Here is a 55,925-nt window from a genome sequence, read left to right on the forward strand (position 1 = left end):
GGTGGCGACCTCGCAGGCACCCCTGTCTTTATGGGGGTCGCACCCGACGATGCCCACATCCCTCTCAGCCGCTTTCAGGCGAGCGCCGATCACCTCAAAGCTCGCGGGGCACAGGTAGATGCCCGCGTGTATCCGGGACTGGGACATTCCATCAACAAGGATGAACTGGACGCCGTACGCCGGGTAATGCAGGGCGTGGCGGGGCAGGTCTAGAGCAGACCGCTCTCGCTGTTCACAGCCCCCGAACCCTTGCCCTACTTCAGCGTAACTGCCACAAAAACCGGGTCGGCGTCCGGGCCTTCAAAGCCCGGCCCGAAGGCCCGGAGTGTGAACAGGGCGCGGTTTCCCCGTACATCCACCCGCTCCAGGCTGTAGCGGGCGGCACAGTTGCGGGCGGCAGGCAGGGCCTTATCCTGGTACACCACGCGACCACGCACACTCAGGCGAAACCCGGAAGGGAAGTCGCCAGGGTTCAGGTAGTCTGCCGGACAATTGGACGGCAGGCGAAACACGCTGAGCTGGACGGGCGCAGTGATGCCTGCCGTCCAGAACGACACCGGTGTGGTGCGGCTCTGCCCGGTCCCGATCCCATCTGACCACGAGGCGTAGGCGGTGGAGTAGGCCCGGCGGTAACGCGGCACAGAAGTCAGGCCCGGATTCAAGCCCGACCTGGCAAAGACGTTGACCACCGGTGCAGAGGTCAGGAGTTGCGCCAGTACTGCCGGAGCTGTCGCGTCGGCATCCTGTTGGGTGCTGTAGACGGTAGCTCCGGTGGATGTATTCAGCACGTCCACATGGGCGGCACCAAACCCACTTCCATCCAATTCTCCTGCAACGACTGCCAGCACGCGCTCACCGGACGGCGAAAATGCCACCCGAACAATGTCCAATCGGTTGCCCGCCCACGCGGTTGAGGTCAACAGAATCAGGGCCGGAAAAAGGAGTCGCTGCATGGCTTAACGTACACCGCTGACAGCCTGTGCACGTCCGGTAATCCAGATCGTGCGGCCAGATCAGAACCGGACGCTGTTCAGAATCTTGCTGAATGTGGCACTGGCTGCCGTATACCGCGCGGGCGTATCGGTGAGCTGGAAGGAATAGATATTTTTGGCTCCGTTGCCGTACCACACGCGCAGACGGAGTTGGCCTTCTTTGATGGTCAGGGCATATTCGCGCTCCTGCCCGCTGACGCCGCCGTAGCTCGCGGCCTTGCTGGACAGCAGCTTGATGGTCGCTCCAGTCGTCTTGATGCCTGACTCGAAGTTCTGGTATTCGGTTGCCAGATTCACGGCCCGGCCACCTTTACTGGCAAACAGCAGACGCACCAGCGTTGCAGGCTTGGTTTTGCCCGACAACAGGCTCACGCCGTTGGTGTCATCTTTGAAGTCGATGCCCACCCAGCCCTGCGGATAGCTGAACGAAAAGGGCAATTTGGGGTCGCTGAACTTGATCAGGGTCTGTGCACTCGCCAAAGGAACGAATGCGGCGAGGGCCGAGGCCAAGAGAACACGGGGAACCTTCATGGGCTGCACCGTACCAACCGATTGTGAGTGGAGAGGGTGAGTTGGGTGGGCGCGGGGCCAGAGTCAGAAAAGCCAGCGGTCAGAATCCGTGTTTCAGCGTGAAGGTGGCAGCGTATTCAGCCCCACGCTGGTCACATACGGCACCAGTCCAGCCCGCCGCGCTTTCTGGTAAGTGTCTGCGACCAGCGCAGACTTGGAGGCATAATCCAGCGTCAGCACAGGCTTTCCGGCCCCTTTCCACAGGGAATAATCGGCCAGTTGTGTGCGTTCCCTTTCCGGCTCGGTGGGCTGATCGGTGGCGTAAACGAAGGTTTCTTCCTGCCCGGTGGCGTCCACGCAAGCAGCGTAGCGGGGATCTGTCAACAGGTTGGCGGCGTTCTGGGGAATGATCAGAAACTCGGGATCGCGGGCGCGGGCATGGGCGGCGATGCGGCAGACCCAGGCCACCATGTCTGCGCGGGCGGTCGGGCGCTGCGGATTGCGCTCGTAGGCGTCGATCAGGTCCATGTAGGTGCCGTGAAATCCAGCGTCTATGGCCCGGTCAAGCTGCGCGAGGGCAATGCTCTGCCAATCCGCGTTCCAGTAGGCCACATCGTAGTTGCCGGGCCAATCCGGGTCCTGCGCCAGCAGCCACGCAGGATTGCCCATGCGCCACCCCGGTTGCCAGTAGGGGCGGTAGCTTTCGGCAGCTCCCATGCTCAGGTAGGCGATCAGCAGTTTGCCCGCCGCCGCCCGTGAGACTTCGGCCTTCGTCCAGGGCACGGCGTCATCGTCGGTGGGATCGACCACCACCAGATCGAATGTGCTGGCTGCCACCGCATCCAGACGCGTAGCCCCGTAGCCGGTGAGTTGAATGCCCCAAGTGTTAACCGCGAGAAGTTGCTGATGGCGGGACAGAGGCGCAGTGTTCGCTGGTTGACCCGACGTGGCCTGACCCGGCCCCGAACAGGAACCGAGCAGCAGGGGCCACAGCAGCGCGGGCCAGATGGTCAGGCACAGGGGAGAAAACATCAGAAACCTCCGGGCAGGGTGAGGTCACGGTCAGTGACGAAGGTGGGCACAGCGTACCGTGTGGCGCGGGCGCGGGCAAAGGCAGCGAGTTTGGACGTGGCGGCGTAATCCAGGGCAAATACAGGCAGACCGCTGGCCTTGACAACAGCCAACCAGTGGGCGGTGTAGGCCAAGCCCTGCGGGTCGTGGGCAGCCAGCCGGGGTGAATGCGTGGTGCTGAAGGCCTCCAACAACACCGACTGCACACAGGGAACCAGCCCCGGCAACAGGTCAAAGCCCCGGTTAGCCATCAATGCGGCACTGGGCACAGCCATTCGCAGCGCCTTCACCAGTTCCAGCGTGGCGGCGGGTTCGGCGCTATCCAGCGTATCGAGCAACAGACCGTCGGTATGGGCCAGCACCTGTTCGGCCCGTGCCAGCAGCACTTCACGCCAGGCAGGATGGGCCGCGTCTACCGTCACGCTTCCCCACTGCGCGTTCACGGCCTGGTGGTAGGGGGCGCTGCCCGGCACACAGGCCGTGTCACCGAAGGCATGGTCTTCCCCCACGCTCAGGTAGGCCAGCACGCGGGTTCCGCCTTCCCGCAGCGCCCGCAAATCGGCGGCAGCATACAGCGTCGGATGCAGGATCACCGTGGCAAAGCCCCCCAGCGTGCGGACGGCCTGCGGAGTCGCGGGACCGTAGTACACACTGAGGGGGCGGCGGCGGGCAACAGAAGGAGTCAGGGCCTCAGCTTAAGCCCTGCGCGGCTCATTTGGGCCGGACAAGCAGATTCAGCGTGCCGCCCACTGTCAGGGATTTGATCTCGTAAGCGCCGTACACGCTGCCGCCCGCACCGCCGGTCAGGGTCGCGGGAACGGAGGTACCGCTGCGGTTGAGGGTCACGTAGTTGTTGCTGCGGTTCCAGATGGCAGTGTAGGAATTGGCGGCCTTCGACTTTTCCTCAAGCGTGCGGCGCTGAACATAGGCTCCGAGGTTGTCCCAGCTCAGGGTATTCAGGGGCAGGGTGGAGTAGCGGGCATACTTGGCGACCACGGCCCTGACCCAGTCGCTGGCGAGGCTCTTGCCGGGGGCGTACTGGCGCAGGTTGGTCTGGTGCATGTAGGTGGGCCAGGCGGTGCCCTCGAAGATATGGCCCACGCCCTGCGTGCTGTCTGCATCCAGCAGTTCGGCGTAGTCAAGGGAATGATCCCAGTAGGGAGCCACGCCGCCCGGTGCATAGAGCTTGTTGTAGGAGGCGGTGGCTTCCTCGGGGGTGGTGACGTGGTAATGGATGCTGTTGGGGTAGCGCGGAATCAGCAGCAGGCTGGTATTCATGGGGTGGGGCACGCCGCAGGTGGGGCAACTCGCGTCCCACTGACTGGCAACGCTGCGGTTGGAGGCCAGATAGCGCACGCCGCTGCCCACTGCCGCCGTGATCAGGTTGGGATTGCTGCGTTCCAGGCCCAGATCCTGCTTGGGTTGCAAGAATCCCTCGGCATTGTGAGTACCGTCGTCGGTGGGATCCATGTAGCCCAGACCGCTGTGCTCACCCGTCACCAGGCTACTGCGGCTCATATGAAGGCCCAACTGTGTGCCGATGCTGAGGTTGTTCGCGATGGCCGTGGTCGAAGTGGGCAAGTCCATCACGTCCATTCGCAGGTGGTCGCGGGTGTGATTGACCCAGTCGAAATCGTAGGCCATGCAGCGCGACACACTGCTCAGGGCATCCTTGATCAGAGAACCGTACAGTTGGGGATTACAGGTACTCAGGCTGGAGGAAGCTGCGCCGCCGCCGTTGAACATCACTGCGAATTCAAAGTTGTTGACCACGTTGTAGGCGCTGTCTATGGCCCGCTGCTGATCTCTGGCGCTCAGGGCGTCGCTGGCAGAGAGGCGGAAGGTCTGGTCACGCAGGCCGCCTGTGGCCGGGTCGAAGACATAGCCGTTCAGGAACCAATCGTCGATATCGACCTGCAGGAAACGGCGGTGCTCGCCCAGATGCACGCCCCTGGTCAGCCACTGCACCAGGCCATAGCTCAGAATCTGCGTGTGCAGCAAGTAAGGATTCTGTGCACTGGTCAGAATCAGGCGCTCTCGACCATTCACGGTGCTGGTGGCGGCCACCACATTTCCTGAATCGTCGGTCAACAGGGGCTGGGTGGTCACGCCTGCCACGGCTTCGGGCCGGGCGCCGTAGGTGTAGGCGAAGCGGAGCGGCAGCGCGTTTCCGGTCAGGTCTTTGAAGGCCACCTTCCCTGCCGCCGTCACATTCAGGTTGCCGCTGGCAAATTCGGCTCCTGGCACCACGCGCAGGCCGTAATCTTCCGGCACCGTGGTGGGCGCACCGTACAGGGCGAGTTGCCGCACCTGATAGGCTTTTTCATACTCGAACAGGGTGGCCCACTCGCCGGTATCCAGGGCACTGGAATAAAAGCCGGGGCTGCTCTGGAACGTCAGCGCAGAGTCGGTCAGAATCACGCCCTGATACCTGCCCACGCCGTCGGGGGCGATCAGGGAAGCAGCTGTCAGGGGAGTGGTGGTGGCGTCCAGGATGTCAAAGGGTACGCCCGACTGACTGAGCATGGCCTTGGCCGCGCCGATTCCGAAATCTGTGGGGCCACTGCTCAGAATCAGCACCCTGAGGGCCACTTTGCTGGTCTGCGCGTTGCTGGGCAGGGCCTGTGCGCTCAGGCGTGTTCCCTGCGGCACAGTGAGGGTGGCAGGGGCGAGCTTGGCGTCAGTCAACAACTCGGAGAGGGGCACCCCCGGCAGGGCAGGCTGAATCTCGTGAAAGTGCCCCTCGCCGCTGGCATGACTGGAGGTGGGCTGGTCGCCGTCCAGCAGGGCAGCAGCGCTGGTCTGTGTAGTGCTGGCACCACTGGGCACCGTGGTGGACTGAGAGCAGGCAGACAGCACCAGACTGAGGGTCAGCAGGGGCAACAACGTTTTGAGTTTCAGAACCGAAATGGGGGCAGTCATGTCAGAAAAATCCTTGGAGGTTGAATGGACGGCGGATGAAGGAGAGCTTGTAGAGCATGTTCGAGCGTCCATTCCGGCACGAATCCACTCCTGGTCAGCCGGGTGATATCGGCCCGCTGATAGGGCACGTCGCCGCTGCGCGGACTGCCGGGGGCGTCCTCTTCTATGGCCCCGGCAAAGCCGACGAGTGCGGCCAATGTCTGCACGATCTGGCGCACCGCGACCGCCTCGCCGCTGCCCACGTTGAGGGTGCCGGTGAGTGCAGCGCCCGGAGCGCCGGGCAACAGGTGCAGCACAGCGCGGGCCACATCGTGCGCGGCGATCAGGTCACGCCGCGCACCCAGAGGGCCGAAGCGCACGCTTTCGCGGCTCTGGGCGACCGCCGAACAGAGTTCCTGGGCGGCGCGTCCGGGCAGACCGCTGGGGGGCATTCCGGCTCCGATGGGGTTGGTCACGCGCAGGGCCAACGCATTCACGCGGCCAGATCGGGCGGCTTCCTCGGTCATCACGGTGGCGGCCAGTTTGCTGGCACCGTAAGCTGATAAAGGCCGCGCCACGTCGTCTTCGTGAGAGGCGTGGCCTTCCTCGGTGCGCCCATACTCTGCCGCCGACGCCAGATGCAGCAGGCGCACTCCGGCACGCTGGGCCGCCTCAAGAGCCTGAGCAACCAGCACGACGTTGGGATTGACCAGATCGCTCAGGCCGCCAGTGGTGCGGCCCGCCGCATTGACCACTGCGCCCATGCCGTCCAGCAGGGCGTCCCAGCCGGAAGGCGGCAGCGCGGCAAGGTTGATATCCGGCCCACGTACCGGAATGCCCGCGCCCGACAACGCTGCGTGGATATGGCGGCCCAGAAAACCGGACGCTCCGAGCAACAGCACTGGCGTCGGGGTACGGGTCACCAGCGGGAGGGAGCGCGAATCAGACAAAGTAAGCATCGTAAACGTCTCAGTCGGCGGCGATCGGCTGGGAGCGGCTGTCGTTGGCGTGGGCCAGATGCGGCAACAGGACAGGGGCCATCGTCGCCCACTGTGAATTGGCGGTGTCGTAATCTTCGGGGCGACCGATATCCAGCCAGTAGCCGTCAAACAGGTCGCTTCCGGGCTGCTCACCTGCGGCCAACAGATCCAGCATCAGCGTATCGAAGCCCAATGCCTGACCGGGCGCATAACGGCGCAGGGCTTCACGGGTCATGGCATACACGCCCATGCTGACCTGAAACTGCACGGTCGGCTTTTCACGGAAGGCCACGATGGTGTCTCCCTGCTCGGAAACGTCCAGTACACCGAATTCGCTCTTGATTTCTCGGTGATAGGTCGCCACCGTGACGGGCCGGGTGGTGGCGGTGTGGCGGCGCAAAAACGTGCCGTAATCCAGATTGGTCAGGATGTCGCCGTTCATGACCAGAAAGTGCTCGGGCAGATCGTCCAGCACGGTCAGGACCGGGCCAATGGTACCCAGTGGCGTTTCCTCGTCGGTATAGCTCACCGACAGGTTGTAACGGCTGCCGTCGCCCACAAAGGCGCGGATCAGGTGGCCCATATGTCCCACCGCCAGCGTGACGCTGGAGAATCCGTGATAACGCAACTGGTACATCACGATTTCTAAAATGGAATAGGTATCGCCGAGCGGAACAAGCGGTTTTGGAATATGGGTGGTATAGGGGCGTAGGCGGGTGCCTTTTCCTCCGGCAAGAATAATGGCGTGCATAAAAACCTCCGGGAATGAATGATCAGAAAAAATATGTCAGCTTGGAGCGTCGGCTCAGACGGTGTAGGAATCCACGCGGTAGCGGGACAGGTTGGCAGGATCGGTAAACCACTCGGCGGTGCGGCGCAGGCCCTCTTCGAGCGGTACGGCGGGCTGCCAACCTGTTGCGGCGCTCAGGCTGCTGGCATCGGCCAGGAGGCGCATCACTTCGCTGCCTTCCGGGCGAAGACGCTGGTCTTCCTGCGTCACTTCCACGTCGGCTCCCATCACGCGGGCGATCAGGCGCACGGTGTCGCCCACCGTAATTTCCCGGCCCGATCCGGCGTTCAGGGTCTGACCCAGCACCTCTGGCCCGGCCTCTCCCACGGCGCGGAAAGCGCGGGCGGTATCGGCCACGTAATTGAAGTCGCGGGTGGGACGCAGATCACCGAGGCGGATTTCCCGGCGTCCTGCCGCGATCTGGCTGATGATGGTGGGAATGACGGCGCGGGCCGACTGCCGGGGGCCGTAGGTATTGAAGGGCCGCAGCGTGACCACTGGCAGGCCGAAGCTGAGGAAGTAGCTCTCGGCCAGTTTGTCGGCCCCGATTTTGGTGGCCGAATACGGAGACTGACCCTGCAACGGGTGCGTTTCGTGAATGGGCACCGTACGGGCCGTGCCGTACACCTCGCTGGTACTGGTATGCACCACACGGCCCGTACCGAGTTCGCGGGCAGCTTCCAGCACATTCAGCGTGCCCGTGATGTTGGTGTCCACATAAGAGCGCGGCGCGACGTAGGAATAAGGAATGGCAATCAGGGCGGCGAGGTGATACACGGTCTGGGCACCCTGCATCAGCGCCCGCACACTGCCCGAATCGCGCACGTCTCCGAGCTGCACCTCGACGTGCTGCATGATGTCTGGGGGCACGGTATCGAGCCAGCCATACGATCCCTGCGAATTGTAGATAGCCATCGCCTTCACGCGGTAGCCTGCCTCTACCAACTGTTCGGTGAGGTGAGAACCAATGAAGCCGTCTGCGCCTGTCACGGCGACCACGGGGCGAACAGAGGAAACGGGGCGAGACGGGTGGGGCATCATGGGTGTGGTCATCGGTAACTCCGGGGATCGTTGAGCGTATTCAGGGCGATGAGCAGCAGAATCAGAAAGAGGGCAGCAGAAAGCACAGGCAGGGGAACGAGGGCCGTAAACGTGAGGATGGCCGCAGCGCTCCACAGCCCGATCAAAGCGGACACCTGACGCTGGTTGGCAAGCCAGGCACTCAACAAGAAAGACGCGCCCAGCAGGCCCACCCCCACCTGGGTAGCAGCCGGGAGGTCATCGAGTTGGGGCAGGAGTCCCGACACACGGATCAGGACCAGAGTCAGGCCCAGCGCCCCGCCATAGAGCGCCGCCACCACAGGCACCGTGACCCGACCACGCCAGCGCAGGTCGGAGAGGGTTCTCAGGCTGCGGGCGGCATGTTGCAGGCGCTCCTGCGCGTGCCAGACGCCTGCTTCCAGCAATCCGGCACTCACGATGACAGGCAACAGCGACCAGGCCCCCAGGCGCAGGCTGAAGCCCACGAAAGTCAGGGCCATGGCCCAGCCGTAGGCCGCCAACCACAGATGAGGTCTGAAGACGGCCCAGGTGATGGGCAACGTGCCGGGCGTACGGGTGGCATTCAGAACGGCCCATACAGGTGACACCGCCAGCAACGCCAGCCCCACCAGCGCGGCGGTAAACGAGACGGTGGCGTCGGCGGTGGCGGTTTGCCTGACAGTCTGCACCGTTGCCTGACCCATGATCTGCAAAGAACCACTGACGGGCAACAGGCTGGCCTGCACGACGGCAGCGGCCAACATGGGGAGGCCAAAGGCACCTGCAAAGAGGCCGGTGCGCCCCAGAGCCAGCAATATGCCCGCTGCCGCTGTCGCGAGGGCCACCGCGCCGCCGCTGAGGACGCCCAGCAGGACCTGATCGGCTCCGGCCAGCAGCAGGGCCGTGAGGCCCCCACCCAGCACCCCGATGACTCCGGCCAGCCACAGCGCCGCACGCATGGCCCGGCCCGGCACCGCGAAAGGTTCGCTGTAGCGCAGGCCCGCAATGGTCATGGACCAGCCCCAGCCAAACGCGGCAGCAAAGGTGAAGGCCGCCGCCGCGCCCAGACCGAGGGGCCGGGTGATCAGCAGGCCCGCCAGCCCCGGCAGCAGGTACAGTGGCCCGCGCAGCAGCATGTGCCACGGAAAAGCCGGAAGCGGCGCAGAGGGCAGGCGGTTCAGGGCACGCCCGGAGCCTCGCTGCGCGTACAGGAGTTCGGCGGCCTGAAAGAGTCCACCCGCGTTGTAGCGCCCCCGCAACGATTCGTCGCTCAGACCATCGGCCTCCAGATAGGAGGCTATTTCCAGAGCGTCTACGGCTGATTCCCGCTCATGGGACATCTTCAGATCCGCCTCGCGCAGACGGTCAGGCAACGCCCCAGGCCCCCCCGCGCTTTCACCGAATTGGGTCGGATCAGGAGCGTGTAGAGTGGATGACCCGAATTGAGTTTGGCCGGTTCTGTTGGGCGACGCTGCGCTGAACAGCGTGGTACGACCACTCAGGATTTCAAACCCTGTGGGCGCACGGGGCGCGGTTGGGGTGCCGGACAACTCGGATGGGAATACCGTTCGGCTGGACTGGCTCATCTGGATGGCCTCATCCGGACTGTCTCACAGATCACAGGTCGTAGCTCCCAGCGGCGCGGGCCAGGGCCACCGGATAGGCGCGGCGGTAGGCTTCGAGGCAACCGTCAAGAGTAAACAGTTCTATGACCCGTTCGCGGGCGGCTCGCCCCAGGCGGGTTCGCAGCGGCCTGTCCTGAAGAAGGCGGCTCAGGGCGCTCGCCACTCCCATCACGTCGCGGGGGCGCACGATCAGGCCCGCCTCACCCACCGCCTCAGGCACGCCGCCCACACGGGTCGCCACCGGTGGGCGGCCCATCGCCATACTCTCTATGACCGTATAGGGAAAGCCCTCGCTGACGCTGGTGAGGGCCACGACCTGTCCGGCCCGGTAAGCGTCGGTGATGTCGGGCACGCGGCCTTCAAAACTGACGTTGCCATCGAGATGGAGTTGCGAGGTCACGTTGCGGCAGTGGCGTTCGTAGTCCTCATTTCCGGCAGGCGTGCCCCCGAACAGGCGCAACTGGGCCTGCGGAATGCGGCGGCGAACCAGATCGAAAGCGCGAATCAGTGTTTCGAGGTCTTTGAGCGGATCGACGCGGCCCACCCAGCTCACCACCGAGCCTTCAGGTTCCGATTCGGCTTCGGGAAACACGTCGGGGTCAATGCCGTTGTACACGCACTGAATCTTGTCGGGATCAGCTCCCAGCCGTTCTTCCCAGCGTCGGTTGTAGTGCGAGCCGGGCAGCACCAGGGCCGCTTCCCGGTAGGCAAGGCTGCACAGCAGGCGGTAAAAGCGCAGCAGCATGGCCTTGAATCCAGGCGTATAGGACGTGTGCCGGAATTCCAGGTACCGCTCGCGCAGATACACGCCGTGTTCGGTGAGCAAGAAGGGTGCGCCGTGTGTCCACAGGCCGTTGAGGGCCAGCAGCGCCGCAAATCCGTTGCTGACCGCGTGGCCCACCTCTGCCTCGGGCGGACGGACCGCCAGTGGGCGCAGGGCGTGCTCCAGCCACATCTGCACGTCCAGTGCATCAGAAACGGTGGGCCGTGGCAGGCGGGGACGACCCGGCACGCGGTCTTCATCCTGGCTTCGTGCCTGCGCTGTCCAGACATCCAGTGTCATGTGAGCGGCGCGTGCTCCTTCCAGTACACCCGTCAGCGCACCTCTGGCCCCCTGTTCGGACAGGGCACGCAAGGCCAGCCCAAATGCATTCACATCCAGGGTGCACAACGCTTCCAACAGATCAGCGTAGGCCGAAACGATCGCACCTTCCCGCGCCCGGTCTGTGCGGAGAGAGGGGGCAGGTGCACCCCACAGCGGCACCTGCGTATAGCTGACGTTGCTGGGCATCTCCAGGGCCGGACGCCCGAAAGCAACGCCGCTGATGGCCTGCACCGAAAAAGTGTGGTCAGGGAGACCCCGCACCAGTTGATCGACCCAAACGCTGACGCCGCCGTGTGCCTGAGGGTAAGTACCTTCGGTGTACAGCGCGACGCTGCGAGATTGAATTGCATTGTGGGGGGTAAGAACGCTCATTTCGACTCTCTCTGAGTGATGACGAGGGGAAGCAGCCCGGATGCCTACTGAGAGAAAGTACAAAATTTCTCAGACCAAGTGTGAAAAATTCGCCTGAAAAGGCAAATAACCACCCGTTGGGGGTTAAATTCGTATAGACAATAAGCGATAGAAAGCGTTAACTCTCCACCAAGTAAGTGAAAGAATTAATTTTTATTGGCAAAAATATCCAAGGAAATCCGAGAGGCGGCAATCAAAGAAAAGCAGCCCAGATGAGCTGCCTTGATGGTCAGAACTATGTTGTGGTGTAAAAGTTCAGCCGGATCTACTAAATCTGTTTTTGAGATCAGGAGTGCGGGACAGGTAAGGCGAGTGAAAAGGCTGATAGCAGGAACGCAGCTCTTGACCGCCATTCATCGTCAGACTGCTGGGATCATTCCGACCCAACAGCTTCCCAGCTATTCGCCCAACTTCCCTTCCTCACCCATATTGGAGCTTGGCGGATCGCTGGCAACCATGCTGCCCGCCGAGGCCACATCCTGCTTGTCCATGCCCCGGTCTTCAAACTCGCCTGGAGCCTTGCTCTGTGCGTTCACCTCGGCAGCAAGCTCTTTTCGTGGATCGGGCTTGCCCATGAACTGCAAATCCACGTTACTGATCTCCGCCTCTGTCTTGAGGGTCGAGTCGGCGGGAATCTGGCCGTTCTGATCGTTGTTGTCGGTCATGCCTTTACGGTAGCAAGCTGAGGTGTACTGGGCCTGAGCCGTTTCTTTAGATGGAGAGATCAAGGGTCTGGCGCGTCGGAACAGAGACCGAGCCATGTGGCTTTCTCTGCCCTACATTGAGGCTAACATCTGTTCCCAGAATTTCAGCCTCCTGATCCCCGGACGCTACTCACTCTCCCCTCTCCAACCCCTTTAGCTGCCCAATTGCAACACACTCTGATTGCCGCGCAGCACGAACACCAGCACACCTACTCCGGCCAGTGCGCCCGCTTGCCGCTCCAGCTCACGGATGGAGTCGGGGGCCGCGACCCACTGACGGCGCGGCTTTTCTCCGGGTTCCAGATAAAAGCCGTCCGGAATGGCAATCAGGGCAACCCGGCTGGCCGTGGCGCGGGCACGCATGGCCTGATGAATCAGGTCACTTCCGGCGCGGGCGGTAAGAATAATCAGGTTGCCACCTGCCCGACCGGGCGGAATAGTCGGTGGGGACTGATCAGAACCGGCCTGTGCCAACTGGGCCTGGGCCAGACGCAGCAGCGCAGCCCGCATCGCCTCCGGAGTGCGGCCTGTGGGGGTGGCTCCGGCGTCGGTAGCAACCGCGATAGGCAGGTCGAGCTCAAAGGATTCCTGCACCAGACTGGCCGCCAGCCGCACGGCACTCTCCAGGTACACGCTTCCGCCCGCGCTGAGATCGAGGTACACGGTCACGCTGCTGGCGGCAGTGCGCTCTGGCTCGCGTACCGTGAGGCTCCCTGTACGGGCCGTGAGCCGCCAATGCACCCGGCCCGGTGGGTCGCCGGGAACGTAGCCGCGCACGCCGCGCAGACTGATGGAGTCTTCCAGCCCATGGGTGCGCGACCATGCACCCTCACTGAGCAGGGGCCGCAACAGCTCAGGGAGCAGCAGGCCGTGTGTCCCCGGATACACCTCCAGGCGGGTGGGGACGGCCAGAGGAAGACTGCGCCAGAACAATCCCAGCGGATCGGCCCAGCGCAGGGTTGCACCTTCCCACTCAAAGACGCCCCGGCGGTTGAGGGTCAGTGTGGTCTGAACCTGATGTGTGGCCTCGCCCTGCACCCAGCCTGCCAGCACAGGCACGGTATCGGCCACCACGGTACGCGGGGGGTCGTCTTCGATCAGCACGCGCACAGGCAGGCGGTTAAAGATCTGCACCTGTACGGTCAGCGGAATGCGGCCCGCGCTGAAGGCCGAAGCAGGCAACGTGCGGGACAGCAGGACCGTGGGTGGGCGGCGGTAGGCCAGCCACACCAGGCCCACCAGCAGGGAGATCAGGGCCAGCCACAGGAGGGCGGTCAGCAGCAGGATCATGACCGACTGAGACGGTCGGGCACGGCTTTGATCGGCTCAGATTTGATCGGCCCACCCTCTGGCGGCCCAGCCTCCACCGGAACTGGCTCGGCCCGCAGTACCTCGCCCACCACTGCCTCTCCCGGCGTGCCCTGAAGCCGCGCCTCTACCCGCAGGCTCAGGCGGTGGGCCAGTACGCCCGGCGCGGCCCGCTGCACATCGTCGGGGGTGACGAACGCCCGGCCCTCCATCCAGGCCAACGCCTGAGCCACCCCCTGAAGACCCAGGCTGGCACGCGGCCCACCACCCAACGCCACCAGGGGATGCTGCCGGGTACGGGCCGCCAACCCGGAGACGTAGCGCCGCAGATCTTCGGCCACGAAGACGCCCCGCACGGCATGCTGAGCCTCCAGCAGATCGGCGGGCGTGGCGACGGCCTCCAGCGTATGAATCGGGTGCAGGGATTGCAGGCGGCCCAGCATCCGCACCTCTTCTTCCAGGGTGGGATACCCCACCGACAGCCGCAGCAGGAAACGGTCGAGCTGCGCTTCGGGCAGGCGGTAGGTGCCCTCGTGCTCCACCGGATTCTGGGTGGCAATGACCACGAACGGCGCGGTCAGGCGGTGCGTGACCCCCGATTCCGTGACCTGACCCTCCCCCATCGCTTCCAGCAGCGCCGATTGCGTTTTGGGCGTGGCGCGGTTGATCTCGTCGGCCAGCAGGATGCCCGTGAAAATTGGCCCCGGCACAAACTCGAAGGTTCCGCTGGCGGGGCGGTACACGCTGACGCCCGTCACGTCGCTGGGCAGCAGGTCGGGCGTGAACTGCACCCGGGAAAACGGCAGGCCCAGCGAGGCGGCTAGGGCGCGGGCCAGCATGGTTTTTCCGGTGCCAGGAGCATCTTCCAGCAGGATGTGTCCGCCGGCCAGGATTCCGGCCAGGGCCAGCGCAGTAACGTCGTTTTTACCCACCAGAACGCGGGCCACGTTGTCCAGCACGCGCCCGACAAAGGCTGGGGGAAGGGAGGCAGCAGTCATGGTCGTCATTCTGCCGCCTCTGTAGGCGCTATGGGTGGCAAAGTGGGCAACTCGGCCTGAATCTTGCGTTCGGCAGCTTCGGCGGCGTCGGCATCGGCATTGCTGACAGAGCCGCCGTAACGTACCGGCGCATACACGCGGGCCAGCAGATTCAGGGGGGCCGCCAGGAGGGGCAGTTCGGCAGCGAGGCGGGCCGCGTAGCCCTGCGGCGTTTCATGTGCTGCACGGCCCCGGCCCACACCGGCCAGTGCAGTTTCGGTGTTGCGGTAGGCCACCCGGACGCGGTGCAGAGCAGCGGCTTCGTCCGGCAGACCAGCCTGTGCTGGCAGAGCAGCCTGAGTCTCCCGGCGGCGGCCCTCACGCAAACCCAGGGCCGCCCAGACGAGCAGAGCAAATATCGCCAGATAAAAAAGCAGCGCCCCCCACAGCACCAGATTCAGGAACGAGGTCAGGCGGCGTTCCTGGGTGGTGGGCGGCTGAAGCACCGTTCCAGCAGCCCCGGAATCTGCGCCCTGCACGGCTGGGATGCCACCACCAGACCCACCCGTGGAACTCCCGAACGCCAAGACCAGCGCCAGCAACAGCGTGAGCAACAGGCCCGCACCCATCAGCCATTCCACCAGTGTTGCGGGCCTTCCCCGCCGGGCCGGAAGAATTCGCAACAGCAGGAACAGGGCCAAGACCACCAGGATTCCGGCCACTGCAAGCAGTTCGGTGGGGGGCGCGGGAATCACGTCTTCGGTGATCAGGCGGGGGCGCGGCGCAGTGGGCGGCGAGGTGACCGAACTGGAAGCCGCACTGCCGGGGCCACCGGGACCCGTGGGCAGAACCTCCGCCCCAGCCTGGGCCTGTGCGGGCGGCAGGGGCTGCACCCTCCACAGCGGCGCGGGCCGGGGCAACGCAAACGCCAGAGCCAAGGCGAGGGCCAGCGGCACAGCCAGCCAGACCACCGTTTTTTTCGTCCAGCGCACACCGTCGCGGCCCAACCAGCCCGGCCTGCGGTCATCATGCCCCGGACGCATGCATGCCCCGCCCACCAGCGCCAGCAACAGCCAGGGCTGAGGCGACACCAGACCCACCGCCAGCACCAGCAGCAGGCCTCTGCGCCGTCCTTCCTCCAGCAGGGCCGCGCCCCAGTACAGGCCAGCCACGCCCAGCAGGGCCGCCAGATACAGCACCAGCAGGTGGCTCAGAGTGGCCGAACGCAGCGCCGCCGCCAATCCGCCGAGGCCCAGCAGATGCCCCAGAACCGCGCCGCCCACGATCAGAAAGGCTATCAGCAGACGACCTTCGCGCCACAGCGGAGAGCGCACGCCCAGGCCAAACAGCAGGGCCAGCAGCAGACACGCCCACACGGGCAAAATCCCCAGCAGGGCCAGAGGCAACAGCGCCGCGCCGTAAGCCTGTAGGGCTGCGTTGGTGGGCGCGTCGGCTGGCGTGTTGGATTCGTCCTGCATGACCTGGGGAGCCGACATTTCGGGGAGTGTAGCGTGTGAGGCGGGGGCAGGATCCTAGATATGGGACAGAGCTCATGAACGGCGTGAAGCAGACATGCTCACCCCACCTCTCCCCCACCCCAGCCGAAGCCCAGCCCAACAAAAATCCGCCCCAGCCGAAGCCAGAGCGGGAACAAGAGACGGGTTGAAACTCCAGTGCTCAGTCCAAACCAAGTGCTCAGTCCAAGAAGTCGCGGAGTTTACGGGTTCTGGACTCGTGGTATTTCAGCTTCCGCAGCGCCTTGTTTTCGATCTGGCGGATGCGTTCGCGGGTCACGTTGAAGCGTTGGCCGACTTCTTCCAGCGTGTGTTCGCGCCCATCTACGAGGCCCTTACGGAACTTCAGGACCAGGGCTTCGCGTTCGGTCAGCTTGCTCAGGGCTTTTTCAAGCTCCTCGCTCAGCAGCGTTTTGGCGGCGTTGTCTACCGGCGAATCCAGATTCTCGTCGGGAATAAAATCGCCGTAGAAGCTGTCTTTTTCGTCGCCAATCGGCGTTTCCAGCGATACCGGCTCCTGACTGACCTTCTGCACTTCCTCAACTTTGGTGGCGTCCCAGCCCGGCCCCATCGCTTCGGCAATCTCTTCATGCGTGGCTTCGCGGCTCAGTTCCTGCTGAAGCTGCCTTGCCGTGCGCGTGAGTTTGTTGATGGTTTCGACCATGTGCACCGGAATACGGATGGTGCGGGCCTGATCGGCAATGGCGCGGTTAATGGCCTGACGAATCCACCACGTGGCGTAGGTGGAGAACTTGTAGCGGCGACGGTATTCAAACTTCTCGACGGCGCGGATCAGGCCCTGATTGCCTTCCTGAATGAGATCGAGAAAGCCCAGCCCGCGTCCGGTGTACTTCTTGGCGATGCTGACCACAAGGCGCAGGTTGGCCTCGATCAGTCCCTGACGGGCGTTCGCGCCGTCCTCGGTCTGACGCATCAGGCGGCGGCGACCCCGGTCATCCATCTCCAGGTCTTCGTCCAGCGTTTTGCGGGCGGCCTCGCCCTCTTCGATGCGGCGGGCCAGAGCAATTTCTTCTTCCAGCGTCAGCAGCGGCACCCGCCCGATCTCGTGCAGATACTGGCGCACAGGGTCGTTGCTGACGGCACGGGGCATGTCATCGAAGTATTTTTCTTCGTCGTCTTCGGTGTTGGCCGCTGCACGGTTGATCGGGCCACCTTCTTCGGCCTCGTCATCGGTGTCGTCGGTGTCCTCGTCCTCGTCGTCTACATCCTGAACTTCAATGCCCTGTCCGGCGATAAAGAGCTGCATGTCTTCAAAGGCTTCGGGGCTTTCGGGATCGAGGCCGCTGGCTTCGAGGGCCACACTCAGGGCCGCCGCAATGTCCTCACTGGACAGGATGCCTGCCGCCTTGCCCACTTTCAGCATGTCCTGAATGCTGGGATGGGCGTGATAGGGCTTGTCGGCAGCGCTGCCCTTCCCACTGGGTGCGGGCTTGGGAGCAGCTTTGGCCGCAGCTCCCTTGGCCGGAGCCTTGGTGGCTGGAGCTTTGGCCGCAGCCGTTTTGGGGGCAGCTTTGGCTTTGGCCGCAGGCTTGGGCGCATTTGCCTCAGATGCCGAACCACCCTGAGAGTCATCCTCACCGTCAGCCGGGGCAGCCGCCTTGGGTTTGGCTACGGCTTTTTTGGGAGCCGCCTTGGCCGGGGCAGCGGCTCCAGCGCCCGTGTCCTGATCGGCAGCCCTGGGGGCCACTGCCTTCTTGGGGACAGGTTTGGTCTGGTCGGGTGTCGGGGCAGTATCTACCGGAGCGACCTGCACGGCCTCCGGGCCACCTTCTGTGCCCGGCATGACGGCGCGAGTGCGCGGCTGGGTGCGGGTGCGCGGCTTGTCGGGGGTCTTGATCCGGCTCTCTTCGGGGGCGGCAAGCGTCGCCGCTGCGGATACCTTGCTGCGCGTGCGGGGTTTGGTGGAATCTGCCATGCGGCCTCCTGAAACGTCAATAGTGGATTTTGGATGAGAGTGTGTAGATCAGCGTTTCGTTCTTCCGGACCAAAGTCTGAGCAACGGATGGTGGCGACGGTATACCGGGACAGTATGCCTAACAACTGTGCCAATCAAACCCAAGTACAACAGAGAGGGGGCGTCGGTCTTTGGCCGGAAACGCAAGGCCGAGAATACAGGAGAAGGTGAGAGGGAAAGTGCCTGAGCACAACACTTGAAGCTGGCTTTGGACGTGCAACGGTGGCCTGTACGCGTAGAAGCGGGCACAAAGGCCCAGAGGGAAGGTCGGCGCAGGCCGGAGCGCGTCAGTCTAGCAAAGTGTCGTCTGAATAGGCGATACGGCAGACGCCCACTGCCCCTCACAGTTGATGAGGAGCCAGGCATCTGACGACAGGAGTGGTGGGGAAACTGAGGTCAACGTTCCAGATACGGGATGAGGAAGTAAAAAGTTCCCCGTCAACAACCTCACGACCTTTATCCTGTCTTTAGATAGAGCGGTCAGAAAACCGGGGCATCAAAGAACAGGGGCAGCAGAGAACAGAGGAACCAGAGCGTTTGCGAGCAGACGGAATTCAGAGTTTCGGAACGAACGTGCAGGCCAGAGGGACTGAACAACCTGTAGCAACGCTTCTCTGCCGATCTGCTGGGTTAGATCTACTGTGCCGATTTCTGGGCCGCCAACACCTTGAATCCACCTTCGCGCAGAAGTTCGCGTACCGGGCCGACTTCTTGCATGGTGGTTTCGTAGGGCAGGGGATCATTGGCAACCAGATACAGCGTACCCCCCGGTACGAGGCGGCGCACTGCCGTCTGGATGAATTCGCGAGCCACGTCCAGCACCACGCCGCGTCCCACATGAAAGGGCGGATTGGTGAGGATCAGGTCGAAGGTACGTTCCTCCAAACCCGCGTCCACGTCGGAATGAATACATTCGCCGCTCAGGGCATTGGCCTGCAGGGTGGCCTCTGCACTCCGCACGCTGGAGAGGTCGCCGTCTACCAGGGTCACTGCCGCGCCGTGTCTGGCTGCCCACGCACCAATGATGCCAGTGCCGCAGCCCAGATCCAGAACGCGTTTGCCCGCAAGATTCAGGGTTCCGGCCTCCACCATCGCCGCCAGGTATTCCAGAAACAGCGTGGTGGCCTTGTCCAGCCGTCCGGCGCTGAAGACTCCGGGCAGGCCGACCACCTGAACGCCGTAAGCCTCGTAGGTTTCAGGCTCGGGCAGGGGCGGCGTCTGGCCGGGTCGCCGGATCAGCTTGGCAACGCGCATGCCACCGTCGCGGCCAATGGTTTCGCCTGTGCCGAAGGCTGCGCCCGCCGCCCGCACATAGCGGTCAAAACCTTTATCGCGGTCTCCGGCGATGTACAGGGTGCCGCCCGGAGGAGTGCAGGCATGTGCCCAGGCCACCTGCGCGGTGGCATAAGCCGTGCCCCGGTCTCCAGCCAGCACCAGCGCCACCGTATGCGCCCGCGTGGGCCACTCAGTGCTCAGATTGTCGCCCGGACAGGCCGCCCGCGCTTCCAGACCAGCCGCTTTCAGGGCAGCTAAGGCTGCTGCCGAACCTTCCACGGCCCGCAGGGTCACGCCCGGCAGCGATCCGGTCAGGCCGCCCATTGCAGTCAGGTCGAGAACCTCGCCGCGTACCTTTTCACGGCGCATGGTCTGCACCATCAATGCCTGGGCCGCGTCTACCTCCGGGTAACCGCGTACGCCGGGCTTGGTCATGGCCTCCAGCCCCTCCAGGCGCGGGGCGAGAGCGGCGGGGCGAACATCGAAGTAGCTGTACCGTTGAACGGCGTTGGCAGGGGTCGCCGGAGCAGATGATCCAGCCCTCGCTGCTCTGGCAGGTCTGCCCTGAGGTGATGCGCCTTGTGCTGTTTTGCTCTGAGCTGGCCCGCTCCGCGTTACCCTGATTTTCTGTTTGCGTGTGCCGGTCATGCGTCCCCGTTTATCACATGCCGCCTGCCAGCGCTTCAATCTGCGCCCGTTGCACTCGCTCCGGTCTATGTCTAGGCAGCTTCTACACCCGCCTTTGATGTGTGAAGGCTACGTTACGCCAACGCCCACTCTTTGCCCATCTCTACTGTTTAGGCTAATCGTGTACCACAACCTATAAACCGACCGGGTGAAGTCGGTTCATCCGCCCGCCAGTACCGCAGAACGACAAGCGCCGCTGGCGGAGCTTTTTGTGGCGCTCAGGGCATGGCGGCAGCAGTGGGGTGCGCTAACTTGGGTTGGTGTCTTCTCCTGTACCGTCCGTGACTCCCGATTGGGCCTTTGAGCGAGAGCATTGGCGGCGCGGCGCCTTCCGGGTGGCGGGGGTAGACGAGGCTGGACGCGGGGCATGGGCAGGACCGGTCACCGTGGCCGCCGTGATCCTGCCCGGTCTGGCCATGGAATATCCCTTCAGAGACAGCAAGCAACTGACGGCGGCACAGCGGGAGCGGTACGCGGCACAGGTACGCGAAGTGGCCTTGACGTGGGCGGTAGAGCACGCGTGGCCCGACGAAATAGACCGGCTGAACATCCTGGGGGCCACCCACGCCGCCGCCGCACGCGCCCTCGCCCGCCTGACTCCGGCTCCGCAGGCCCTGATCACCGATTACCTGAAACTCCGTACTCCCCTGCCCCTGACTGCCCCGGCACGGGCCGACGCCCTGAGCTACACCGTGGCCGCCGCCAGCCTGCTGGCCAAAACCGAGCGTGACCGCGTGATGCTGGAACTGGACGCCGAGTATCCGGGGTACGGATTTGCGGCCCACAAGGGCTACGGCGCTCCTGCCCACCGCGCCGCGCTGGAGCAGTTGGGCGTGTCGCCGCAACACCGCCGAACCTTCGCCCCTATCGCCCGTTTGCTGGCACAGACAGAGGCGGACAGCCTGTTTGCAGACATTCCGGGCAACCCCACCAATGATCTTGGGAAAAGCTGAAGGAAACGGGACCACGGAGACTCCGTAGGCATTCCCGCAGAACCCAAGAGAGAGGGGGATCACATTGGCGTTGATTCAGGCAGGGACGGCCACGCACCGGGCGGGCAGTTCAGGCCGCAACCCACTCGCCAGGAGACCATCATGGACAACCGCAGTATTTCCAATCTGCTCACCATCGCCGGATTTGCTTCCATTCTGGGTTCTATCGCCATCTGGGCCGCGCAGGGCGGGCAGGACAAGGACGCCGAAACCCGCGCCCACGGCGAACGCTTCGGCATCTTCGTGGGCCTCTGGGCACCCACCTTCTTTATTCTGGCCAACCGCTACAACCGCGCCGCACTGGAAGACGGTCGCAAGATTTTTGAGAATTGAGACTGGCCCAACCCCCAGTCTGACCTGAAGCACGTTGCAATGGAGACAAGGCTGACTGCCTATCCATTGCAACGTGTTTTTGTTGCTCGCTCAGCCGAAGCACCTGGCATCAGAGTCCCGATATTCCGTTTGTTGCCCTCTGCTATCAACGTGTGACTGGCAGGTAACGCCAATTCACATCGGTCAGGGGCTGCGAACTGGCAACTGTGACAATCGGGGCAGCAAGTTCAGGTTGCCCGGTTCTGATTTCCAGCGTGTTCCAGCCGCGTTTGAGGTCGTAATTGACCTGTACGGTGCCGCCCAACGTGCTGCCGTCGTTGCGGGCAAAGGTACAGTTGAGGATTCCGGTCAGACGCACGTCGCGGTCGGCGTAGGCATGGGTGCGCGTGGTGATCAGAATGTCCTGCGAGGTCACGCGGTTGCTGATGGCGGCGCTGGCGGGCAGCAGTTGACCCATGACTGGCCCGCCCACACCATCGGCGCTGAAGGTGCCACCGCTGAGCACCAGAACGCGGGCATTTGGGGTGCTGGACACCGGCTCGCCGCTGCATCCCACGCCGCGAATCTGGTCGGGCAGAACGCGGGGCACGGTGGGGAGGGTTTCCAGATTGCTCCGGCTGGGGAGGCTCGGCGCAGCGGGCAAACCAAGTCGGTAGGTGCCGTCGGCGGCCACTGTCGCCGTTGCCACGGCCCTCGCCTGTCCGTCCACGTCTGCCATGAATACGGCAGTTCCTGCAATGGGCGGAAACACGATGACGCCTCCCACACTGACCCCGGCCACGTTCTCCACACTTGCAGAGCCGCAGGCGCTCAGCAGAGCCGCACACGCCAGGGCGGGCAGCAGGCGACGGGCAAACAGGGCAACGGGAGGGCGCGTCATAAGTCTGACAAGAATCTTAACGGGTTCCCAGGTTAAGAAATCCACTTTCGAGTGGCTCAACACACAGACTCCCCCCCATTAGATAAAGCCAGATGAAAAATAAAGGCAGGTGAAGCCGGGCCAGGAAGTGAACCAGAAGACAGCTCCGGCGTCCTTAAACTGGATCGCAATGAATCTCACTCCTTCTGTCCCGGCCAGGGTCGCTTCGGTGGCCGCCAGTTCCACACATAGCTTCAGCAAGCAGCCTTTATCTGCCGTGCGCCTGCTGGCCGGACTGGGCGTGCAGGGCGACACCCACGCAGGTCACACCGTTCAGCACCGCTCCCGCGTGGCCGCCGATCCCACGCAGCCCAACCTGCGCCAGGTGCACCTGATTCACGCCGAATTGTTGGACGAACTGAACGCAGCAGGCTTCGGCCTTCATCCCGGCGATCTGGGCGAGAATCTGCTGACACGGGGCGTAGACCTCCTGGGGCTGGCGGTGGGTACACGGCTGCATGTGGGCGCGGAGGCCGTGATCGAGGTGACGGGCCTGCGAAATCCGTGCAGCCAGATCGAAGCTTTTCGGCCCGGATTGTTGGCCGCCGTACTGGGGCGTGACGAAGCCGGAAACCTGATCAGGAAGGCCGGAATCATGGGCGTGGTGGCCGTGGGCGGCGAGGTCAAGCGGGGCGATTCGGTTCAGATCGAGTGGCCGCCGCTGCCTCATAAGGCGCTGGAACGGGTCTGAATTTGTGAGTGGTCAGTGGTGAGTAGTGAATGGTCAGTGTTAGGTGGGAAAGGCGTAGTGGACGCAAGAGTTGGTTTCCCAACTGCTCTAAAAATCCAAAACCGCTGAGCCACAGATCAGCCGCAGATCAATCGCGCCAGATCCATCAAGTAAAGGCTGTGTTGGCCCGCGTCCTATTCCTTTTGCCGCTCCCCGCTACACTGCGTGGGTGAATGTTCGGAATTTTTCAATTATTGCCCATGTGGATCACGGCAAATCTACGCTGGCCGACCGCATCATGGAGCGGCTCGGCGCGATGGGCGAGCGAGACAAGCGCGACCAGACCCTCGATACGCTGGAGCTGGAGCGCGAGCGCGGCATTACCATCAAGTCCACGCCCGTTCGCCTGACCTATGTGCGGCCCCCGCAGGAAGACGGCAGCGGCGGCGAAAGCTATACCTTCAACCTGATCGACACGCCGGGGCACGTGGATTTCAACTATGAAGTGTCGCGCAGTCTGGCGGCCTGTGAAGGCGTGCTGCTGCTGGTCGATGCCTCGCAGGGCGTGGAAGCGCAGACCATCGTGAATGCGTACCTCGCCATCGACTCCAATCTGGAAATCATTCCGGTCATCAACAAAATTGACCTGCCTGCCGCTGACCCGGAAGGCGCGGCGCAGGAACTTGAAGACGTGATCGGCATTCCCGCCGAGAGCGCCGTATTCGCGTCGGGCAAATCGGGCATCGGCATCACCGAGATTCTGGAAGCCATCGTAGACCGCATTCCGCCGCCCCCCGGCGACCCCGAAGCCCCCCTCAAGGCCCTGATTTTCGATTCTTTTTATGACGCCTATCAGGGCGTGATCCTGTTCGTGCGGGTGCTGGAAGGCACGCTGACGCCCAAGCAGCCCATCATGCTGTTCAACTCGGGCAAAACCTTTGATGTGGATAAACTGGGCACCTTTACCCCCGGACTGATCGTCAGCGATTCGCTTCCGGCGGGGTCGGTGGGCTGGGTGGCCGCAGGCATCAAGGACATCCACGACGCGCAGGTGGGCGATACCCTGACCCAGAAAGACCGGCCCACGCCGGAGCCTTTTCCGGGCTTCAAACCCGCGCAGCCGGTGGTATTTTCGGGCCTGTATCCCACCGATACCGAGGATTACCGCAAGATGCGGGACGCGCTGGAAAAGCTGAAGCTGAACGACGCGGCCTTTACCTTTGAACCCGAAACCTCGGAGGCGCTGGGCTTCGGCTTTCGCTGCGGGTTTCTGGGCCTGCTGCACGCCGAAATCATTCAGGAACGTCTGGAGCGCGAATACGATCTGGACCTGATCGCCACTGCGCCCGCCGTGGTGTACCGAATTACGCTGACCAACGGCACCATTTTTGAGACCCAGAACCCGGCAGAATTTCCCACCCGTGACCGGATCACCGCCACCGAAGAGCCGTACATCAAACTGAGCATCATGTTGCCCGAAGAGCACGTGGGGCCAGTGATGCAACTGCTTCAGGAACGCCGGGGCAGCATGATCACCATGAACTACGTGGGCAAGCGCGTGGAACTGCTGTATGAAGTGCCGTTTGCCGAGATTCTGTACGATTTCCATGACCGCCTGAAATCCATCAGCCGGGGCTACGCCAGCATGGATTACGAGCAGACTGGTTACCGAGACGGCGACCTGCGAAAAGTGGACATCATGGTGAACAACGAGATCGTGGACGCCCTCGCCGTGATCGTGCACGAGGACAAGGCTTACAATATTGGCCGCAAAATCGTAGACAAGATGGCCGAAGTGATTCCGCGCCAGATGTTCCCGGTGCCCGTGCAGGCCACCATCGGCGGCAAAATTATTGCCCGCGCCACCGTGAAGGCCTACCGCAAAGACGTGCTTGCCAAGTGTTACGGCGGCGACATCAGCCGCAAAAAGAAACTGCTGAACAAGCAGAAAAAAGGCCGCGCCCGCATGAAGCAGATCGGAACTGTGGAAGTGCCGCAGGAAGCGTTCCTGGCGGTGCTGAGTACCGACGAGTAAGCACAGCCAATAAACCCAGCCAGATAGCGGATTGCCGTTCCCACGTCGGGGGCGGCATTCTGGCTGCTGGGCCATAAAACTTGAGCGTGCCCAAAGGGAGAACTTCAAATGGCGCAGCGGCAAGTGATCAAGGCACAGGCACAGCTTTTTCCCCATCCGAACGCGGAACGGCTGGCGCTGTGCAAGGTAGGAACTTTTCAGTTGGTGGTGCAAAAAGGCCAGTTTCAGGACGGCGACCTCATCGTGGTTGCGCCGGAGCGGGCGCTGTTGCCGCCGCAATTCGCGGGCCTGTACACCAACGCCGAAACGGGCGTGTCCTATCTGCACGGCCCGGACGCCAACCGCGTGGTCAGCATGCGGCTGCGGGGCGAGCGTTCTCAGGGCGTGATCCTGCCGCGAGAAGTGCTGGAAGCGCTGGGACTGGCCGACCTGCCGCTGGGAGAAGACCTGTCGGAGCGGCTGGGCATCACGTTTTATGAGCCGCCTGTGCCCATTTCTATGGCAGGCGACGTGGAGAACATGAGCGGCGTGATGGGCGGCGGCTACAGGCACCATGACGTAGAACAGTTCGGCATCTATGAGCGTGAATTTGTGCCCGGTGAAGCGGTGGTCGTGACCGAAAAACTGCACGGCTCTCAGGGCATCTATTACCGTGGGGCGGGCGGGCAATGGGTCGTGACCAGCAAAGGCCTGTCCCAGCAGGCGCTGGGGCTGAAGGAAAATGCCGGAAACGTGTACTGGCAGGCCGCCCACGCTACCGGGCTGTTTGAAGCTGTCGCCGCCGCATACCCGCATGGCCCAGAGGTGCAGCCCAAAGAGGTACAGGTCTTTACCGAAGTGCTGCCCGTGCAAAAAGGCTACAGCTACGGCCAGAGCGGGCCAACCTTGCGGGTCTTCCGGGTCGTGCTGGACGGCAGGGAGCAGCCCTTTGCGGACTGGGAAGGCTGGTTCAGGGAATGGGCCGTGCCGCTGATTTATGCTGGCCCCTTCGACGCCGCCCTGATCCGTACCTTCAAGGATGGGCCGGAAACCGTGTCAGGGCGCGGGTTGCATACCCGTGAAGGCGTGGTGGTGGCCCCCGCAACGGCCCGCAAAGCTGCTGACCAGACGCCGTTGCGGGTCAAACTGATCAGCGACGCCTACGCCAAGAAAGAAACTGGTGACGAATTGAGCTAGATGAAGACTGAGTCAGAAAGAAATGCGTACCCGCCTCAATCCTGAATAAAGGCTGTGAAACAGCGGGTAAAGGGCATCAGCCTTGGCCCTCCGTCTGGTGCGTCGGCACTGTTCTTACAAGCAGCCTAAGAGTGAAAAAAGCCCTTCTGAACGGCAGTCTTCTGTAACCCATCGGCCCACCCATCGGGGGCGGGGTCTGGGGGGCTTGACACCTGAGAAGTCAGCAGCTAGGTCGTGACGGTTCTGTCAGACCCCGGCGGCTAAGCTGCATTTATGAGCACACGTGATGCCAGCATGAGGACTGTCCCCCACGGGACGGCGACTCGGCTGGTGTCCGGAACTTCGGCTCAGAGGCGGCGGGCCACCCTGCGCGGGCAATTCACGCTGGTTATTTTTTTGCTGGCCTTCCTGCCCAACCTCGTTCTGACCTTCACGGCGCAGCCCAATGTCCCCACGCTGACGCTGGTGGCGTGGATGCTCCTGGTGGGTTTCCTGTGTGCCCTCACAGGCTACGTCCTCAGCGGCGCTCTGCTGCGGCCCCTGAGCCGCCTGGAGGCGGAAGTGCAGCGCGGCGACTTTGCCCAAGCACATGCCGACGACCCCGCCGAAATTCGTGCCCTGCGCGGTGCATTTACCACCCTCATCGACCGCCTCGGCACCGAGCAGGGCCGCCGCAGCGCCTTTATGGCGACGCTGGTCCACGACCTGAAAACGCCACTGATCGCCACTGGGCACCTGACCTACGCCCTGACCACCTACCCGCTGCCCGAACCCGAGCGCCGCGAAATAGGCGTGCAGATTCAGGCCGAAACCGCCCGCCTGCTGGCGCTGGTGCAGCAGATGGCCGATGCCCACCGCTTCGAGCGTGAAGACGTGCAGGTACAGGCCACCCAGACCGATCTGCGCGCCCTGCTGGATGGTGTGGCCCGCCGCGTGGCTCCCCAGGCCGAAGCACGCGGCCTGAGCCTCGGCGTCAGCGGCAGTGGATCGGCCCCCGTAGACGCCCCCGTGATGGAGCGGGCCATTGCCAACCTCACCGAAAACGCTGTGCGGTATGCACAGACAGAGGTGCAGTTGTCGGTGACGCCGCAGGGCATCAGTGTGCGGGACGATGGCCCCGGCCTCAGCGGTGATCTGGCCGACCTCGCGCAACCTTTCAATGCTCAGCCTGCGCTGATCGCGGGCCAGCACTACACCGCCGGAACTGCCGGACTGGGCCTGTTTATCGTGCGGCGCATCGCCGAGGCGCACGGCGGGCAACTGCTGTACGAACGCCACCCTCCAAACCTGCTGAATCAACCTGACCCACATCCACCGCCATCGGTACACGACCCCACCCCAAGTCCTTGCCCACCTGCGCCACACATCGTTTCAGACGCATCCCCTCCCTCCTACTCCCTGTTTACCCTGACCCTTCCGGAGGTCACCCCATGAGACTAGTTATCGCAGACGACCACCCCTTGTTCCGTATGGGCCTCAAGTACGCGCTGATTCATCAGGGATTCGATGTGGTGGCCGAGGCCGCCGACGGTCTGGCCGCGCTGGATGCCTGCCGCCTGCACCAGCCCGACGCCGCTCTGCTGGACGTAAAAATGCCCGGCATGACCGGCATCGAGGTCTGCGAGAAGCTGCGCCTGAGCAACCCCAACGTGGTCAGCGTCCTGATCACCACCTTTTCCGAACCCGCGATCGTGCAGGCCGCCCGCGCCGCTGGAGCACGCGGCTACGTCAGCAAGGAAACCGATCCCGAAAGCCTTGCCCGCCAGCTGCGCGACATCGTGGCTCACCCCGAAATCGACCGCCTGCCGCATGTGGACGTGCCGCGCCTGACGCCCCGTGAATCCGAAGTGCTGCCGCTGCTGGCCCAGGGCTACAGCAACAAAGAGATTGCCAAGAATCTGGGGGTCAGCCCCGATACCGTCAAAGACCATCTGGCCCGCCTGTACGCCAAGCTGGACGCAGGCGACCGCACCGAAGCCGTCAGCCGCGCCCGTTCCATCGGCCTGCTGCACTAAGGATTCAAGACTTCCGGAAGGAGCGCTTCGGCGCTCTTTTTGTTGCCCTGAACCGCTGGCCTGAGGTGGCAGCACGCATCTCTGCTTGCAAAATCTGTGCAGGCATCCAGAATGAAGACGTGATAAAGATGACCGCCCGAACGCTCCTGCTGGCTGCTCTTTGCGGGAGCGCGGAATTGGGAACTGCCGACGCACAGGCCACGCCAGCCCCGAAAGAACCTGTCACCGTTTGGGGCAGTCTGAGTACGGAGTTCTTCATTCTCCCCAGCCTCAGCGCGGGTGTCAGCGTCGGGGTAGGGCAGGCGGGTCCGGCCAGTCTATCGGTGCGCGGGATGGCTGATTTGACGTATGTCCCACTGCCCGACGTGACGACACCGCTCTTGCCCCTGATCGGCGCCGACCTGCTGTTCAGTGGACTGGTGGGCAACCTCACTGTTTACGGCGGGCCGGGGGTGGGTACGTTGCTGGGTCAGGCCTTCTGGGTCAGCGGTACGGCGGGCCTGCGCAACACCTTCGGCAACTCACGCTGGGGCTTTTTCAGCGAAGTCCGGGGGCGATATGCGTTCGATCTGGCGGGCAATGGCTTCCTCTCCCCTGGCACCCGCCTTGGCCTGACCTACCGGTTTTAGGTCTTTTCGTCGCACATCCACCCACATAGATTCCTCCCCACCCGCGTCCGGGCTGCCGGGTACACTCTCGGCATGACCACTGCCGCCCCATTTGGCCTGTCCACACGCGCCCAAAGCCTGAAACCCTCCTCCACGGTCGGCGTCACCACCCGCGCTCTGGAACTGCGGCGGGCAGGCATAGACGTGATCAGCATGAGTGTGGGCGAGCCGGATTTCGACACCCCCGCGCATATCAAGGCGGCCGCCATAGCAGCCATCGAGTCGGGCAAGACCAAATACACGGGCGTCAACGGAATTCCCGAACTGCGCGAGGCCATCAGCGCGAAGTTTGCGCGGGAAAACGGCCTGAGCCACGCGCCCGACGCCGTGACCGTGACCAGTGGCGGCAAGCAGGCCCTCTTCAATGCCTTTTTTGCCCTGCTGAATCCCGGCGACGAGGTGCTGATTCCTGCTCCTTACTGGGTCAGTTATCCAGAAATGGTGGCGTTTACCGGGGCGGTTCCGGTGGCCGTGCCCACCACCCCCGAAACGGGGTTCATCCTCGATCCGGCGGAGCTGGAAGCCCGCATTACGCCGCGCACCCGCATGATTGTTCTGAACAGCCCCGGCAATCCCACTGGCGCAGTGTTTTCGCCGGAGGTGCTGCGGGCGGTGGCCGAATTGGCAATTCGCCACAACCTGATCATCCTCACCGATGAAATCTACGAGCATCTGGTGTACGACGCCGAGCAGGTCAGCATCGGCACCTATGCCCCCGACCATACCCTGACCATCAACGGGGCCAGCAAAGCGTATGCCATGACCGGCTGGCGCATCGGCTATGCGGGCGGGCCGAAAGCCGTGATCGCCGCCATGAACGCCATCCAGTCTCAGAGCACCAGCAATGCCAGCAGCATCAGCCAGTACGCCGCGCTGGCCGCCCTGGAGCAGTTCGAGGCCACCAACGAATTCATCGGCATGGCCCGCAGCGCCTACCGCCAACGCCGCGACCACATCGTTGCAGGCCTGAATGCGCTGGGGTTGCCCACACCCACGCCGCAGGGGGCTTTTTACGTGATGGCCGACACCACCAGGCTGCACCCGGACGAACTGGAAGCCGCCCGCCTCATTCTGGACGAGGGCCGTGTGGCCGTGGTCCCCGGCACCGATTTTGGCGCTCCAGGCCAGGTCCGCCTCAGCTACGCCACCAGCCTGGAGCAGATTGAAGAAGTTTTGCAGCGGATTGGTGGGGTGTTGGCAAAACAGAACGCCACATAAGCCGTCTTTATTTTTTCTTTATCTTCACCTTCCTCCAGGGGTCGCTATGGGAACGCGGGTCACACTCTGTCCGTATCTCACACCATGACCAACATGACCCCCGGTGCCGATGGCAGCTACAACCTCCGTGATTTTCTGGTGCAGACCGCCGAGCGTGACAATCCTGGCGACGTGTTCGAGCTGGAAAGCAGCAAGATGCTCGAAGTTCGCGTGGATGGCCGTATCTGGAGCAAGCTCGGCGCGATGATCGCCTATAAGGGCAACCTGAATTTCAAGCGCGAGGGCACGCTGGAAGGCGGCCTGATGAAAGCCCTCAAACGCGCCGTGAGTCAGGAAATGAGTCCACTCGCCAAAATTGAGGGGCGCGGCGTGGTGTATCTGGCCGATCAGGGCAAAGAGGTCAGCATCTTGCGGCTCCAGGGCGACACCCTGAATGTCAGCGGCAACGACCTGCTGGCCTTTGAAGACAGCGTGCGGTACGACATCACCATGCACCGCCGGATCGCAGGCATGGCGGCGGGCGGACTTTTCAGCGTGCGGGTGCAGGGGCACGGACTGGTGGCGATCCTGAGTCACGGCAAGCCGCTGACCCTGCGTGTCACGCCCAATGAACCGCTCTTTACCGACCCCAACGCCACCGTTGCGTGGAGCGGCAACCTTCAGCCCCAGCTGCGCGTGGATTCCAGCCTGCGCTCTATTTTCGGGCGCGGCGGCGGCGAAACCTACCAGATGGTGTTTCAGGGAGACGGGTTCGTGGTGGTGCAGCCCTACGAAGAATTCGAGCAGGGCCTGGGGGGAGAGAGCAAGGGGGGCGGAATCAGCGAACTGTTTGATTGATCGGTTGATTGAGTGGAACACAGGAGCGTGGACCATAGAGCGTGGCAACACTCCAACCACGATCTATGGTCCACGCTCTTCTGTCCTATCTCTACATCCCACCTGACCCACCCGCCCCCGGCGCTACACTCCTTGCCAATGAGTCAGGTGATCCGGTGAGTCTAATAGTCATGGCAACGGGCGGCACGGGTGGGCACATCTACCCGGCAGTCGCGACGGCGCGGGCGCTGATAGCGCGTGGGCATTCAGCGCTGATCCTGGGGCAGCGGGGCGGCATGGAAGAGCGCGTGGCCGCCGAACAGGGCCTGCCGTTTGAGGGCGTGGACGCAGGCAAGCTGGCCCGCAGCGGGCAGGGCCGCCCCGATCCCCGCGAACTGCTGAAGGCTGGGCAGGGTGTGTCGCAGGCGCGGGCTGTGCTGGGCCGCCTGAATCCCGGCGCGGTGGTTGGCTACGGCGGATTTGCCAGCTTGCCAGGAGTGCTGGCCGCCCAGAGTCTGGGACTTCCCACCGTACTGCACGAGCAAAACGCCCGGCTGGGCCTCACCCAGCGGTTGGCGGTCTACCGGGCCAGAGCAGTGGGCACCGCCTACGAACGCGTGATCGGCCTGCCGCCTGCCAAAGCCACGATGGTCGGGATGCCCACCCGCGAAACCCGTATGAGTCGCGCCGACGCCCTGGTGCAGTTGGGCCTGCAGGACGGCCCCCTCACGCTGCTGGTTATGGGAGGCTCTCAGGGATCGTTGGCGCTGAACAATGCCGTGCCAGACACACTGCGCCATGTACTGGGCGAGGAAGGGCTGCTGGGTGCAGGCGCGGGTGGTGGTATTCCGCAGATGAGTACGCCCGTGAGTACCGCTACCAGAACGGAGCTGCGGCCCGGAGCCGGACTGACCCAGATCAATTTCGACTTTACTGACCGGCACTTTACCGGCTCACACTTTGCCGCCGGAGACTTCGGCGGTACCGAGAGTCCCGCCGTACAGGTCCTGCATTCCACCGGACCACGCTGGCTGGGTGAGGTGGCCCCCCGCGTGCAGGATCTGGGCTGGTATCACCCCACCGGGTACGTGGACGCGGTGGCTGCATGGTCGGTGGCCGATCTGGCGATCACGCGGGCAGGCACGGGCACACTGGCCGAGGCAGCCTTTCACGGCGTCCCGCTGATCATGATTCCTCTGCCCGAATCGGCTGAAAATCACCAGTACCACAACGCGGCGGCGGTGCAGGCGGCGGGCGCGGGACGGATGGTCGAGCAGCACCGTGTGGGCGAGGCACTGGGAGCCGCGGTGTTAGAGTGTGCGGCGTCAGGCACGCGAACCGCCATGCAAGCGGCGGCCCTGTCGCGCTCTCCTGTAGGCGCAGCCGACCGCTTTGCAGACCTGATCGAGCGGCATCTGAACTAGCCCCGTCCGGTCGCACCTGACACCCCCAAACCCATGACTGACCCTGACCCTGCCTCTGTTCCGTCCACATCCGCTGCCGCTGGACGGCCCCAATCCGCTCTCTCGCCCGAAACACAATCTGATTCGCCACTCCAGTCCGCCATCCCGCCGCGCCACTACCACCTGATGGGCATCGGCGGCATCGGCATGAGCGCCTTTGCCCGACTGTTGGCGGCGCGTGGCCTGCGGGTCAGTGGGTGCGACGCCCAGATCTCGGAACTGACCGCCCAACTGACTCTGGAAGGCATTCCAGTGGCCCAGCATCACGCCGCTGCACACATCACGGCCCAGCCTTACGGCCCCGTAGATGTGTTGGTGGCGTCGGAAGCAGTGCCTAAAGATCACCCGGAAGTGTTGGCGGCCATTGCAGAGGGCGTGCAGGTTCAGCCGCGCATGTCCCTGCTGGACGAACTGTTGTCGGCTGGCCCCAGCGTGGGCGTGATCGGCACGCACGGCAAGACCACCACCACGTCCATGATCGCCATCGCCATGCAGGGCGCGGGTCTCGATCCGGCGGCCTTTGTGGGCGGGATCGTACCCGAATTCGGCAGCAATGCCCGCGTGGGCGCTGGCCCCTTTGTGGCCGAGGTGGACGAATCGGACCGGGCCTTTGCGCTGCTGGGCTGCGAAACTGCCGTATTCACCAACGCCGAGGATGACCATGTGGGCGGCAACCTCGCCACCTACTGGGAAACGGTCGAAGAGCAGCACGCCGGATTTGCCCGCTTCGTGTCTCAGTCGCAGCGGGTGCTGGCCTGCGCCGATTGGCCGGGGTTGGATGAGCTGACGGGCGGCGCACCCGAACGGCTGACCTACGGACAGGCGGAGGCCGCCGACTACCGCGCCGTGGATGTGCGGCCCGACCCCGACGGCACGGCGTTTACGGTGACCTGGCAGGGTCAGGTTTTGGGTGAGGCACGGGTGGGGTTGCCCGGAACCCACAATGTGCTGAACGCGCTGGCAGCGCTGGCGGTCACGCACCTGTACGGCGGAGATTTTGGGGCCGCCGCCGCAGCTCTGGCCGCCTTCCGGGGGCCAGGACGCCGCTGGCAACATATCGGCACGGCGCGTGGGGAAGCAGGCGGGGCACTGGTGGTGGACGATTACGCGCACAATGCCACCAAGGTGGCTGCCGCAGTGCAAGCCGCTCGCCAGACCGGGCGGCGCGTGCGGGTGGTATTCCAGCCTCACCGCTACCTGCGGACCCAGCAGTCGTGGCCCCGGCTTGCCGACGCACTCATGGACGCCGACGAGGTGCTGATGCTGGACATCGCCGCCGCCTCCGAAACCCCGATAGAGGGCATTCACGCCACGCTGATTTCGGGCCGCATGACCGACAGTGGACACGGCGGCGTGACCTATATGCCTGACCGTACAGAAGTGGTGCGCTACCTGCGCGAGTCGGCCCAGCCTGCCGACATCATCGTGACGATGGGCGCAGGCGACGTCTGGAAGCTGGCGCGTGAAGTGGTCGCTGCCGAGGCGGTACAGGTCGGGGCAGACGCCGAGGTCAAGCGATGACGACCTCGGCAGCAGGTTCGGTGAGCCGCACCGGAGCACGGGTGGAACGCCTGCCACTGGCCCGCTACACCACGCTGGGAGTGGGTGGAGAGGCCGAGGTCTGGTTCGTGTCTACCCACGACCAACTGAATGAGGCCGTGCAGCAGCCCTACCGGATTCTGGGCGGCGGCAGCAATCTGGTCATTGCCGACGAGGGCCTCAGCGAGCGCGTGATTCGCCTGAGCGGGCCACTGGCCGAGGCCGATCTGACCCCCGATCCGTCCCTGAGTACGCCCGATCAGATTGTCACCGGGTGGGTAGGCGGCGGGGTGCCGTTGCCGGGGCTGATTCGCAAACTACAAAAGCTGGGCTGGTCCAATCTGGAAGGCACAGTCGGGATTCCGGCGCAGGTGGGCGGCGCAGTGTGGATGAACGCGGGCACACGCTACGGCGAGATGTTTGACGGCCTGCATACGCTGGAAATCGTGACGCCGGAAGGCACGCGCAGGGTGACGCCCGACGACCTGAAGTGGGGTTACCGGGACAGCGGCATCCCGCGCAACCACATCGTGTCGCGGGTGCGCCTGAAATTGCGGCCCAGCACGCCCGGCGCTGTGCTGGACGCCATGAATTTTGCAGATGAGGCCCGCAAGGGCCAGCCCAAAATGAAGACCCCCGGCTGCGCCTTCAAGAATCCGGGCGGCGTGAGTGCCGGAAAACTGATCGACGAGGCGGGTCTCAAGGGGCTGCGTGCCGGAAACGCCATGATCGCTCCCGAACACGCCAACTTCATCGTGAATCTGGGCGGAGCCAGCAGCGCCGATGTGCATGCCCTGCTGGACGCCATTCGCAGCCGAGTTCCCGTGCCGATGGAATTGGAGTACGAGCTCTGGCCGGAGCAGGCATGAGCGGCAGAAAGGTGGGCGAGGGCAACCGCCGCATCACCCCGGAGCGGGCCGAATCTGTGCAGATTGGCCCCGTCCCGGTAACGGCCAGTTCAGCGGACCCTGAGATAGAGCCGGAGTCTGCCTCTCCTGCCCGCCCCCCCAGACCCCGGCGCACCCGCCTCCTGACCGTCCTGGGTCTGACCTTGACTGCCGCAGCCTTGGCTGGCGCATGGTTCGCCCTGCCCATCCGTACCATCACGGTCACAGGCAACCGTCAGCTTTCGCAGGCGCGGGTCCTGGAACTGGCAGGACTGAAGCCGCAATTCGGCTGGCTCTATTACGGTGCCTGGCGGGCACGGACGCTGGTCAGCCATCCCTGGATAGCGTCGGCCAGGATCGTCAAACAATTTCCCGAGTCGGTCAGCGTGGACGTGGTGGAACGGGTGGCTTACGCCCGCTGGAAACGCCCGGACGGAAGCGTGGTGACTCTGGCCGCCGACGGCACCGTGCTTCCGGGCGCGGCTCCCAGCACCAAGTTGCCACTGTTGGGGGGCTGGGGGCCGGACCGTCTGGCAGATGCCCTCTACGTCACACAGCTTTTATCGCGCTACACTGTGCAATCGGTTGCCTATACGCCGTCTGGGGTGACTGTCAAGACAGGCCTCGGCGCGGTGTGGAGCGGTGATTTGAAATCCCTCGTAAAGTATGCTGGGAGTATCAGCATGTACCCAAACAAAAAAATCAACATTTACCCGTGGGGGGTGAGCGTCCAAGAATGAAGGAAAATTCAATCATTGTGGGCCTCGACATCGGCACCACGAAAATCACCACCGTCATCGGGGAAATCGCGCCGGGCGGGACTCTCGACATCATCGGTCAGGGCAGCGTGCCCAGCGAAGGCATGAAACGCGGAAGTGTGGTGAATCTGGAACGCGCCACCCACGCCATCCGCCAGTCGGTCGCTACCGCCGAGCGCGTCAGCGGCGTGAAGGTGGGCAGCGTGTTCGTGAGTGTGGCCGGTAATCATGCCAAGGCAATTACCAGTCACGGCCTGGCTGCCATTCGCCGCAACCAGGAAATTGCCCAGCTGGATGTGGACCGCGCCATAGAAAATGCCCGCGCCGTGCCACTTGATCCGAACCTGGAAATCATCCATACGCTGCCGCAGGAATACGTGGTAGACGGACAGGAAGGCATCAAGAGTCCGGTGGGCATGCATGGCGTGCGTCTGGAAGTGGACGTACACATCGTTGCTGGAACCGCCGGGCCACTGCTGAACCTGCGCCGCTGCGTGCAGGAGGCGGGCCTGAAGGTTGACGGTTTCGTGCTGCACGCGCTGGCCTCGGGCCTCGCCACGCTGGAGGCGTTGGAGCAGACCCAGACGGTCATCGTGATTGATATGGGCGGCGGCACCACCGACGTGGGCGTTTTCAAGCGGGGTAATCTCGCCCACAGCGCCAGCATTCCAATTGGCGGCGAGCATGTCACCGCCGACCTCGCGCAGATTCTGAAAATTCCAATCGAAGAGGCCGAGAACGTGAAGCGCAAGTACGGCGCGGCCCTCCCCGAGCTGGCCGACCAGGATCTCACGCTGGAAATTACCACGGCGTCGGGCAGCACCCACGCCATCAGCGCCTTCGAGTTGTCGCGCATCATCAAGCCGCGTATTGCCGAGATTTACGGCATGATTCGCGACGAGATAGATCAGGCATTGGGGCCGGTGGAGCTTGTGGCCCAGACGGTGGTCATTACAGGAGGCGCTTCACAGCTCCGGGGCAGTGCAGAGCTGGCCCGCGACCGATTCCGCTTGCCTGTGCGCGTCGGTCGCCCACGCGGAATCGGTGGCCTCAGCGACATCGTCAGTAGCCCTGCCCACTCTGCAAGCGTCGGTCTGGTGCTGTACGGCATCGGGCAGGACGGCAAAGTGCCGGACATGATCTTCGAAGGAATGGAGGCGGTTCAAAATGCCGCGCCAGTACCTACAGGCCCAGCTCTGGGCAACGGCATAGGCAACCCCACTCCAGTTATTACGTCGCCTGTGCCGCCTCAGCCCCCCGAGATCACGCCAGCCAAAATAGAGCCGAGCGCAGCACCCAAGAAAGATGGCCCCAGCTTTGGAGAACGCGTCAAAAATATCTTCAAAGACTGGTTCTGACCGGGTTATTCCGGAAAGGTCAGCAACAGCCCCGCTGTTCGCTCCAATCAAGGCAGCACATCAGGGACCAACACTCCTGAAGTGTTATTGCTGAGGCTGTTCTGCCGGGCCGTCATCAGCAGAACAGCCTCATGGACGCCTCCAGCCATCATCCTGTTGGCGAGAAGGTACTCGCGCCACCTGGACAGAAAAAGCCAGATCAATGTGGCAGGCCGTTGTCTAAGGCTCTAAACAAATCGACTTCTGGAATACCCCACTTTAACTGGTGGGGTGTTTTGGGACGGCCAAAGGAATGCCCTCCCGAACTGTGGGTTTTCGTCCCCAGATTAGCCATCACATGAACTCCAATCCAGGATCAGAAAGAATCTCGTACATCCTGATTCTTCCTCTCAATCTGTGCAACCCGTACAGCAGGGCAGGAGACAGAAACGCCAGAGACTTCAAGATGGCACCCCTCTATCAAGAAGCCATTCTAGTTCCACATCATTCACAGGTCGGTCAAACCTCATCTCAAGATGAACCGAGCAAGTACGTGCCAAAACAGTGAGAAAGACTTCACATTTATCTGCCGAAGAGTGGACTGAAGTAATTCGTGGAGAATTGTGTTTTACGCACAATCATGATTCCAAAACGCTCTGGCAGGGATTCAGGGAGCCAACTGTAACCTACTTAATATATTTCACATAGTCTGGTCAGCTTTCTTATCGACTCCCCCATCTCTAGGCATCTGAGTAAAATTTAACTCTTCAGACGAGTACAACGTGATTCGATTGTTCATCCGCTATAGCCAGGGCCAATTCTGCATCTCGCCCATCACCTGCTTGTGCAGTGAGGGGGTCAGCTTCAATCTCAACGCCCAATCGTATGGCTCGTGGGTTAAACTACGCCGAGTAGCGGACAGCTACGGTACGCCCTCAGCGGCAGTACCGGAACGTGCAGTGCCGGAACGTAAGGAGACATAATGCAAGCGGCCAAAATTCGTGTGATCGGCTTGGGCGGGGCGGGCAACAACGCCGTTAACCGCATGATTGAATCAGGACTCGAAGGCGTAGAATTTATCGCCGGAAATACCGACGCTCAGGTGTTGGCAAAAAGCCATGCCGAGGTGCGGATTCAGCTCGGAGACCGCCTGACACGCGGCCTCGGCGCAGGTGCCGACCCGGAAGTGGGCGAGAAAGCGGCCCTCGAAGACCGGGAACGCATCAAGGAATACCTCGACGGCACCGATATGCTGTTTATTACAGCGGGTATGGGCGGCGGCACAGGCACGGGCAGCGCCCCTGTCGTGGCCGAAATTGCCCGCGAAATGGGCGTGCTGACGGTTGCCATCGTCACGCGGCCCTTCAAGTTTGAGGGACCCAAGCGCCTGCGGGTGGCCGAAGAAGGCATCGGTAAACTGGCCGACCGCGTAGACGGCATGATCGTGGTGAACAACGAGAAATTGCTCACTGCCGTAGACAAGAAGGTCAGCTTCCGTGAGGCCTTCCTCATTGCCGACCGCGTGCTGTACTACGGCGTGAAGGGCATCAGCGACGTGATCAACGTGGAAGGCATGATCAATCTCGATTTTGCCGATGTGCGTAACCTGCTTGCCAATTCGGGCACCGTCTTGATGGGCATCGGCGCAGGCCGGGGCGAAAAGGTGGCCGAAGAAGCCGCCATGAGCGCCATTCACAGCCCGCTGCTGGAACGCGGGATCGACGGCGCACGCCGGATTCTGGTCAATGTTACGGGCAGCTTCGACCTGTCGATGACCGACGCCAACGAAATCGTCGAGAAAATCCGTGAGGCCACGGGTTTCGAAGATCCCGACATTCTGTTCGGCATCACCCCAGACGAGGCCGCTGGCGACGAGGTACGCGTTACCGTGATTGCCACCGGATTCAACGACACGCCGATCAGCATCGCCGGGGGCACCAGTGGCCGCAGCAGCATCGAAACCATCGTGAAACCAGTGCGCGGCACCGCAACCAGCACCTATGACCCCAAGGATTACGACATCCCCGCCTTCCTGCGGAACGTAGAACGGGAATAAACCACAACCGGACCGGACTGCTGCCCAACTGAAGGCCGTCCGGTCTGATCTCTCTCGGCTCTGACTGCTGCTCAGGCACCAAAACGCCAGATCAGGAGAAGTTTCTACAAGTTGTACCGATCACAGTGAAAAGCCAGCCACCCCATTTGATTGGAGCGGCTGGCTTTTCATGATCCTGCCAGGGTGTGCTATACGCTCAGGGTTTTGGCGCAGCGGTACAGGTCGCGGTTGACATCCTTGCGTTTCTCCCACGTATCGTGCAGCGGAATGTGGCTGATGCCTCCGCCCTGCCGCCCCACCATCACGTCACTCCTGCCGTCCATCAGGGCGTAGACGGCAGCTTCTCCGAGTCGGCTGGCCAGAACGCGGTCACTGGAAACAGGCGTCCCGCCGCGCTGGATGTGCCCCAGAATGCTGACGCGGGTTTCCTGGCCCGTGCCCTCGTGAATGGCCTTGCTGACGCCCTCTGCGCCGCCCGGATAGCCCTCGGCCACAATAATGATCGAGCTGGCCTTCCCTTTGGCGAGGCTGGCTTTCACGATGTCCACCACGCCGTCTACGGGCTTGGCATCTTCAGGGATAAAGACTTCTTCGGCCCCGCCCGCGACTGCCACGTCCAGCGCGATGTGTCCGGCATGGCGTCCCATGACCTCAATCACGAAGATTCGCTCGTGGCTGGCTCCGGTATCGCGCAGTTTGTCTACGGCGTCGAGGGCCGTTTCGACTGCCGTGAAGTACCCGATGGTGTGGTCGGTGCCGTACAGATCGTTGTCGATGGTGCCGGGCACGCCGATCACGGGAAAGCCGTGTTCCTGCTGCAAATAATGTGCGCCGTGAAAGCTGCCGTCGCCGCCGATGACAATCAGACCGTCTACCTTCCAGTCACGCAGGTTCTGTGCGCCTTTGGCCCGACCTTCGGGGCTGCGCCACGTATGAGAGCGGGCCGTGAGCAGGATCGTGCCGCCACGCTGAATGGTGTTGGCAACGTCGCGGGGGCCGATCAGGGCCATATCACCCTCGTGCAGCCCCTGAAAGCCCCGGCGTACGCCCACGACTTCGATGCCGTTGTGGGTGGCCGTACGCACAACGGCGCGGATGGCCGCGTTCATGCCGGGTGCGTCTCCGCCGCTGGTCAGGACGGCCACACGTTTCAGGCCGCTGGAATTGGGATATTGGGTATCTGGTTCAGTCATGGTGGGCCTCGGTAGGTTGGAGGGAAAGCAGGAAAATGATGGGAAAAGAGGCGTTCAGGACTGTTGCGCCGAGTTGAACCCGGCCCGCGTCACGCCGTGGACCTCGGCTCAGGTGGCCTGAACCTGGGTGACCTGTAAGGCCAACGCGTAAGCGTCATTCTTACGCAAACCCTGCCGCATGAGTGCGTCACGTATATCCCTGACGCTCTGCCCCGCTGCTGCCCACGCTCTGGCCTGCTCTGCCGGATCGGTCACGGGCTGCTCTGGGTCCGGTTCGCCCTCTGGTCTGCCCGCCACCACCATCACGATTTCTCCGCGTGCACCTGCCTCAAAGTGCGCTGCCAATTCAGTCAAGGTGCCGCGCCGGGTTTCCTCGAACCGCTTGGACAACTCCCGCGTCACGCTGGCTTGCCGCAGTGGGCCGCAACTGGCCGCCAGATCGGTCAGGGTGGCGTGCAGGCGGTGAGGACTCTCGTAGATGATGCTGGTTTCGGCACGCGCCGCCACCGCGCTCAGGCGAGTTTTGCGGTCTTTGCCCGAACGCGGCAGGAATCCCTCGAAGGTAAAACGGGCGTTGTCCAGGCCCGACAGCACCAGCGCAGGCACGAAGGCCGTGGCTCCGGGCAGCACCTCTACAGGCACCCCTACAGCGATGGCCGCCTGCACAAGTTCTGCACCGGGGTCACTGATCCCCGGCGTGCCTGCATCGCTGACGTAGGCAAGGCGGGCGTAGCGTTCCAGCACCTGCGGGGCGCGGCGCATGGTATGGGCATCCAGCCGCACCAGCGGTTTGCGAATGCCCAGATAGGACAGCAGCGCCCCGGTACGGCGGGTATCTTCGCAGGCCACAGCATCGGCGGCCCGCAAGACCTCTATGGCCCGCAAGGTCAGGTCGCCCAGGTTCCCTACGGGCGTCGGCACCAGCCACACCCGCGCCCCCTCTGGAATGGGGCTGAGGGGGGGCAGATCGGCGGGGGCCTCTGCCTGCTCTGCGGCAGATGACTCCAGCCAGTCTTCGTCCGTGTCCTGTCCTTCTGGGGACAACGCCTGCACATCCTCTACCCGGTCTTCACCTGCTCCCCCTTCATCGGCCACATTCATCGTTGCGGGCCTACTCATCGGACGGTGGGCGGGATGTCGTGCCTTCCAGCTGCCAGTGAGACATGGCGAGACCCGGCGTGGGCTTGACCCGCACCCGCACCTTGCGTGGGCGCTTCAGGGCGCTGGTGATGCGGGCGCGGAGCAGTTCGGTTTCACCCACCGTGACCGTGACCACCGTGCCTTCGGGAAGGCGTGCGCCGATCAAAACCACCACTCCATCTTCCACGATGCCCTTGTAGGCCCTCATAGGTGCGCTCCTTGCTTGGGGTACTGCTGGCAAACACTGGCAACCTTCATACCTCTCAGGATACGCATCCTTGCGGCCTCCATCCCGTAGACCCTCACCCTTCGCGTCCCGGCGTCTTCACGCTTCACGCCCCTGTGCGCGGCGCTGACGGCGTTCAGCATTGGACAGGGCCTCGCGCAGGGCCACGATTTCGCTTTCCCGCGCTCCGCCTAATCGGGCGAACCGGTCGATCACCTCGGCAGCCTCGCGGCGGCGGTCCAGGCGCAAGAGGATCAGGCCCAGATGTTCTCCGCCCACGAAATAGGCGCGGGGGCTGGACGGATCGGCAGCCACCTGTGCCCGCGCCGCCGCCAACCGCTGCACCGTGACGCGGTGACGCGTGACCTGCCAGCGAACCACATAGGCCGCCAACGAAAAGGTCAGGACGGCACCCAGCATGGACGCCCCCAGCACCTCGGGCACGCCCAACTGAGCGCCCAAACGCACCGTCAGCGGAAAACTGAACGACAGCACCACCAGTACCGCCAGAGTCGCCGCGTAGTTCAAGCACACCTCCCGGTTGGAAGTGGAAGCCAAAGCAAAACGGACATATCCACCAGTTTAGCGGGCGGGGCGTGCCTGCGCTGTATGCCTGTGTACTGCGGAGAAGTTCCCCCCCGGCGGGTCAGGCAAACAGCTTCTACCCCACTGCCACCTTCTGCCACACTGCCCTCATGAGACTGCACCTGATTACCGTGGGCGAACCCAAACTGGCCTATGCCCGCGCAGGCTGGGACGAGTACGAAAAACGCCTGCGCCGCTATCACAAATTGACCGTGACACGGGTGGCGGGCAAAACGCAGGCGCTGGAAAGCGAAGCCGTGCGCCGCGCTGCCGGAAAAACGCCGCTGATCCTGCTCGATCCACGCGGCCAGCAGTTCACGTCGGAAGGGCTGGCGGCGTATCTGGACGGGCAGGGGTTGGGCGGCACAGGAGAGCTGGCGTTTGCCATCGGCGGCCCGGAAGGCCACACCGACGAGTTGCGGGCCGGAGCCTACGCGCTGTGGAGCCTGGGCACCCTGACCCTGCCACACGATCTGGCGATGGTGGTGCTGGCAGAAGCGCTGTACCGGGCAGCAACGATCAGCGCGGGGGAACCGTATCACCGGGGATGAAACGTGAGTGGGTAGTGGTGAGTGGTCAATGGAAAAAGATCAAGGGCACAGAGGAGATTCTTTCCCCGTGCCCTTGACCTTTCCACTCACCACTGACTACTCACCACTCACGGGTTCTAGACTCCCTGCACCTCGAATTTCAGCCCCAGTCCCTCCACTTCCGCATTGGGATCGCGCCCCGCCACCAAGGCATAAGCGGCCCGCTCGGGCGTCAGGTAAGCATCCATCACGCGGCGCAGATCGTCCAGTGTTACGGTCAGCAGGCGGGCCTTGAAGGCTTCCTGCACTTCGGGGGTAAATCCGGCCTGATCGCCGTAAAAGCGCAGGCGGCCCACCGTATCAGGGCTGGTCAGGGGATCGAGAATTTTGCTGGAGGTCAGGATGGCCTCGGTCAATTCGCGCTCGCCCAGCGGCGTATCGAGGAAGGCGCGGGCATCGCGGAAGACCTGATAGGTGCGGGCAATGTGCGGGTCACGGTAACTGGTCATGGAAAACACGCCTGCCCGAGTATCGAAACTCGCGCCGCCGCCGTATGCGCCGCCCTTCTCGCGGATTTCCTTGAGCATGTATTCGCTTCTGAGCAGGCGCGACAGCACCAGCAGCGCGGGGCTATCGGGGTGCGTATAGGGCACGGTGGGATAGGCAACGGCATTGAAGGCCACCGGGGAATCGGTGGTGCGGGCCTGCGGGCCAGTGCCCAGCGGGGCCAGCGTGGGGCGTCCGGTGGGGGCGTCTCCAGTAAACAGGCCGGTAATGGGCTGCACGTCAAGGCCAATGTCATCTGGGGTGGCCGTGAGGCAGATCAGGGGCTGGCCCTGCGTGATCAGCTCACGGATTCGGGCAAATTGGCCCAGCAGGGCGTCAATGCGGGCATCCAGGGCTTCTGCGCTCTGCTCGCCTGCCGAGTGATCTGCTGCTGGACCTTCCACGATGGCCTTGAGGGTCGCCAAGGAGGTCAGTCCGCCAAAGCGTTCCTCCAGCACGGCGGCGGCGCTGACCTGTGCCGAGGCGAGGCGGTCTGCGTAGGCGCTGCCCGACCCCACCACGCTGGCCTTCATGCCCGATAAACGCTGCTCCAGCAGTTGCCGGGTGCGTTCGCGGGTGAATTCGGGGGCCGAGAGCAGGTCGTGCAGGACGCCAACAAGTGCGCCACCGTTGCGGGCCAGCGCCTTGCCGCTGAACGTGACCGCCAAGCGCACGGCGCTGAGATCATCGGGAGCCGTGCCCACGCCTGCGCTGGCGCTCACGCCACCCGTCACAGCCTCGATCCGGCGCGACAATTCGGCGTAATCCTGCCCAGCCGCGCCGCTGCGGGTCACGGCGTAGGTGTACAGCGGCAGCACGTCCAATAGGTCGGCGGGCAGCTCGGGCAAGCGCACCTGCACGTCCAGATAGGTCAGGCCGCCCGTGGGCTGAGGCACGCGGCCCACCAGAGCGCGGCCTTCCTGCGTGGTGGAGTAGTCGGGGCGCTGCACGCCAGGGGTCACGTCGCTCAGGGCCAGTGTGGGCAGCACATTGGGGTCGGATTCCTGCGCCTGAAGCGACTGAAGCTGCAAGCTCTCGCGGACGATCCGGGCGCGGTCTTCGTCGGTAAAGTCCTTGCTGAGATTCTCGACGAGTTGGCGTTCGGCCTGCTCGGCCTGTGACGCCAGCAGCGGATCGGGCGTGACCACCATCGTGACGCGGTGCGGCAGAGCCAACAGTTCTTCCAGCATTTCCTCGAAGACCCGCTTACCGCTGTCCAGATCGGCCCGCAGGCTGTCCAGTTCGGCATCCAACCGCAGCCCGGTCACGGGGTCGCCGCCGTACAGCCACGGCCCCAGCAGCCGGAACATCACTTGCAGGCCATACGGATAACCGCTGTTGCTGACTTCCTTCTGCCCGATTTCAAATTGATGCAGGCTGCTGGCGATCAGGTCGGCGGGGATGCCTTCCCGCGCAATGCCCGCCAGCGTGTCCAGCACCAGTTGTTCGACTTCGGCGGCCTTGCCTGCGCTGAGTCCCTTGAGACCCACGGCGAAGGCTCCCTCACGGAAGGAATCGCGGTAGCCGGTCAGGTCGGCCAGCGCCGAGCCGATGCCCGATTCGATCAGCGGGCGGGTCAGGGGCGCGGCGGGGTTGCCCAGCAGCACGTCGCTGAGCACACTCCAGCGCAGATTCAGGTCAGGGTTGCTGGAACGGCCCAGTTTCCAGGCCAGCAGTACCTGACCGCCGCGCTCCGTGTCCGATCCCGGATAGGTCACGTCTACGCGGCGGGGTTCGGCAAAACTGGCCTGGTCGGGCACGCTGACATCCAGGATTTGCGGCGCGAACCGGGCCATGACATGCCCTTCGATCTCGTCCAGCACGCGCCCCAGATCCTGATTGCCGTAGGTGAAGAAGAAGGCGTTGCTGGGGTGGTAATGCGCCGCGTGAAAGGCCCGCAGCCCCTCGTAGGTGAGGTTGGGAATGTCGTTCGGCTCGCCGCCGCTGTTGACCGCGTAGGTGAGGTCGGGATACAGCGCCTTGCCCAATGAGCGCCACATCACCGAACCCGCACTTGCCATCGCGCCCTTCATCTCGTTGTAGACCACGCCCTGCAACTTCAGCGTGCTGCTGGGGTCGTCCAGCTTCTCGAACTCGAAGCGGTGGCCGTCCTGCCGGAAGGATTCGTAGCGCAGCAGGGGGAAAAAGGTGGCGTCAAGGTAAACCGACAGCAGGTTGAAGTAATCCTGCACGTTGCGCGTGGAAAACGGGTAGGTCGTCCAGTCGTTGGCGGTCATGGCGTTCATGAAGGTGTTCAGGCTGCGCGGGGCCATCGCAAAAAAGGGATCAGGCACCGGGTATTTCTGGCTGCCCATCAGGGCCACATGTTCCAGAATGTGCGCCACACCCGTACTGTCTTTGGGGACGGTGGGAAAGGTGACGCCAAAGGCCAGATTGTCGTCTTCCCGGATCACGTGGGCGTGGCGTGCGCCGAGTTCGTGGCGCAGCAGCACCAGCGTGCCCTGCATCTCCGGCAGAGGTTCGACACGGTCTACGGTGTAGCGTCCCAACTGGGTGCCCACTGGGGGGGCGGGGGTTTTGGTGATCTGCATGGTCATGGGCAAAGTCTAGCGCCGCAAAACGGGCCGGAACGTGGGGTCTGCTGCCTGTGGCCCAGGCTGCCGCTCATCTCCAGAACCCCATGCTTACGTTTTCCCCATCTGCCTGCACTCTCATCCCGTTACACTGCCTCCATGCATCCGATTCACCCGCTGCGGCGTGCGCCTGCTCCGCGCCTCTGGCCGCTGCTGACCGTGGCGCTGCTGGGACTAGGTACCCTGAGCTCCTGTGGCAGCAGTACAGGCAGCACCGCCACCACTGGGGCAGACCCATTGACCTTTTCCCTCACGTCCCTCCCGGTGGGCTACGTGGCCGAAGCCTACGAAGCGCCCCTGGTGGTCACGGGTGGTACGGGGCCATACGGCTTCCGGGTAGCGGCAGGCAGCCTGCCACCGGGCATCAGCCTCAGCGGCGGGCGGCTGGTCGGCAGGCCCACCAAAATCGGGGCCTATAAATTTACGCTGGAAACCAACGACGCGGGCCTCAGAAGCAAGGTGCAGGAATACACCCTGAACATCAACGACCTGCCGCCCCTGGCCCTGGCCCCCACGCTGCCCACCGGAGAAATCCGGGGCGAAACGCGGGTTCCGGTCACGATTGCGGGGCCGCGTGCCGTTCGCGCAGCACGCATGGTCTGGACTCTGCCCAAAGGCGTGACCGTGACCAGAGTGCAGCCCGGCGAGAACGGCGGCGTACTGTTCTGGCAACAGGTTGGACAGACCCTCAACGTCAGCGTGGGCTTCAAGGCCATTCCGCGTGCGGGCGCACGGGTGATGCTGGTCAGCATCCGGCCCAGCGGCCCCGTGACCCTCAGCGCCACGGGCCTGGCATTCGAGGCCCGCGACGGCACCGGCAAACTGCTGGCGCAGCAGGGCATGCCCAACGTACCGGGAGCAACTGTACCGGGAACGACTCCAGCAACAGCTCCAGCAGGAACGGGAACGTCCGGTACACCCGTTCCAGCCAATCCCGCCACGCCCGTAGCCCCCACCCAACCCGCCGACACCACCACATCACCCAGCACCACCGAACCCGTGACAACTCCTCCCCCGCCCGTGGAACCCAGCCCCACCCCGCCCGACACTGACAGTGATGGCAACCCAATCGTCAGTCCTCCTCCCGGCCCCAATACGCAGCTTCCGCCCAGCCTTCTTCCTGCTGGAAGTCAGGCATGAAAGCGGCGGGACTTTCGGTGAGATTTGCAGCGCTGCTGACCCTGACCACGGCACTCACTACCGGGCAGGCCAGTACGTTCACGGAATTGACACTGACACAGCAGGCCAAAAAAGCTCAGGTGATCGTGCGGGCCACGGTGGGCGCACCCACCACCACCCAGAGCGCCGGGGTGTCGTGGATCAACTACCCGCTGACCGTGACCGAAACCATCGCTGGAGACGTAGCCAGCCTGCCTGTACTTGAAGGCAAACCCACCCTGATGTTTCTGGCGGGCCTTCAGGACGTGCCCACGCTGAACTCTGGACAGGACGTGTTCTTGCTGCTGTACACCGGCACGCAGGACAGCCCGTTGGTGGGCTTCAATCAGGGCGCATATCCGGTGGTGAATGGCCGCGTGACCCGCTGGAATGAGGCGGCGACGGCAGCAGCTTTTGCGGCAGAAGCGCCCGCACAGACTGTTACGACTGCGCCAACAACCAATCCAGCGACAGGTACACCAGCCACCAGCACAACGCCAACCAGTGCTGGGACAGGCACGGCGGCCACCGCGACGACTCCTCCCGCCACACCTCCTGTAGACGGCGCGACGGCAGCAGTCAGCAATCCGGTCGTACCTACTCCAACTGGCACCCCGACTGGTAACCCGACCAGCACCCCAACTGGGGGGACAACCACGCCACCCGCAAGCACGGTCACGCCTCCCACCACGACGGCAAGCGGCGCATCGGCCACGACTGCCGCTCCAGGCACCATCCCTGCTGTACCCGTGCCTGCTCTCACCGGGTCTACCGCGCCAGTACCTGCCGTGCCAGTACCAGTGACCGCTCCAGCGCCTGTCAGCACCTCCACTCCTACCCCCACTCCAGACGCCTTCGAGCGTGATCCGGCCAAGTTCCGCGATCAACTCCGGGCCGCAAGGAATACCCCATGAGCCGTGCCCAAAAACGTTTCTTGCTGCTGGGTGTGCTGTTGTCGGTCACTCCTGTCAGCGCCGCCACCATCAAACTTCGTCCGCAGGGAGCCGAACTGACGCGGCTGATCGAGCAGGCCCTCGCCGCCATCAGCACCAAAGACCTGCCCGTGACGCTGGACAGCAGCAGCGGCCCGATTCTGAGCATCGGCGGCGCGAGTGGCGTGGCCTTCAATCCAGACGTCTCGGCACGCGTGCTGGGCACCGGAACCGATCAGCGCATCGAATTCAATCCAAATGGCCCGAAACCGTTGACCGAGGCCATCCGTGCCGAGCTGACCCGCTTTATCGGGCTGAAGGCATGGACGCCCGAAGCCGCCAAACTGCGTCTCAGTGGGGCTGACCTGAACGGCGACGGCACAATCGATCTGACCGACTTTGCTCTGATGATGAACAATTACGGCAAAACGGGCAGTTTGCCCGGCGACCTGAACGGAGACAGCCGGGTGGATGATCTGGATCTGCGGTTGTTCGGGGGGCAATACAAACCGTAAAGGCCGGAAATAGGTGGCGGCGAGTGGAAAAACGCTGAAGGGTCAGGGGCTGGGAACATCTTCCCCGCCCCAGCCTGCTACCCTGCCCCCATGACTGGGCGCAACGACAAACAACCCGCAGATACGATTGATCTGCAAGACTTTCTCAAACTTCAGGGCCTGGTGCAGACCGGCGGTGAGGCCAAATTTCGCGTGCAGGGCGGTGAAGTCCTGCTGAACGGCGAGGTGGAGACGCGGCGGCGCAAGAAGCTGCGGCGCGGCGATGTGGTGGAATACGCGGGCCACACGGTGAAGGTGGAATGGTAAATCAGGCGCACACCGATGCTTTGGCCGAGTTCCGGCGGCGCAAAGACGAGCATTTTGCGGCGGGGCGGGGGCCGGTTCAGGGCACAGCCCTGGCCGAATTCCGGGGCCTGAGCTACTTTCCGCCCGATTCGGCGTGGGTGTTTACCGTGCCCGTACAGCCCGGAGACGGCACTGAAATGACGCTGGCGACCAATACCGGGGAAACCCGGACGATGGCGCGGTTTGGCCTGGCTACCGTGGAATTGCCGTCCGGCCCGCATACCTTGTCGCTGTTTGCCCCTCTGGGCGAAGACAAACCCGCACGGGTCTTCGTGCCCTTCCGGGATGTCACCTCACGCACGGGGGAAACCTACGGCGCGGGGCGCTACCTCGATGCGCCGCTGGCCCAAGCGCCTGAAAGTGACGAGATGCTGGTGCATCTGGATTTCAATATGGCCTACCATCCGTACTGCGCGTACGGTGACGGCTGGACCTGCCCGCTGCCCCCCGCCGAAAACGTGCTGCCCGACGCCGTACAGGTCGGGGAGAGGCTGCCGAACGGAGCAGTGAACTGACCGACGCTCTGATCATCGGGGCAGGCGTGGCAGGCGCGTCAATGGCCTATTTCTTGACGCTGGCCGGGGCGAGGGTCACGGTGCTGGATGCTGGGTTACATGCGGCCAGCACGGTTCCGGCGGCCCTGCTGAACCCGGTGCGGGGGCAGTCGGGCGCGGTGGATGCCGGGGCAGTGGCAGGCATGGCGCTGACCTGGGATGTGGTCAAGACTCTGACTGAAGCCGGATACCACGTGCCCCACGGCAAAACCGGAGTATTACGGCCCGTGCCGGACGCCCGCACCCGTGCCCGCTTTGAACAACGCCTTCCCGCCGATCTCGCGCACCATTGGCTGACTCCCTCAGATTCCCCTGTGCCACTCAGCCCTGGCTGGGACGCAGTCCTGCATCTGCCTGAAGGGGGCTGGCTGGACGGTGCGGCGTTCACGCGGGCACTGCTGGCGGCCTCGGGAGCGCGGGTGGTGCGGGGGCGGGCTATGCGTTGGGATGCGGCAGCGGCAGAACTGGAAGACGGAACAAGACTGGAAGCAAAAGCAGTGGTCTGGTGCGGCGGTTCGGTGGGCGGAAGCTGGGCAGGCCACGCTGCCACCCACCGGGCCGGAACCATGCTGCTGCTGTCCGGGCCTGTGTCTAGCCTGCCTCTCAGCTTCGGCGCTTACCTCTCCCCTGCTGCCCACTCACCGGAGGGGGGCGGCGGAGTTCTGGGCGCAACCTTCGAACGACCCTCGCCCGTCTGGAATGCTGGCCCACTGCCGTTGGGTTCACTGGACTGGCTGCTGAAAAAAGGTGAAACGCTGGCCGACCTGAGCGGCGTACAGGTGACTGGACGCTGGAGCGGCTCGCGGCTGTCGGGGCTGCGGGCAGGCCAAACGCCGCAGGGCTGGTGGCAACTCACGGGCCTGAGCAGCAAGGGCTTTTTGCTGGGGCCGCTGTGGGCGCGGGAACTGGCGGGGCAGATACAGGGCAGGCCATCAGCATTGGGTTAGAAGCCACTGGTATTGAGCATTGCTGAGGCTCATGACTCAAGGCCCATAAGCTCATCGCCCAGCACTTGCCCGCTGCCCGTCACGCCCCCGGTAACGCTTCCATTCTTACAATTGCTCCGGCTCTCGTCTAGACTGACCTCATGGCGAAGTACCGTATTTGTTTGATTGAGGGAGACGGCATCGGTCACGAGGTCATCCCCGCCACCCGCCGCGTTCTGGACGCCGCCGGGTTCGACGCTGAGTACGTAACCGCACAGGCCGGGTACGAATACTTTCTGGATCACGGCACCAGCGTGCCGCAGGCCACCTACGACGCAGTAGAAAGCACCGACGCCACCCTGTTCGGCGCGGCCACCAGCCCCAGCGGTGAAAAACCTGCCGGGTTCTCGGGAGCTATCCGCCACCTGCGGCAGAAGTACGGCCTGTATGCCAATGTGCGCCCCACCCGCACCCGCCCGGTGCCCGGAGCCTACGAAAACGTGGATCTGGTCATCGTGCGCGAAAACACGCAGGGCCTGTACGTGGAGCAGGAGCGGCGTTACGGCGATACGGCCATTGCCGACACCGTGATCACCAAGGATGCCAGCGAGCGGATCGGCAAGTTTGCCGCCGACCTCGCCATGAAGCGCAGCAAGCGCCTGACCGTGGTGCACAAGGCGAACGTGCTGCCCGTGACGCAGGGCCTGTTCCTGAACACGATTCTGGATCACACCAAGACTGTGGAAGGCCTGAACACCAGCACCATGATCGTGGACAACGCGGCCATGCAGTTGGTTCGCAATCCCCGCCAATTCGACGTGCTGGTCATGACCAACATGTTCGGTGACATCCTGTCCGACCTCGCTGCTGGACTGGTCGGCGGGCTGGGCATCGCGGCCAGCGGCAACGTGGGCGACAAGTTCGGTATCTTCGAGTCGGTGCACGGCAGCGCCCCCGACATCGCCGGGCAGGGCATCAGCAACCCCACCGCCAGCATTCTGGCCGCTGTCCTGATGCTGAACCACATCGGCGCAACCGAACTGGCGACCAAGATCGACAATGCCGTGAACACCGTACTGACCGAAGGCCCGCGCACCCGCGACCTGGGCGGCACGGCGGGTACGGAAGAATTTACTCAAGCGGTGATCGCGCAGCTCAAGTAGATTCAATCTCAAATAGATCCAACACCGATGCGAAAAGCCGGGGCCAGATGCTCCGGCTTTTTCCTTGTTTGGGCAGAATGAGGAGGGCGGCCTTCCAATCAGACCTTCCCGTCAGTCCGGTGCACCCGACCCAGCCGCGTTTTCGGGACACTCTCAGCATCGCCCCGCTTCACAGCTTTGACAGTCCATTTTCAGTAGACGGCGCTGTGTTATTCAGGCTGGGGATACTTCATCTCCGGCTCGGGCCAGTTCGGCGCGTGGTACTCTCCCCGGTTGAGATGCTGCCCACTTTCTTGCCACCGATATTGCCCATGAATAATCCGCCTTCCCGCAGTTCTGGACAGGGACGCCCATGATGATTCTTGCGGCGCTGGTGTCCTGGTTTCTGGTGGGCCTGTTTATTCGGGTCAGCAAGGCGCGGGGCTGGGGGCAGCCGGTTCGCAAAGACGGGCCGCAGACGCACCTGGTCAAGGAAGGAACGCCCACGGCAGGCGGCGTGGCCTTCGTGCTGGCGCTGGCCGCCGTGTTTTTTCCGCTGTATTTCACGGGCCATGCTGGAGATTCCCGCGAACTGCTGCTGATGCTGGCTGCACTCGGCATGGGCATCATCGGTGGGCTGGACGACTTCCTGAAAGTGGTGTCGCGCATGCGTGGCAGCGGCAAAAAAGAACTGTTGGCCCGCGAAAAGTTTCCGCTGCAGATTCTGGTTGGCCTGATCTTCGCCTATTTTGCCGCGCCGCTCGCCAGTCACGAACTCTTGCCCTCGTTCGGCACGGTGGGCGACATCATCTTGCTGACACTGGTCATGGTCGGTTCGGTCAATGCCTTCAACTTTACCGACGGGCTGGATGGGCTGCTGGGCGGCGTGGCAATTATCGTGCTGCTGCCACTGCTGGCCTTGTCACCTGTCTCGGCACTGCTGGTGGCCGTGCTGCTGGGCTTCCTGTGGTTCAACGCCCACCCGGCCCGCGTCTTCATGGGCGACATGGGCAGCCACGCCATCGGCGCGATTGCGGCGGGTGCCTACATCCTCTATGCCGACGTGTGGCTGCTGCCACTGGCCGCCATCATTCCTGTGGTGGCCGTACTCAGCGTGGTTATTCAGGTCGTGTCCTTCAAAACGCGGGGCAAGCGCGTCTTCCGCATGAGCCCTATTCAGCACCACTTTGAGCTGAGCGGCTGGCCCGAAACGCACGTCACTTTGCGGTTCTGGGTGATCACGGCGGTGGCGACGGCGGCGGTCTGGTGGCTGCTGGGCGGAAGGCCATAACAAGGAATGTGGGTTGTGGGGAGTAAGCCGTGGGAAGGGAAACAGGATGACGGGTGAGGTTGCGGGGCTGCCAGAGAATCTAGAAGAGTTGCTGGCTGCCGCGTGGTCATTGCGGGCGCACCTTCCGGCTGCTGGAACCACGTTTTACCGGGCAATCCATACCACCGAAACGGGCGGGCTGTTCTGCGTGGACGTGGCGGGCGACGTGGGCATTCTGAGCCTATACGCTGACCTGTGGCCCGCAGACGAGCAGCGGTTGGCCGGGTCCTGTGCGCGGGCAGGTGCTCTGGCTGGCGTGTATCTCAAGCGCCGTCCGGTGGAGGCCCGTCACGCGGCGAATATTGCCCGTGAACTGCTCACGCCGCCCGATCCGGTCTGGGGTGAGGCGCGGCCCGAAATCACGGTGCTGGAAGAGGGCGTGCCGTTTCTGATCCGCCCCGGTGCAGACCTGAGTGTGGGCCTTTTTCCCGATGCCCGCCGCGCCCGGCAGTGGGTGCGGGAACACGCGGGCCACCAGGAAGGACGGGTGCTGAATACCTTTTCCTACACCTGCGGCTTTGGCGTGAATGCCCTGCTGGGCGGCGCGAGCAATGTCAAAAATGTGGATCAATCGCGTAAGGTGCTGAACTGGGGGCAGGAAAATTACGGCCTCAGCGGGCTGGACGCTCCTAAAACCGACTTTATTTCCGGCGACGTGTTCGAGTGGCTGGAACACTTCCGCAGGCGTGGGCAGGAATTCGATGTGGTCATTCTCGATCCGCCCAGTTTTGCCCGCAAAAAGTCGGGCGTGTGGCGGGCCGAACGCGATTACGCCCGCCTCGCGACTCTGGCTGCCAAAGTCACGGCCCCCGGTGGGCACATCTTGGCGATGCTCAACCATGCGGGCGTGTCTCCGGTGGCCTTCGACAGAATGATGGAAATCGGCCTGCCTGAAGCGGGGCGGCGCGGGCGGCTGGATGTGCGCCTGAGCTTGGGCGAAGATTATCCGCAGGCGCGGCATCTGAAAGCGCATGTGTGGGTACTGGATTAGGTAGGTCGAAGTTCATCCAGAGATGAACCGAGCGAAGCGAGTATCGAAGAAAGGACGTCGTACCTAAGTCCAGCGGCATAGGTAGGAAGAGCCGGAATCTTGATGCTGCTCCAACCCGCAGGCCTGATTGACACAGAACTGACGTCGCCAACAGAGCACTGGCTTGACAGCGGTGGCAATGCACGGGGCAACTGCGTCCTTCCTGTGGCCCAGAATCTTAGCCCTGTCTGTCCTACACCCGCAGACCCGCGCCCACACTGGCCTATGCTGTAGCGCATGACGGATACCACCACCAAACGTAAATTGAACTGGAACAGCCATCAGGTCACGCAGGGCGACGAGCGTGCGCCCAACCGGGCCATGCTGCGGGCGGTGGGCTTTGAAGACGGCGATTTTGAAAAGCCGATCATCGGTGTGGCACACGCGCAGAGCAACATCACGCCCTGCAACAACGGATTGGGCGAGCTGGCGGGCCACATCACCGGGGCCATCCGCGAGGGCGGCGGCATGCCGCAGGTGTACGGCACGATTACCGTGTCAGACGGCATCAGCATGGGCACCGAGGGCATGAAGTGCAGTCTGGTGAGCCGTGAAGTGATCGCCGACTCCATCGAAACCGTGAGCCGGGGCCAGAGTCATGACGGCGTGATCGTGGTGGGCGGCTGTGACAAGAACATGCCCGGAGCCATGATCGGCATTGCGCGGCTGAATATTCCGGCCATTTTCGTGTACGGCGGCACCATCAAGCCCGGTCATTACAACGGCAAAGACCTGACCATCGTGAGCGTGTTCGAGGCGGTGGGTGCACTGGGCGCGGGCAAGATCAGCCGAGAGGACTTCAACGAGATCGAAAAACGCGCCTGCCCCGGCAACGGCTCGTGCGGCGGCATGTACACCGCCAATACCATGAGCAGCGCCTTTGAAGCGATGGGCATGAGCCTGCCCTTCAGTTCGACCATGAGCGCCGTGGACGCCGAAAAAGCCGTGAGCAGCGCCGACAGCGCCCGCGCCCTGCTGAAATTGATCGAAGCCGACATCCGGCCCAAAGACATCCTGACCAAGAAGGCCTTCGAGAACGCCATCACCGTGATCATGGCGGTGGGCGGCTCCACCAATGCCGTGCTGCACCTGATGGCCGTGGCCCACGCCTGCGACATCGATCTGAACCTGGCCGACTTCGAGCGTATCCGGGAAGCCACCCCCGTTTTCTGTGATCTGAAGCCCAGCGGGCAGTACGTTGCCACCGACCTTCACGACGTGGGTGGCATTCCCCGCGTGATGAAAATGCTGCTGAAGGCGGGCCTGCTGCACGGCGACTGCCTGACCGTAACAGGCAAAACGATTGCGGAGAATCTGGAAGGCGAGCCGGAAGAACCCAACGCCGGACAGGACGTGATTCGCCCCTACGATCAGCCGCTCTACGCGCAGGGCCACCTCGCCATTCTGCGCGGCAACCTCGCCCCCGAGGGCAGTGTGGCGAAAATTTCGGGCCTGAAAAGCATCAAGATTACTGGCCCCGCCCGCATCTTTGAGAGCGAGGAAGAGAGCATGCACGCCATCATGAGCGACCAGATCAACCCCGGCGACGTGCTGGTCATCCGCTACGAAGGCCCCAAGGGCGGCCCCGGCATGCGCGAAATGCTCTCGCCCACCAGCGCCATCATCGGCAAGGGACTGGGCGACAGCGTGGGCCTGATTACCGACGGGCGCTTTTCGGGCGGCACGTTCGGGCTGGTCGTGGGCCACGTCGCCCCCGAAGCCTTTGTGGGCGGGCCGATTGCACTCGTACACGAAGGCGACACCATCGAGCTGAACGCCGAAACCTGCGAGCTGACCCTGCACGTAGACGATGCGGAAATCGAGCGTCGCCGCGCCGCTTGGGTGCAGCCGGAACCACGTTACAAGCGCGGCGTGCTGGCGAAGTACGCCAAGCTGGTCAGCAGCGCAGCTGTGGGCGCTTACACGGACTGAAACAAGTCTTAAAAGTCTAGGTCGGAGGAGCTGGGCCGTCTATCTGTGAATGGGCGGCCTTTGGCTTTGAGTTAGGCTAGCAGTCACCATGCCAATTCCCGACTATCAGACCTTTATGCGGCCTCTGCTCTGGCTTTTGAGATCGGGTGAAGCAACATCTATGAAAGAGGTTTATAGCAGTCTGGCAAAAGAATTCAGGCTGAGTGAGCAGGATATGGCTGAAATGTTGCCCAGTGGCAGGCAGGCCACATACATGAACCGAATCGGATGGGCTAAAACCTCAGTACCCGACACTTTCTGAATTGAGCGTCTGGCTGGATTTCAAAAGCCCAATGAGTTGCAGGGCTTCCGCCTCCCCACGCTCGTGGATGCAGACGAACGTCCGCACGAGGGTCGGGAGGCCCAGCGTCACCACACTCCAGGCTCGCCGACCGTGCGCCTTCACAGTGCAGGTTTGGAGAACCCCCACCAGCACGCACCAGACGTACGCCAGGGTCAA

Annotated in this window: 52 protein-coding genes and 1 pseudogene (1 of these 53 only partly in view); 29 read left to right on the forward strand and 24 right to left on the reverse strand. The window is 63.4% G+C overall.

Annotated elements, in window-relative coordinates:
- On the forward strand, positions 1–213 hold the 3' end of the coding sequence (locus F561_RS0109270) for a VOC family protein (protein ID WP_019009680.1). Its footprint begins 1,470 nt before the window's first position; the window shows 213 of its 1,683 coding nt (coding positions 1,471–1,683); its start codon lies beyond the left edge, outside the window; it ends in the stop codon at positions 211–213.
- Between the two features lie 41 nt (positions 214–254).
- On the opposite strand, the gene F561_RS0109275 is transcribed toward F561_RS0109270, so the two are convergent.
- From F561_RS0109275 to F561_RS25195, 17 genes are all read right to left on the reverse strand, one after another.
- Positions 255–953 (reverse strand): DUF2259 domain-containing protein, encoded by a 699-nt coding sequence (locus tag F561_RS0109275; protein ID WP_019009681.1) that lies wholly within the window; start codon positions 951–953, stop codon positions 255–257.
- Positions 954–1,013: 60 nt separating this feature from the next.
- Complete coding sequence (locus tag F561_RS0109280) at positions 1,014–1,523, reverse strand: hypothetical protein (protein WP_019009682.1); 510 nt, start codon at positions 1,521–1,523, stop codon at positions 1,014–1,016.
- 93 nt (positions 1,524–1,616) lie between these two features.
- The gene (locus tag F561_RS0109285) at positions 1,617–2,534 is read right to left on the reverse strand and encodes an MJ1477/TM1410 family putative glycoside hydrolase (protein WP_019009683.1); all 918 of its coding nucleotides are present in this window, start codon (positions 2,532–2,534) and stop codon (positions 1,617–1,619) included.
- Entirely contained in the window at positions 2,534–3,223 is a 690-nt protein-coding gene (locus tag F561_RS0109290) for an endo alpha-1,4 polygalactosaminidase (RefSeq protein WP_019009684.1), read from the reverse strand. The genes F561_RS0109285 and F561_RS0109290 overlap by 1 nt, the downstream gene beginning before the upstream one ends.
- A gap of 61 nt (positions 3,224–3,284) precedes the next feature.
- Entirely contained in the window at positions 3,285–5,495 is a 2,211-nt protein-coding gene (locus tag F561_RS0109295) for an Agd3-related carbohydrate deacetylase (protein WP_019009685.1), read from the reverse strand.
- Positions 5,492–6,433 carry an NAD-dependent epimerase/dehydratase family protein gene (locus F561_RS25190; RefSeq protein ID WP_019009686.1) on the reverse strand — a complete coding sequence of 314 codons (942 nt, stop codon included), beginning with the start codon at positions 6,431–6,433 and terminating at the stop codon, positions 5,492–5,494. Before F561_RS25190 ends, F561_RS0109295 begins: the two co-directional genes overlap by 4 nt.
- Positions 6,434–6,443: 10 nt before the next feature.
- Positions 6,444–7,205: a nucleotidyltransferase family protein gene (locus F561_RS0109310; RefSeq protein ID WP_019009687.1), complete on the reverse strand. Its 762-nt coding sequence runs from the start codon at positions 7,203–7,205 to the stop codon at positions 6,444–6,446.
- Between the two features lie 54 nt (positions 7,206–7,259).
- On the reverse strand, positions 7,260–8,297 hold the full coding sequence (locus F561_RS0109315) for an NAD-dependent 4,6-dehydratase LegB (protein ID WP_281166584.1): 1,038 nt from the start codon (positions 8,295–8,297) through the stop codon (positions 7,260–7,262).
- Entirely contained in the window at positions 8,294–9,871 is a 1,578-nt protein-coding gene (locus F561_RS0109320) for a hypothetical protein (RefSeq protein ID WP_245556481.1), read from the reverse strand. The genes F561_RS0109315 and F561_RS0109320 overlap by 4 nt, the downstream gene beginning before the upstream one ends.
- A gap of 31 nt (positions 9,872–9,902) precedes the next feature.
- Entirely contained in the window at positions 9,903–11,387 is a 1,485-nt protein-coding gene (gene pelF, locus F561_RS0109325; RefSeq protein WP_019009690.1) for a GT4 family glycosyltransferase PelF, read from the reverse strand.
- A 185-nt stretch (positions 11,388–11,572) separates the two neighbouring features.
- Positions 11,573–11,779: a hypothetical protein gene (locus F561_RS28795; RefSeq protein WP_157451699.1), complete on the reverse strand. Its 207-nt coding sequence runs from the start codon at positions 11,777–11,779 to the stop codon at positions 11,573–11,575.
- Between the two features lie 45 nt (positions 11,780–11,824).
- On the reverse strand, positions 11,825–12,091 hold the full coding sequence (locus tag F561_RS0109330; RefSeq protein WP_019009691.1) for a hypothetical protein: 267 nt from the start codon (positions 12,089–12,091) through the stop codon (positions 11,825–11,827).
- Between the two features lie 192 nt (positions 12,092–12,283).
- Positions 12,284–13,420 (reverse strand): DUF58 domain-containing protein, encoded by a 1,137-nt coding sequence (locus F561_RS0109335; RefSeq protein WP_019009692.1) that lies wholly within the window; start codon positions 13,418–13,420, stop codon positions 12,284–12,286.
- A complete protein-coding gene (locus F561_RS0109340) occupies positions 13,417–14,445 on the reverse strand; it encodes an AAA family ATPase (protein WP_019009693.1) in 1,029 nt (342 codons plus the stop codon). The genes F561_RS0109335 and F561_RS0109340 overlap by 4 nt, the downstream gene beginning before the upstream one ends.
- A complete protein-coding gene (locus F561_RS0109345) occupies positions 14,442–15,911 on the reverse strand; it encodes a DUF4129 domain-containing protein (RefSeq protein WP_019009694.1) in 1,470 nt (489 codons plus the stop codon). Before F561_RS0109345 ends, F561_RS0109340 begins: the two co-directional genes overlap by 4 nt.
- A gap of 199 nt (positions 15,912–16,110) precedes the next feature.
- Positions 16,111–17,865, reverse strand: a complete 1,755-nt coding sequence (gene rpoD, locus F561_RS0109350; RefSeq protein WP_019009695.1) for an RNA polymerase sigma factor RpoD — start codon at positions 17,863–17,865, stop codon at positions 16,111–16,113.
- 675 nt (positions 17,866–18,540) lie between these two features.
- On the reverse strand, positions 18,541–19,614 hold the full coding sequence (locus F561_RS25195) for a class I SAM-dependent methyltransferase (protein WP_019009696.1): 1,074 nt from the start codon (positions 19,612–19,614) through the stop codon (positions 18,541–18,543).
- A gap of 512 nt (positions 19,615–20,126) precedes the next feature.
- On the opposite strand from F561_RS25195, the gene F561_RS25200 reads away from it, so the two are divergent.
- A complete protein-coding gene (locus F561_RS25200; RefSeq protein WP_157451701.1) occupies positions 20,127–20,819 on the forward strand; it encodes a ribonuclease HII in 693 nt (230 codons plus the stop codon).
- A gap of 141 nt (positions 20,820–20,960) precedes the next feature.
- Positions 20,961–21,191, forward strand: a complete 231-nt coding sequence (locus F561_RS0109365; protein ID WP_019009698.1) for a hypothetical protein — start codon at positions 20,961–20,963, stop codon at positions 21,189–21,191.
- Positions 21,192–21,336: 145 nt separating this feature from the next.
- Here F561_RS0109365 and F561_RS0109370 read toward each other — a convergent pair whose 3' ends face one another.
- Positions 21,337–22,071 (reverse strand): hypothetical protein, encoded by a 735-nt coding sequence (locus tag F561_RS0109370; protein ID WP_019009699.1) that lies wholly within the window; start codon positions 22,069–22,071, stop codon positions 21,337–21,339.
- A 169-nt stretch (positions 22,072–22,240) separates the two neighbouring features.
- On the opposite strand from F561_RS0109370, the gene F561_RS0109375 reads away from it, so the two are divergent.
- The 14 genes from F561_RS0109375 (at position 22,241) to ftsZ (ending at position 38,748) form a co-directional block, all read left to right on the forward strand.
- Entirely contained in the window at positions 22,241–22,801 is a 561-nt protein-coding gene (locus F561_RS0109375; protein WP_026298753.1) for an MOSC domain-containing protein, read from the forward strand.
- A 208-nt stretch (positions 22,802–23,009) separates the two neighbouring features.
- The gene (gene lepA, locus F561_RS0109380) at positions 23,010–24,815 is read left to right on the forward strand and encodes a translation elongation factor 4 (RefSeq protein ID WP_026298754.1); all 1,806 of its coding nucleotides are present in this window, start codon (positions 23,010–23,012) and stop codon (positions 24,813–24,815) included.
- Positions 24,816–24,923: 108 nt separating this feature from the next.
- A complete protein-coding gene (locus F561_RS0109385; protein ID WP_019009705.1) occupies positions 24,924–25,991 on the forward strand; it encodes an RNA ligase (ATP) in 1,068 nt (355 codons plus the stop codon).
- 273 nt (positions 25,992–26,264) lie between these two features.
- Positions 26,265–27,425, forward strand: coding sequence for a sensor histidine kinase (locus F561_RS0109390; protein ID WP_245556482.1), 1,161 nt, complete (start codon positions 26,265–26,267; stop codon positions 27,423–27,425).
- Positions 27,422–28,006: a response regulator transcription factor gene (locus F561_RS0109395; RefSeq protein WP_026298755.1), complete on the forward strand. Its 585-nt coding sequence runs from the start codon at positions 27,422–27,424 to the stop codon at positions 28,004–28,006. The genes F561_RS0109390 and F561_RS0109395 overlap by 4 nt, the downstream gene beginning before the upstream one ends.
- 128 nt (positions 28,007–28,134) lie before the next feature.
- Entirely contained in the window at positions 28,135–28,635 is a 501-nt protein-coding gene (locus F561_RS0109400) for a hypothetical protein (RefSeq protein ID WP_157451703.1), read from the forward strand.
- Positions 28,636–28,707: 72 nt separating this feature from the next.
- On the forward strand, positions 28,708–29,892 hold the full coding sequence (locus F561_RS0109405) for a pyridoxal phosphate-dependent aminotransferase (RefSeq protein ID WP_019009709.1): 1,185 nt from the start codon (positions 28,708–28,710) through the stop codon (positions 29,890–29,892).
- Positions 29,893–29,976: 84 nt separating this feature from the next.
- Complete coding sequence (locus F561_RS0109410; RefSeq protein ID WP_019009710.1) at positions 29,977–30,729, forward strand: AIM24 family protein; 753 nt, start codon at positions 29,977–29,979, stop codon at positions 30,727–30,729.
- 155 nt (positions 30,730–30,884) lie between these two features.
- A complete protein-coding gene (murG, locus tag F561_RS0109415) occupies positions 30,885–32,132 on the forward strand; it encodes an undecaprenyldiphospho-muramoylpentapeptide beta-N-acetylglucosaminyltransferase (RefSeq protein WP_026298756.1) in 1,248 nt (415 codons plus the stop codon).
- Positions 32,133–32,297: 165 nt separating this feature from the next.
- Positions 32,298–33,692, forward strand: a complete 1,395-nt coding sequence (murC, locus tag F561_RS25205) for a UDP-N-acetylmuramate--L-alanine ligase (protein WP_019009712.1) — start codon at positions 32,298–32,300, stop codon at positions 33,690–33,692.
- Positions 33,689–34,579 (forward strand): UDP-N-acetylmuramate dehydrogenase, encoded by an 891-nt coding sequence (locus F561_RS0109425; protein ID WP_019009713.1) that lies wholly within the window; start codon positions 33,689–33,691, stop codon positions 34,577–34,579. The genes murC and F561_RS0109425 overlap by 4 nt, the downstream gene beginning before the upstream one ends.
- The gene (locus F561_RS0109430; RefSeq protein ID WP_019009714.1) at positions 34,576–35,337 is read left to right on the forward strand and encodes a cell division protein FtsQ/DivIB; all 762 of its coding nucleotides are present in this window, start codon (positions 34,576–34,578) and stop codon (positions 35,335–35,337) included. Before F561_RS0109425 ends, F561_RS0109430 begins: the two co-directional genes overlap by 4 nt.
- Positions 35,334–36,713: a cell division protein FtsA gene (gene ftsA, locus F561_RS0109435; RefSeq protein WP_019009715.1), complete on the forward strand. Its 1,380-nt coding sequence runs from the start codon at positions 35,334–35,336 to the stop codon at positions 36,711–36,713. Before F561_RS0109430 ends, ftsA begins: the two co-directional genes overlap by 4 nt.
- A gap of 961 nt (positions 36,714–37,674) precedes the next feature.
- Entirely contained in the window at positions 37,675–38,748 is a 1,074-nt protein-coding gene (ftsZ, locus tag F561_RS0109445) for a cell division protein FtsZ (protein WP_019009717.1), read from the forward strand.
- A gap of 188 nt (positions 38,749–38,936) precedes the next feature.
- On the opposite strand, the gene pfkA is transcribed toward ftsZ, so the two are convergent.
- From pfkA to F561_RS0109475, 4 genes are all read right to left on the reverse strand, one after another.
- Complete coding sequence (gene pfkA, locus F561_RS0109450) at positions 38,937–39,941, reverse strand: 6-phosphofructokinase (protein WP_019009718.1); 1,005 nt, start codon at positions 39,939–39,941, stop codon at positions 38,937–38,939.
- 108 nt (positions 39,942–40,049) lie between these two features.
- Positions 40,050–41,042 (reverse strand): 16S rRNA (cytidine(1402)-2'-O)-methyltransferase, encoded by a 993-nt coding sequence (gene rsmI, locus F561_RS0109460; RefSeq protein ID WP_019009719.1) that lies wholly within the window; start codon positions 41,040–41,042, stop codon positions 40,050–40,052.
- Positions 41,043–41,052: 10 nt separating this feature from the next.
- Positions 41,053–41,289, reverse strand: a complete 237-nt coding sequence (locus tag F561_RS0109465; RefSeq protein WP_019009720.1) for a hypothetical protein — start codon at positions 41,287–41,289, stop codon at positions 41,053–41,055.
- A gap of 117 nt (positions 41,290–41,406) precedes the next feature.
- Positions 41,407–41,835 (reverse strand): hypothetical protein, encoded by a 429-nt coding sequence (locus F561_RS0109475; protein WP_019009721.1) that lies wholly within the window; start codon positions 41,833–41,835, stop codon positions 41,407–41,409.
- Positions 41,836–42,002: 167 nt separating this feature from the next.
- Between F561_RS0109475 and F561_RS0109480 the strand changes: the two genes are divergently transcribed.
- The gene (locus F561_RS0109480) at positions 42,003–42,443 is read left to right on the forward strand and encodes a 23S rRNA (pseudouridine(1915)-N(3))-methyltransferase RlmH (protein ID WP_019009722.1); all 441 of its coding nucleotides are present in this window, start codon (positions 42,003–42,005) and stop codon (positions 42,441–42,443) included.
- 116 nt (positions 42,444–42,559) lie between these two features.
- Here F561_RS0109480 and F561_RS0109485 read toward each other — a convergent pair whose 3' ends face one another.
- Positions 42,560–45,526: an insulinase family protein gene (locus tag F561_RS0109485; protein ID WP_019009723.1), complete on the reverse strand. Its 2,967-nt coding sequence runs from the start codon at positions 45,524–45,526 to the stop codon at positions 42,560–42,562.
- Between the two features lie 135 nt (positions 45,527–45,661).
- Between F561_RS0109485 and F561_RS0109490 the strand changes: the two genes are divergently transcribed.
- The 11 genes from F561_RS0109490 to F561_RS30500 all read left to right on the forward strand — a co-directional run bounded on the left by F561_RS0109490 (position 45,662) and on the right by F561_RS30500 (position 55,727).
- Entirely contained in the window at positions 45,662–46,702 is a 1,041-nt protein-coding gene (locus F561_RS0109490; RefSeq protein ID WP_019009724.1) for a hypothetical protein, read from the forward strand.
- Positions 46,699–47,634 carry a hypothetical protein gene (locus tag F561_RS27840; protein WP_019009725.1) on the forward strand — a complete coding sequence of 312 codons (936 nt, stop codon included), beginning with the start codon at positions 46,699–46,701 and terminating at the stop codon, positions 47,632–47,634. The genes F561_RS0109490 and F561_RS27840 overlap by 4 nt, the downstream gene beginning before the upstream one ends.
- A complete protein-coding gene (locus F561_RS0109500) occupies positions 47,631–48,167 on the forward strand; it encodes a hypothetical protein (protein ID WP_019009726.1) in 537 nt (178 codons plus the stop codon). Before F561_RS27840 ends, F561_RS0109500 begins: the two co-directional genes overlap by 4 nt.
- 90 nt (positions 48,168–48,257) lie before the next feature.
- Entirely contained in the window at positions 48,258–48,473 is a 216-nt protein-coding gene (locus F561_RS0109505; RefSeq protein ID WP_019009727.1) for an RNA-binding S4 domain-containing protein, read from the forward strand.
- Positions 48,467–49,027, forward strand: a complete 561-nt coding sequence (locus F561_RS0109510) for a DUF1684 domain-containing protein (RefSeq protein ID WP_019009728.1) — start codon at positions 48,467–48,469, stop codon at positions 49,025–49,027. The genes F561_RS0109505 and F561_RS0109510 overlap by 7 nt, the downstream gene beginning before the upstream one ends.
- An 11-nt stretch (positions 49,028–49,038) precedes the next feature.
- Positions 49,039–50,013 (forward strand): NAD(P)/FAD-dependent oxidoreductase, encoded by a 975-nt coding sequence (locus tag F561_RS0109515; RefSeq protein ID WP_083922389.1) that lies wholly within the window; start codon positions 49,039–49,041, stop codon positions 50,011–50,013.
- A 140-nt stretch (positions 50,014–50,153) separates the two neighbouring features.
- Positions 50,154–51,155, forward strand: coding sequence for an isocitrate/isopropylmalate dehydrogenase family protein (locus F561_RS0109520; RefSeq protein ID WP_019009730.1), 1,002 nt, complete (start codon positions 50,154–50,156; stop codon positions 51,153–51,155).
- Positions 51,156–51,507: 352 nt separating this feature from the next.
- Positions 51,508–52,425 (forward strand): phospho-N-acetylmuramoyl-pentapeptide-transferase, encoded by a 918-nt coding sequence (locus F561_RS0109525; protein WP_019009731.1) that lies wholly within the window; start codon positions 51,508–51,510, stop codon positions 52,423–52,425.
- Positions 52,426–52,471: 46 nt separating this feature from the next.
- Complete coding sequence (locus F561_RS0109530) at positions 52,472–53,455, forward strand: class I SAM-dependent rRNA methyltransferase (protein WP_019009732.1); 984 nt, start codon at positions 52,472–52,474, stop codon at positions 53,453–53,455.
- A 276-nt stretch (positions 53,456–53,731) separates the two neighbouring features.
- The gene (gene ilvD / locus F561_RS0109535) at positions 53,732–55,426 is read left to right on the forward strand and encodes a dihydroxy-acid dehydratase (RefSeq protein WP_019009733.1); all 1,695 of its coding nucleotides are present in this window, start codon (positions 53,732–53,734) and stop codon (positions 55,424–55,426) included.
- A gap of 115 nt (positions 55,427–55,541) precedes the next feature.
- Positions 55,542–55,727, forward strand: a complete 186-nt coding sequence (locus tag F561_RS30500) for a winged helix-turn-helix domain-containing protein (RefSeq protein ID WP_425386918.1) — start codon at positions 55,542–55,544, stop codon at positions 55,725–55,727.
- Here F561_RS30500 and F561_RS29495 read toward each other — a convergent pair.
- Positions 55,707–55,925 (reverse strand): annotated as a pseudogene (locus F561_RS29495) (IS4 family transposase); the annotation flags it as partial. The gene F561_RS30500 and the pseudogene F561_RS29495 overlap by 21 nt on opposite strands.

It is taken from the genome of Deinococcus aquatilis DSM 23025 (assembly GCF_000378445.1).
In the GTDB taxonomy this organism is placed as follows: Bacteria; Deinococcota; Deinococci; order Deinococcales; family Deinococcaceae; genus Deinococcus; species Deinococcus aquatilis.

Excerpts from the sequence above, each read along its gene's own strand:
- F561_RS0109275 (WP_019009681.1), bottom strand. The coding sequence starts at position 953 with ATGCAGCGACTCCTTTTTCCGGCCCTGATTCTGTTGACCTCAACCGCG.
- F561_RS0109280 (WP_019009682.1), bottom strand. The coding sequence starts at position 1,523 with ATGAAGGTTCCCCGTGTTCTCTTGGCCTCGGCCCTCGCCGCATTCGTT.
- F561_RS0109285 (WP_019009683.1), bottom strand. The coding sequence starts at position 2,534 with ATGTTTTCTCCCCTGTGCCTGACCATCTGGCCCGCGCTGCTGTGGCCC.
- F561_RS0109295 (WP_019009685.1), bottom strand. The coding sequence starts at position 5,495 with ATGACTGCCCCCATTTCGGTTCTGAAACTCAAAACGTTGTTGCCCCTG.
- F561_RS25190 (WP_019009686.1), bottom strand. The coding sequence starts at position 6,433 with ATGCTTACTTTGTCTGATTCGCGCTCCCTCCCGCTGGTGACCCGTACC.
- F561_RS0109310 (WP_019009687.1), bottom strand. The coding sequence starts at position 7,205 with ATGCACGCCATTATTCTTGCCGGAGGAAAAGGCACCCGCCTACGCCCC.
- F561_RS0109315 (WP_281166584.1), bottom strand. The coding sequence starts at position 8,297 with ATGACCACACCCATGATGCCCCACCCGTCTCGCCCCGTTTCCTCTGTT.
- F561_RS0109320 (WP_245556481.1), bottom strand. The coding sequence starts at position 9,871 with ATGAGCCAGTCCAGCCGAACGGTATTCCCATCCGAGTTGTCCGGCACC.
- pelF (WP_019009690.1), bottom strand. The coding sequence starts at position 11,387 with ATGAGCGTTCTTACCCCCCACAATGCAATTCAATCTCGCAGCGTCGCG.
- F561_RS28795 (WP_157451699.1), bottom strand. The coding sequence starts at position 11,779 with ATGGCGGTCAAGAGCTGCGTTCCTGCTATCAGCCTTTTCACTCGCCTT.
- F561_RS0109330 (WP_019009691.1), bottom strand. The coding sequence starts at position 12,091 with ATGACCGACAACAACGATCAGAACGGCCAGATTCCCGCCGACTCGACC.
- F561_RS0109335 (WP_019009692.1), bottom strand. The coding sequence starts at position 13,420 with ATGATCCTGCTGCTGACCGCCCTCCTGTGGCTGGCCCTGATCTCCCTG.
- F561_RS0109340 (WP_019009693.1), bottom strand. The coding sequence starts at position 14,445 with ATGACGACCATGACTGCTGCCTCCCTTCCCCCAGCCTTTGTCGGGCGC.
- F561_RS0109345 (WP_019009694.1), bottom strand. The coding sequence starts at position 15,911 with ATGTCGGCTCCCCAGGTCATGCAGGACGAATCCAACACGCCAGCCGAC.
- rpoD (WP_019009695.1), bottom strand. The coding sequence starts at position 17,865 with ATGGCAGATTCCACCAAACCCCGCACGCGCAGCAAGGTATCCGCAGCG.
- F561_RS25195 (WP_019009696.1), bottom strand. The coding sequence starts at position 19,614 with ATGACCAAGCCCGGCGTACGCGGTTACCCGGAGGTAGACGCGGCCCAG.
- F561_RS0109365 (WP_019009698.1), top strand. The coding sequence starts at position 20,961 with ATGGACAACCGCAGTATTTCCAATCTGCTCACCATCGCCGGATTTGCT.
- F561_RS0109370 (WP_019009699.1), bottom strand. The coding sequence starts at position 22,071 with ATGACGCGCCCTCCCGTTGCCCTGTTTGCCCGTCGCCTGCTGCCCGCC.
- F561_RS0109375 (WP_026298753.1), top strand. The coding sequence starts at position 22,241 with ATGAATCTCACTCCTTCTGTCCCGGCCAGGGTCGCTTCGGTGGCCGCC.
- F561_RS0109385 (WP_019009705.1), top strand. The coding sequence starts at position 24,924 with ATGGCGCAGCGGCAAGTGATCAAGGCACAGGCACAGCTTTTTCCCCAT.
- F561_RS0109390 (WP_245556482.1), top strand. The coding sequence starts at position 26,265 with ATGAGCACACGTGATGCCAGCATGAGGACTGTCCCCCACGGGACGGCG.
- F561_RS0109395 (WP_026298755.1), top strand. The coding sequence starts at position 27,422 with ATGAGACTAGTTATCGCAGACGACCACCCCTTGTTCCGTATGGGCCTC.
- F561_RS0109400 (WP_157451703.1), top strand. The coding sequence starts at position 28,135 with ATGACCGCCCGAACGCTCCTGCTGGCTGCTCTTTGCGGGAGCGCGGAA.
- F561_RS0109405 (WP_019009709.1), top strand. The coding sequence starts at position 28,708 with ATGACCACTGCCGCCCCATTTGGCCTGTCCACACGCGCCCAAAGCCTG.
- F561_RS0109410 (WP_019009710.1), top strand. The coding sequence starts at position 29,977 with ATGACCAACATGACCCCCGGTGCCGATGGCAGCTACAACCTCCGTGAT.
- murC (WP_019009712.1), top strand. The coding sequence starts at position 32,298 with ATGGGCATCGGCGGCATCGGCATGAGCGCCTTTGCCCGACTGTTGGCG.
- F561_RS0109425 (WP_019009713.1), top strand. The coding sequence starts at position 33,689 with ATGACGACCTCGGCAGCAGGTTCGGTGAGCCGCACCGGAGCACGGGTG.
- F561_RS0109430 (WP_019009714.1), top strand. The coding sequence starts at position 34,576 with ATGAGCGGCAGAAAGGTGGGCGAGGGCAACCGCCGCATCACCCCGGAG.
- ftsA (WP_019009715.1), top strand. The coding sequence starts at position 35,334 with ATGAAGGAAAATTCAATCATTGTGGGCCTCGACATCGGCACCACGAAA.
- ftsZ (WP_019009717.1), top strand. The coding sequence starts at position 37,675 with ATGCAAGCGGCCAAAATTCGTGTGATCGGCTTGGGCGGGGCGGGCAAC.
- pfkA (WP_019009718.1), bottom strand. The coding sequence starts at position 39,941 with ATGACTGAACCAGATACCCAATATCCCAATTCCAGCGGCCTGAAACGT.
- rsmI (WP_019009719.1), bottom strand. The coding sequence starts at position 41,042 with ATGAATGTGGCCGATGAAGGGGGAGCAGGTGAAGACCGGGTAGAGGAT.
- F561_RS0109465 (WP_019009720.1), bottom strand. The coding sequence starts at position 41,289 with ATGAGGGCCTACAAGGGCATCGTGGAAGATGGAGTGGTGGTTTTGATC.
- F561_RS0109480 (WP_019009722.1), top strand. The coding sequence starts at position 42,003 with ATGAGACTGCACCTGATTACCGTGGGCGAACCCAAACTGGCCTATGCC.
- F561_RS0109485 (WP_019009723.1), bottom strand. The coding sequence starts at position 45,526 with ATGACCATGCAGATCACCAAAACCCCCGCCCCCCCAGTGGGCACCCAG.
- F561_RS0109490 (WP_019009724.1), top strand. The coding sequence starts at position 45,662 with ATGCATCCGATTCACCCGCTGCGGCGTGCGCCTGCTCCGCGCCTCTGG.
- F561_RS27840 (WP_019009725.1), top strand. The coding sequence starts at position 46,699 with ATGAAAGCGGCGGGACTTTCGGTGAGATTTGCAGCGCTGCTGACCCTG.
- F561_RS0109500 (WP_019009726.1), top strand. The coding sequence starts at position 47,631 with ATGAGCCGTGCCCAAAAACGTTTCTTGCTGCTGGGTGTGCTGTTGTCG.
- F561_RS0109505 (WP_019009727.1), top strand. The coding sequence starts at position 48,258 with ATGACTGGGCGCAACGACAAACAACCCGCAGATACGATTGATCTGCAA.
- F561_RS0109510 (WP_019009728.1), top strand. The coding sequence starts at position 48,467 with ATGGTAAATCAGGCGCACACCGATGCTTTGGCCGAGTTCCGGCGGCGC.
- F561_RS0109520 (WP_019009730.1), top strand. The coding sequence starts at position 50,154 with ATGGCGAAGTACCGTATTTGTTTGATTGAGGGAGACGGCATCGGTCAC.
- F561_RS0109525 (WP_019009731.1), top strand. The coding sequence starts at position 51,508 with ATGATGATTCTTGCGGCGCTGGTGTCCTGGTTTCTGGTGGGCCTGTTT.
- F561_RS0109530 (WP_019009732.1), top strand. The coding sequence starts at position 52,472 with ATGACGGGTGAGGTTGCGGGGCTGCCAGAGAATCTAGAAGAGTTGCTG.
- ilvD (WP_019009733.1), top strand. The coding sequence starts at position 53,732 with ATGACGGATACCACCACCAAACGTAAATTGAACTGGAACAGCCATCAG.
- F561_RS30500 (WP_425386918.1), top strand. The coding sequence starts at position 55,542 with ATGCGGCCTCTGCTCTGGCTTTTGAGATCGGGTGAAGCAACATCTATG.